Below are 42,736 nucleotides of genomic sequence, written 5' to 3' on the forward strand. Positions count from 1 at the left end.
GTCACCGGCGTGGAAGGCGTCGATGCGCAATCCGTCGTGCAACCCGCCGTCGGATTGACGGGGTTGATGCCGCCCGACGGATCGTAGGAGGCCGTGTTGGTGCTCGAACCCACAGCCGTCGGAACAGCCGGCAGGTTGAAGCTGGTGCTGCCACCGGCTGCGACCGAGGTCGTGAAGTTCACCGTACACGTCAGGACGGCGCTGCCATTGCCCGCAAACGGGAAGGCGTTGGGTGTGCAGGTTGCACTGGCCACGTTTGCGCCGGTCGGCACGCCCGTGATGCTGATGCCTGCCGGCACCAGGTCCTTGATGGTCACGCTGTTGGCGGGACCAAAGGCACTGGCCGCATTCGCTACCGTGAAGGCGTAGTTGAACGCAGTCCCCACAGCCAAGCTGCCGGGGTTGGCCTTGCTGACCGTCAGCGTGGGCGAACCAGGGTTGACTGGGGTGGCGGGCGTCGACGAGCAGTCCGTCGTGCAACCTGCCGTCGGATTGACCGGGCTGGTACCACCGGACGGATCATAGGAAGCCGTGTTCGTGCTCGAACCCACAGCCGTCGGAACAGCCGGCAGGTTGAAGCTGGTGTTGCCACCGGCTGCGACCGAAGCCGTGAAGTTCACCGTGCACGTCAGGACAGTGCTGCCATTGCCCGTAAACGGGAAGGTGTTGGGCTTGGGCGAGCAGTCCACACTGGCCACGTTCACACCTGTCGGCGCACCCGTGATGCGGATACCTGCAGGCACCAGATCCTTGATGGTCACGCTGGTTGCAGGACCGAGGGCGCTCGCCGCATTCGCTACCGTGAAGGTGTAGTTGAAGGGCGAACCTACGGCCAGGCTGCCTGGGTTGGCCTTGGTGACACTGAGGTTCACCACGCTCACAAAATGAATTTGTGCGGCGCTTGGCGAATACGCGTTTGCCCCCACGGTGAACGTGCCACCCAGGGTTCCTGCAGGAATGCTGGTGGCGATGCTGTAGGTACCACTTGCTGTGCTGGTGGCAGTGATCGAGCAGATGCCCAAAGTTGCGCCGCTTGTTCCAGTGGTGCAAGTGGCTGACGCGCCGTCCGCGCCACCGTTCAGCTTCACGCCGGGAGTACCGGCAAAGGTCACGACCTCGCCGCCCTTGGGGTTGCCACCGGCATCGCGCACATACGCTTCCACCACATCGGTTGCCGTGCCATTTGCAGCCGCGTTGTCGCTCACGACACGCAGGCCCGAATTGCTTGCCGAGGCATTGCCGGCGACAAAGGCCATCGATTGCGGGCTGTTGCCGATGGCAACTGCCCCCACCGTGGCGGCAGCCGAGTAAGTCGATGCGGTCACGCTGGTGAACGACACCGAGCAGGTCGCCGCCGCACCAGCAGTCGTGCAGCTGGCGGTGGCAGGTGCCGCTCCGGCGGGCGTCACGCTGAAGTTCACGGCAACGCCGGTGACCGGATTGCCGAACGCATCCTTGGTGACCACGGAAACGACGTCCTGGCCGCCGCCGGCTGCCTGGTTGTTCACATCGACCGACATGGTCGAATTGGCGGGATCGACGGCACCTGCCGTAAAGACATAGGCAGCCGTCGCACCGTACGTATTGCCACCGGCGCTGACGCCGCTGCCGCTCAATGCGCCGCTCGCGATGCTTGCGCCGGAAGTGTAGGAACCCGCGACGGTTGTCTTGGCGGTGACCTGGCAGGTACCGGCCGCATTGGTGGTGCAGGTACCGCTGAAGGTGATGTTTGCGGTGGGAGAGAACGTGACAACGCTTCCGGCCACCGGATTGCCGTTGACATCTCCCACAAACGCTTCAAGCACATCTGTCGCCGAGCCATTGGCCGTGACCGGACTGGTGACGGTACGCACCCCCGACCTGGCGGGGTCGGCGGCATTGGCCGTGAAGTTGATCACGGCCGGACTGCCGTTTGTCACGCTCTGGGTGGTGGTGCCGTTGTTGTCCGTGGCTGTGAAGCTCGCTGCACCCGCCACGGTGGATGTCACCGTGATGGAGCAGCGCGCTGGATTCGCATTGGCCGCAATCGTGCAGGAAGTTGCCGACGGCGTGCCGGCGCCGGTATGGACAAAGCCGATGGTGTGGGCGACCGTATCGACGGTTGCATTGCCATTGGCGTCCTGCAGTGCAACGGTCACCGTGCCGGTGCTCGTACCGTCGGCCATCACCGAGAGCGGCGTGGCACTGAGCAGATTGCCACTGGCTGTATTGCTGGGCGGCCCGGCAATGAAGTTGACCGATACCGGACTGCCATTGCTCACGGCCGTTCCGTTGTCCGTTGCCGTGAAACTTGCAGTGCCGACCGTGGCCGATTTCACCGTCACGGAGCAGGTGGCCGGATTGGCGTTGGCCGCGATCGTGCACGTGGGTGCGGCCGGCGTGGTCGTGCCCACGCCCGTTTTGGTGAAGACAATCGTGTGCGCCACCGTATCCGTGGCGGGATTGCCATTGGCATCGCGCAGGGCCACGCTGATCGAGCTCGTGGCAGTGTTGTCTGCGACAACGCTGAGCGGACTGGCACTGATCAGGTTTCCATTCGCGCCATTGCTGGGCGAGCCGGCCGTGTAGTTCACCACAGCCGTAGCCGTGGCGGCCGAGCCATTGATGGTGAAACCAAAGGTGCCACTGCCGACTGCGGTAGGTGCCGTGATGGTTGCCGTGTACACCCCTGCGCTGCACGACCCCGCGCCGACCGCAGGCGAGCCCTGTGTTCCGCTGTTCAGCGTGAAGGCCACCGTATTGGCACAGGTTGCAATCGAATTGCCTGACACATCCTTGAGCTGCGCCGTCAATGTGCTGGTTGCGGTGCCATTGGCAATGATCGAGGTCGGACTCGCAACGATGGTCGAGGCACTGGTACTTGGCGGACCCGCCGTGTAGCTCACTGAAGCCGTAGCAACTGCAGCAGAGCCGTTGATGGTGAATCCGAAGATCCCGCTGCCGACTGCCGTGGGCGATGTGACGGTGCCCGTATAGATGCCGGCAGTACACGAGGCCGCGCCCACATTGGGCGTTCCCTGCGTTCCGCCGTTCAGGGTGAATGCCACCGTGTTCGTGCAGGTGTTGATCGGATTGCTGCTGGCATCGATCAGTTGCACGCGCAGCACGCTGGTGGAGCTGCCGTTGGCCACGATCGATGCCGGTGTGGCGACTATCGTCGATGCACTCGTGCTCGGCGTTGCGGCCACATAGGAGACCGTTGCGGTGGCAACAGCCGCAGACCCGTTGATGGTGAACCCGAAGGTTCCGCTGCCGACCAGCACCGGCGATGTCACCGTCCCCGTGTACATGCCGGCACTGCAGCCCGTGACGCTGACGGCAGGAACGCCTTGCGTCCCCGCATTGAGGGTGAAGGCCACCGTATCGGTACAGGTGGTGACAAGGTTGCCTAAAGCATCCTTCAACTGCACGGCCAAGGTGCTGGTGGAGACGCCGTTGGCCGCAATCGATGGCGGACTCGCGGCGATTTCAGACCCGCTCGTGCTGGCCGGCAGCCCGGTGAAGCTGTAAGCAACCGGCGAAGGCTGATAGGTCACTGCGCCAGATACCGGACTTCCACCCAATGGAAGATTGGAGAACGTGGCACCAGCGACTGACGACGACAAGGTCACGGGTGTGGTGAATGTTCCGGCGACACTGCTGCTGGCATTGATGGGAGACGCGCACTTTCCGCTGGAGTTGGTCGTGCAGCTGACTGCGGCGGAGCTGCCATTGAACGTGACACCTGCAGGCGGCGCTGCGAAGGTAACGGTGTCACTGCCCCCTGTCCAGGCATTGCCTTGGCCGTCAACAATGTAGACCTCCAGCAAGTCGCTGCTGCCGACAGGTTGATTGTTGGTCGTCGCCAGAACGCCGGATTTCAGGGCACAGGGAAAACCGGTGACGTTTGCCGCCGTTGAAAGCTGCGAGGTCTGGGCTCCACCGGAATTGCTGTCCGTCACTGTGACTCGCACCTGGCCGCTGAGATACGAAGGAACGGTCAGCGTTCCCGAGGCTCCGGCCATGGTTTCGGAGCCCAGATAGACCTGCGCATCGTTGACGCCCGCGCCGGTCGGCGACCAAAAGGCTTCCACCGTATACGGTGCCGGCTCGCTCGCATTGGCATTTGCCGTGATATTGAATGTCCAGGTGCAGGCGGCAGTGTCACTGGCACCAACGCCAAGGGTGGGGGTCCATCCGGTTTGTCCATTGCCCGTCGTCTGCAAGCTGATGCCTGAGTTTGCAGCCACAGGCACGGAAAACAGCGTGTTCTGAGAAATCTTGAAGAAATCACGCGTAGTGATACGAATGGCACTTCTCGACTGGCTTGTCATCTTGTTGTTGCCAATCAATCCTGGTGCCGTACCAGTACCACCGATATTCACCCCGTCCCCGCCGCCAGTGAAGTTGTTATCGGTCACCGTCACTACCTGCGTCGTGCCTGAGGCTGCCGTATTCAACGTTGGTGCCGACACATGCATTGGCGATGAAGTGGTATAGGCGGCAATAGGCAGCGAGAAGGTATTACCCGTCACGGCAAGACCAATTCCATTGTCCAGGTTGATCGCTCCATCAACCGTCACCACGGCCCTGGGATTACTTCCACCAGTCGGGCTCAGTGCGATATTCGAATTTTTGATCGTCAATCCGTTGACGGTCATGTTCGACATGACCTGGAAGAACTGATCGAGCTGCATTCCCCCGATAGGGTTGGGCAGATTCGTTACCGTGAAATTATCGACAACAATGTTGGAAACCGTGCCTGTACCGTTGCTTGCAGCAACCGAAATAGCCGAGCCCCTGTTATTGCCGAAATTTCCATTCCATATCGCGGAATTGATCGTGCTATTGGTAAAGAATACGTTTTGTGCGCCTTGATGAATCTCCGCGTACAGCTCGCAGTTGAAGGGCGTCCCCTCTCCCGCAGGGGTTGGCGACACATTCACCAGGCCGACGCGATCAATGGTGACATTGTTCGCCGGGGAGCCAACGACGAATACCGCTTCGCCACAGGTCATGTTGGGCGAATTGGTGAGCGTGATGTTCTTCCCACCAAGATAAAAAGTTTCCCAGGGGGAGTCCGCCCAGTTCTGGACTTGTATGACTCCCCCGAAATCGATGGTCAACGAGCCCGTGCCGGCTGGCACGGTGCCTTTGAGCCAGTACCAGGCACCACCGGCACCAGTGGTGGTGCCCGTATCGCCGCCGCTGATCATCTGGGTTTGACCACAGGCATTGGTGGCTCCCGTCACGGCGCCGGACTGGGCTCCGCTGATGAATGTATTGGCACAGCGCACGTAAACCGTCTGATTGTCGACATACGGATGGAGGTTTCCCGCCGCATCCTTGGATGTCCCGCTCTGTATGGTTCGTACCGACGTAGTCAGTGTCGGCGCAAAGACGATGGAAACATCGGCACTCGGATCCAGCGTTTGCAGCGTGTAGTTGGCTGCCTGAATGGCCGCTCGCAGCGTACATGCACCAGCAAAGGTACCCCCCAGCGTGCTGACACAGGTGGTTGGTGTCGTTGCATTGGCATTTGGAGCGTCGCTGTTGTCGGTGACCGTGAAAACGATGGTCGCCGCGAGTGCCGTGGATGAAATACCGGCGCACGAAAGCAGCAGCAACGAGAACAAGTACCTCGCTGCACGCCATTTTCGTAAAAACACCGAACCAGGCAGGCGATCAAGAACGCGCATGATATTCCCCATTTTTTCAAGGAAATCAGACAGGAAAATATTTTCCCCAATGGCAATGGCCATCAGTTGTACCCAGCGCATTTGCATCGCCGCACCTCGGATAGTTCTATTTGAGTCAAGAACTCACAACTCACCTTGCAACCGGTGACATTGGAAGTAACAGGGTTTCGCGCAGATCCTGCGCGTCAATCAAAAAAGGTGGATTTCCATCAGCGCTTGCGCACTGCTCCATTGCCCATTGAGCCGGGCACACCTTCAGCCGGGTTTGCGATGCAAATCATTTTTTTCCTCCCTCAACGAACCATATTCACCGTGCTTGTATTTTTTCCAGTGGCGGGCCAGTTTCCATAGACCTTCACCTGTGCAACGGTAAGTCGCCTATCCGACAGATATACAACCCATGGTTACCCCATGGAGGTTCAATCGATCAGAACATGCGCTGTCAAACCACCACACATACCGATAGGCTAAATCATGTTTTTTTCTATTTCAATAGTTTTTTTCATGAGCCCGAAGGTTTACACCAGCGTTACGAGGGCGGCTCTTGAGCGAATTAGGGAATACCCTGAATCGGCCACACCACATACAGGTAGTAACTGGTGGTATCCCCAGTACGACTGGAACCGGCTGCGCAAGCCACATAGAATCGCCCCTGCAGGAGAGCAGGCGGGCACCACGGTGCCGAGCCTCACCGAAGGCGCAAACTCCCATACACGCTCAGGTTCCGTACTGCAAACACAACATGCCGTCTGGAGAGCCGCCGCACGCAATATGCGGCGCACCGAAGGAGCAAGCCCCGTTCCCATGGACGGCGGTGAATCTCTCAGGTACCAAGGACAGGGGGAGCGGCAGCTGCGTCACGACGGACGCCGGCTGCTTGCTATTGAATCCATAGCTACCAGCTTCCGCGTGACCGGCACATGCCTTTGAAAGGGCATTGTCATGCGCGTCATCGTTCTCGGAGCCGGCCTGATCGGCACCGCCTCAGCCTACTATCTGCAATCTCTCGGTCATGAAGTGACCGTCATCGACCGCCAGGCTGCGCCCGGCGCCGAAACCAGCTTTGCCAACGGCGGGCAGATCTCGGTCAGCCATGCCGAGCCCTGGGCCAACCCCGGCGCACCGCTGAAGTTGCTGGGCTGGCTGGGCCGTCAGGATGCCCCCCTGCTGTTCCGCCTGCGCGCCGACATGCGCCAGTGGCTCTGGGGCCTGTCCTTCCTGCGCAACTGCACGCCCGCGCGCACGCGCCACAACATCCAGCAGATCGTTCGTCTGGGCACATACAGCCGCGAGGCCCTGCAGCAGCTGCGATCGGACACCGGCATCCAGTACGAGCAGCGCATGCAGGGCATCCTGCACTTCTACACGAACGCCCGCGAGTTCGAGGGTGCGCTCAAGCCCACCGAGCAGATGCAGGCCCTGGGCTGCGACCGCCGCCTGATCGACGCCGACGAAGCCGTGCGCCTGGAGCCGGCCCTGGCCCATGTGCGCGGGCAGATAGCGGGCGCCACCTATACGGCCGAGGATGAATCGGGCGACGCCAACCTCTTCACCCGCGAGCTGGCACGCATTGCCACCACCACGGGCGTGCAGTTCCGCCACGGCCACCACGTCATGGCGCTGCGCACCACGGGTGCGGGCGCCAGCCGCCATATCGACCATGTGGAGGTGACCAATGCCGATGGTCGCTACGAACGCATCCAGGGCGACGCCTATGTGCTGGCCATGGGCTCGTTCAGCCCGCTGCTGGCCCAGCCGCTGGGGCTGCGCCTGCCCATCTACCCGGCCAAGGGCTACTCCGTGACCCTGCCGGTGCTGGACCCCGCCAAGGCCTACCAGGTCAGCCTGACGGACGATGAGTTCAAGCTGGTGTTCTCGCGCTACACGGGCGCGCAGGGCGACCGCCTGCGCATTGCCGGCACGGCCGAGTTCAACGGCTACGACCGCAACCTGGACCCCGTGCGCTGCGAGGCCATCGTGCGGCGCGTGCAGCAGTTGTTCCCCGGCGCCGGCGATACCGAACGCGCGCAATTTTGGAGCGGCCTGCGCCCCGCCACACCCAGCAATGTGCCGCTGATCGGACGCTCGCCCATCGCCAACCTGTTCCTGAACACCGGCCACGGCACGCTGGGCTGGACCCATGCCTGCGGCTCCGGCATGGCGCTGGCCGACCTGGTCAGCGGCAGGCAGCCGGCCGTGGATTTCGATTTTCTGGGGGCCGCAGCCATGGACCCGGATCGCAGCGCAGGCACGGTGCGCCCGCGCGCGGTCTGAGGTGCAGACGGTGTGTACGGCGTGTACGACGCCTAGGCAGTGAACACCGTCAACACCCCGGCGAAGCGGTGCAGGCGGGCGTCCATGATCTCGGCTTCGGCGACGAAGCCGATCAATGGCACATCGCCCAGTGCGTGGCGCAGGGTGCGCAGTTCGGCATCGGGGCCGCCGAACAGGCCGCCGCCGCGGCCCCGGCAACTGATGTAGATGGCGCCACGGATGCGGGGCTGTGCCTCGCCTTCGGGCGCCGCCTCCTCGGGCTCCGCCGCATCGCGCAGCGCAGCGCCCAGTTGCAGCAGTTCCTGGCGCGCGACCTGGGCCTGGCGGCGGCAGAAGATCACCGAATGCCCGGCCTCCACGGCCGATGACAGGGCCACGCCCTGGCGCAGCGGGTCCAGCCCGACCAGGGTCAGCACCTGGGCCTCTTCGGTGAGCACGCCGTGGGCCATGCCCCGGCCCGGCGGCGCAATGGCCGCCAGCGTGCTGCGCACCGTGGTCAGCGCGGGCTGCCAGTCGCTGCCTTCCAGCTCCACGCCCAGCAGTTGCAGCAGGCGCTGCAAGGCCGGATCGCCATTGAGCCCGGTGACCAGGGCGCCGCGCGCCTCGGTGATCTCCAGGCCCTCGCCCAGCGGCACGCAGCCCTGGGCCATGCCCGTGATGCAGGGCACGCCCGCACCGAAGGCCACGCCCGAGAAGCCTCCGCTAAAAATGCCGCGCGCATCCGCATGCTGCGCATGCAGGTCCTCGGTGCGGCAGGCGATCTGCACGCCCTCCACGCCATCGTCCCCGTCATCGCCCACGCCGCCGAACAGCAGGCCGGACTCGGTGCGCTCGGACAGCTCGTACAGCAACTCGGCCAGCTCGGGCTGGCCGCCTCCGGCATGGACCAGGGCCGAATGGGCCGTGAACCCGGCCTCGCCGCCCGGCGCATGCAAGGGCGCCAGGCCCGAATACAGGCGGTAGTGCGCCGCCGGCACATCGAGCAGCATCACCGCGAGCGCGGAACCGGACAGGTATTCATGGGACATGGCCAGCACGCCACCGGCCGAGCAGCCAGCCCAGTCCGCCACATGGGGCAAGGCCCTGGCCAGATGCTGCAGCAGCGGCCTTGCATGGGCGGCATGCGCGTGGGACAGGTACACCAGGCCCAGTCGGGGCCGCTGCGCGTGGCCCGGATCGGCCATCTGCGAGCGCAGTTGCAGCAGCACCGCATCGGCCGCGGCGCGCCAGTCGGAATGGCTGGCATGGCCTACAGGAAACAACGACATTCCAACCTTCTTTCTAGCCCTGCCAGCGCCCGGCTTGCGGAGGGCTCTAGACCATCCATGGGTGCCGCCGTCCCGCTCAGCGCGGTGGCCGGCTCTTGGCCGGCGCCTTGCCTGCGGCCGGTGCCTTGGCTGTTGTCTTTGCGGTGGTCTTTGCCGCCGTCTTCCTGGCCGCTGCCTTGGCTGGCGCTTTCGGTGGGGCTTTGGCTGGCGCTTTCGCAGGCGCCTTGGCGGCTCCGGCCGGGGCCTTGGCCGCCGGTGCAGCCGCCTTGCCTGCCTGCGCGGCGAAGGCGCCAGCCTGGGCCGTCATGCGGTCCATGGCGGCCTTGGCGATGTCGCCGGCCATGCCGGTGGCGCGCTGTGCGGCAGCCACGGCCTCGGGGGCCATGGGCTCGGCCATGGCCTTGGCGGCGATCTGCTGGAATTGCTGGGTCAGTGCGCCCCACCATTGCATGGCCTGACCCATGGCGGCGGCCTGGACCGGCTCGTCCTTGGGCGCAGAAGCTTCAGGGCCTGAGGCCTTGCTGCCGGCATCCGTGGATGCAGCAGCTGCAGGCGGCTCGGCAGGGGGCTGTGCGGGCGCGGCCTGCGGCTTTTCCTGCTTGCCGGCCTTGCCGGCGGAGGACATGGGCCAGTCCGAGTGGTCGGACTGCCCCGCGCTGGCGGCGCCTTTGCCCGCAGTGGCTGCAGCAGCGGTGGCGGCTGCAGCGGCGGGGAACTGGAAGGCCTGCGCCAGTTCACCCATGCTGACGTTCATGCCCTGCAGGGTGGACAGCGTCATGCGCTGCACTTCCAGGGCCTGGATGGTGGCGGCCAGCGCCTTGCCATTTTGATCCAGCCAGAACTGCACGGCCTTGAGTTCGGTGATGCGCTTGTCCACCTCCTCGATGCTCACCGTGGGCGCCACCCATTCGGGCAGGCGCCCCAGGGGCCGGGCCGTGGCCGATCCCGCGCTCTGGGCCAGGCCCTGCAGGAAGTCGAAACCGGGGATGAACTTGCCGAAACCGAAGGAGGACGCGTCACTCATGGCAGCACTCGCTAGGACTGGGTTGGAAGAGCATGCCGGCGAAGGATGCCGGCCATGCTCCCAGCTTAACCCAGGCACACGCCAAGTCCACGGCAAGTCATGCGCATGCGGCTGCGCACAAACCCGGTGCAATGGCGCCGGCTCAGTGCGAATGGCCTGCGTGGCCGCCGCCGTGGCCCGCTGCCGGGGCAGCCGCCGCGCCGGGCGCCATCGCGCGCACGGGGACCTGCAGGCTCAGGCGCGAGGTTTCGCCCTTGGCATCCTTGAACACCAGGGTGATGGGCACCTGGCTGTCCTTGAGCAGCGGGCTCTTGAGCTGCTGCAGCATGACGTGGTAGCCGCCGGGCTTCAGGTCCACGGCCACGCCCTTGGGCAGGTCCAGGCCGTCGATGGCGCGCATGCGCATCACATCGCCTTCCATCTTCATTTCATGCACCTCGGCCACGCCGGCGGCGGGCGACTCCACACCCACCAGGCGCAGCGGCTCCTCGGCCGTCAGGCGCATGAAGGCGCCCGTGGCCTGCTGGCCCGGCACGCTGGCACGCGCCCAGGCGGCGTCGGCCTTGACGTGGGCCGCATCGGCATGGGCATGGGCCAGCCCCATGGACAGGGAGGCGGCGATCAGGAAAGGGGTGGTCCATTGACGCAGTGTCATCACGGTTTCTCCAGAAAATTCAATACGTTGCAGCACGGTCTGTGTGCCTTGCAAAAACAAAAGCCAAGCGAAAGAGGCAGGGATTGAAATGGGGAGTCACCGGGGCGGGGCGCGGGCCTGCGGCAAGGCCGGCATGGCCACGCTGTGGACGGAGGCCGGGTGCGCCCGTGGCTGCGCATCTGCCATCAGCGGTGCCGGGGCCGCACTGCACCGGGCGGGCGGCGGCGCCAGCGGGGGCAGGCACAGCGGGCAGTCGATGCCGTGGCTTCCGGCAAGGGCATTGTCCTGACCGGCCGGCGATGGCACCCAGACCGATTCGCCAGCGGCCGAGCACAGGCGCTCCCAGCCCGAGGCACGCGCCAGCGGCGCAAACGCCGATGCCAGCGCCACGCACAGCCACAGCCCCAGCACCCAGCGGGCGCAGGCAGCCAAGGTGGAGGGCAGGCGAAGCGGCATGGCGCCATTCTAGGGGTCTGCCCCAGTCGTCATCTCCGGGACCGCGCCATGCCCTGCCCGCCCCTACCATCACAGGCGCGCACCCTCGCCTTCACCACAAACAACCCAAGGAGACACCCATGCTCACCCTGTGCGGATTCGCGGCCAGCAACTACTACAACAAGGTCAAGCTGGCCCTGCTGGAAAAGCAGCTGCCCTTCAACGAGGAACTGGACTGGCTGGGCGAGACCGACATGGCACTGTCGCCGCTGGGCAAGGTGCCGTACCTGCGCATCGACGACGGCCGGGGCCTGTGCGAGTCGGCCGCCATGGTCGAGTACGTGGAGACGCTGTCGCCCTCCCCTTCCCTGCTGCCGGCCGACGCCTTCGAGGCCGCCAAGGTGCGCGAGCTGTGCGTGTACCTGGACCTGCACCTGGAGCTGGTGGCGCGCATCCTCTACCCGCAGGCCTTCTTCGGCGGCCAGGTCAGCGACTCCACCCGGGAGCGCACGCTGGCCCAGCTCGACAAGAACGTGGCGGCCTTCGCCAAACTCGCGCGTTTCTCACCCTTTGTGGCGGGCGACAGCTTCACGCTGGCCGACTGCTGCGCCATCGTCCACCTGCCCCTGGTCAGCGCAGCCAGCAAGATCGTTGGCGGGCGCGACGTGCTGGCCGACCTGCCCGTGCGCGAGTACCTGGCGCGCATGGCCGAGCGGCCCACGGTGCAGCAGGTCAATGCCGACCGCAAGACCAATACGGCGCTGATGATGTCCCGCTACGCCAGCGACAAGACTCCGGCCTGAGCCGCCGCCCTGCCCGCCTCAGTCCTGCAGCCAGCGCAGCAGCCCGCTGGCGCGCTGCGTGGGGCTGCCAACGGCCGAGGCCAGCAGGCCCGGCACCTCGGAGAACAGCGAGAAGGCCTGGCGGGCGCGCGTGATGCCGGTGTAGACCAGCTCGCGCCCCAGCACGCTGCCGCCGCGCGAGGGCAGCACCAGGGCCGTGTGCTCGAACTCCGAGCCCTGGCTCTTGTGCACCGTCATGGCGAAGGCGGTCTCCACATGGGCCAGGCGGCTGACACCGACCGAGCGCAGCTCGTCACCCTGCAGGAAGTACACGCGCAGCGGCTGCCCGGGCCCACCCTGCGGGGCCCCCTGTGCCCCGCCCTGCGACCCACCCGGCAGCGCAATGCCGATGTCACCGTTGAACACGCCCAGCTGCGCATCGTTGCGCGTGACCATGACGGGCCGGCCCGCATACCATTCGCCGCTGCGGCGGATCGCGCCCTGCGCTTCCAGGGCCTGCTCCACCGCCCGGTTGAGGCCGGACACGCCCCAGTCCCCCTCGCGCACGGCGCACAGCAGCCGGAAGCGCTCGAAGGCCTGCAGCACATCGACCACCCAGGCCCGGTGCGCGGCCTCGTAGCCGCCGTCCGCAGCCGGCCTGTTTTGCAGCGCCCTGGCATACAGCGCATAGCTGGCCAGGCCGCCGCGCCCGCGCACGGCCAGTTCGGTCACGGCCTGCACGCCGCCGCCCTGGCGCTCCCAGAGTTCGGAGTGCGTACCGCCTTGCGTGCCGGCATCGAGCAAGGCCTGGGCCTGCGCGGCATGGCCGGCATTCACGGCGCGCGCCAACTGGCCGATGGGGCCACCGAAGCGCCGGCTTTCGCGCAGCATGACGGTGTGCTGCGCAAGAGCCGGCGGCCGGTCGCCTGCCGGCGCCGCGAACTGCGGCGGCACCGCCTGGCCGGCCACGCGCAGCGCATAGTCCAGCGTGTCCGGCAGGTAGCGTCCGGCCTGGGCATCGCGGCACAGGTCGCCCAGCACGGCGCCCGCCTCCACCGATGCCAGCTGGTCCTTGTCGCCCAGCAGCACCAGGCGGGCGCCGGACGGCAGTGCCTCCAGCAGCGCCGCCATCATCTCAAGGTGGACCATGGAGGCCTCATCGACGATGAGCACGTCCACGTCCAGCTGCCGGCCCGCATGGAATCCCCAGTGCCGTGTATCGGGCCGCGCGCCCAGCATGGAGTGCAGGGTGCGCGCCGCACCCATGCGCTGCACCAGGCCCGCCAGGTCGATCTCGCCGCCCATGCTGCCCTGCAATTGCAGCAAGGCCCCGTCGATCGATTGCTTCAGGCGCGCAGCCGCCTTGCCCGTGGGCGCGGCCAGGGCCACGCGCAGCTGGCCGGCGTCGGGCGCCGTGGCAAACAGCAGGGCCAGCAGCCGCGCCGCGGTATAGGTCTTGCCGGTGCCGGGGCCGCCCGTGATCACCGACAGCCGGCCGCGCAGCGCCAGCGCGCAGGCCAGCTTCTGCCAGTCCACGGGGCTGCCTTCCGCCGCAGGCGGGAACAGGCGGTCCAGCCAGTGGCGGGCCAGGGCTTCGTCCAGCGGCTGGCCGGCCACGGCCTGCGCCGCCGTGCGCTGGATGACATGGGTGGCCACGGCGCGCTCGTAGTCCCAGTAGCGGCGCAGGTACAGCAGCGGCGCGGGGCCGTCGGCACCGGCCAGCACCAAGGGCTGGCCAAGGTCCTCGCCGCCATCCTGGCCAGCGTCGCCGACCACGCGCACCACGGGGCTGGCACCCAGCGCCGCCACCCAGCCGGACAGGCGCGCGGGCAGCATCTGCCACAGGGCCTGCTGCGCGGGCAGCGCCTCGGCGGGCCAGGCCAGCACGTCGTTGGGATTGCCGGCCAGCGGTGCCATGGGCAGGCAGCTGTGGCCGCGCCCCTCCATCTGCGCCAGCAGCGCGGCGGCCACCAGCAAGGCGGGCCCGGCCTGCGCATCCTGCCCGGCGACGAAGGAGGCCAGCGCCGCATCCAGGCGCCGCAGCAGGCCGGCATCGGCCCAGCGGCGCAGCAGGGCCAGCACTTCATTGGTGTCTGGCGGCACGGCGCCCAGCGAGTCGTCGCCCGGCGGTTCGTCGCCCGGCCGTTCGTCGAACAGGTCCAGCGTGGCCGTATCGACGGTCCGCGAACGGGGGCGCGGGCTCATGGCGGCTCCTGCATATCGGCGCGGCCGGGGCCGAGCAGTTCATCGAGCGCATCGAGCAGGGGCAGCTCGGGCGCCATGGCATGCATGCCACCGGCCGGGCCATCGATGCCGCGCAGAAAGTAGTACAGCGCGCCGCCCAGCTGGCGCTGCGGCTCGTAGGCCGTGCCCAGGCGGCTGCGCAGCAGCCGGTGCAGGGCCAGCAGGTAGAGCGCGGCCTGCACGTCGTAGCGGTGGTGAAGCATGGCGCGGGCCAGGGCCTCCTGGCCGTAGGCGGCGCCGTCCGGGCCCAGGTGGTTGCTCTTGTAGTCAAGCACCCAGTAGCGGCCCTCGTGGCAGAACACCAGGTCGGCAAAGCCCATGAGCATGCCGTGCAGCGAGCGCTGGGGCAGCGCGGGCCGCTCCTGCCCCGGCAGGATGAAGCGCCGGCACAGTTGGTCGATGCGCTCGGCCGGCAGCTGGCGCGCGGGCAGCCAGAACTCCATCTCGGACAGTTGCGGGCCCAGCGTGGCCAGCGTGACATCGAGCGGCGCCAGCGGCTGGTGGACCACGGCCGTGAGCCAGGCCAGCAGGTCGCGCGCCTGCTCGCCCCGGCCCGCGCGCTCGCAGCGGCGCACCAGGCGATCAGCGAGCGCACCCTGACCGTCCACGGGCAGGGCAAAGTCTTCGCCGCCCAGCCATTCAAGCTGGTCGTGCACGAAGTTGCCGACCACGGGGCCGCGCAGAAAGCGGTGCCAGACCGCAGGCCCAGCGGCCGGTCCATCCTGCAGGGACTGCAGGCCCGCCAGGCCGGCGATGTCCGCCAGTTCCGGCGATGGGGGCGGCTCCAGCGCCTGCTCATCCTCGGCCGGGCGCTGCACGGCCACGGGCAGCACGGGCAGGCTGGGCGCGGCCATGGCGCGCACCAGGGCCGAGAAGCTGCCGATGCCCCAGCGGGTGTCGAAGCGCGCGTCGTAGGCCGGGGCATCGTGCAGCGGCGTGGCGCCGGCCGGGGGCTGCCAGCGCGTGCGCTGCAGTGGTACGGCATCCAGGTCGCGCCAGGCCATGTGCGGGTCTTCGCCGCACAGCTGCTGCAGGCCGTCGCGCCAGCCCTGGGCCGAGCGCGGCTCGGTGCCGCCCAGCAGGTAGCCGGCTGCGCCCTGCTCATTCACGCAGGCCTTGCCGTTGCCGCGCTTGAGCGGGGCCAGGCCCAGCCACAGCGCATGGCGCGGGCGGGTGAGCGCCACGTAGAACAGGCGCAGGTCCTCGCGCAGCCGCTCGCGGTCGGCCTGGGCCAGCTCCTCGTCGCTGAAGTCCAGCAGCAATCGGCGGGCCGGAGCCGCATCGTCTTGCGACTCGTCCTGCGCGGACAGGGTCAGGAACGGCGTTCTGGCCCGTTCCATGGGGCGGAAGCTGCCCGCAAACGGCAGGCAGACCAGCGGGTATTCCAGGCCCTTGCTCTTGTGCACGGTGACGAGCTTGACCAGGTCGGCATCGCTTTCCAGGCGCACCACCTGCTCCTCGCTGCCGCTGCCCGGCGTCTCGATCTGGGTGGCCAGCCAGCGGATCAGGGCCTGCTCGCCCTCCAGCTGGGCGCTGGCGGTCTGCAGCAGCTCGGCCAGATGCAGGTAGTTGGTCAGGCGCCGCTCGCCGCCCATGGCCGGGTCCTGCAGCCAGCGTACGGGCAGGTCCAGCCGGTACAGGGTCTGGCGCAGCATGGCCAGCACGCCCAGGCGCAGCCAGATGCTGTGCAGTTCGCGAAGCTGCTCGCTGCGCACGTCAAAGGCTTCCTCGTCGGCGGCCAGCCAGGCCAGCTCATCCAGCGACAGGCCGATGAGCCGCGTGGCCAGGCCCGCGCGCACGGCCTGGGCATCCAGCGGCGCGGCGACGGCGCGCAGCCAGTACAGCAGGTCATGGGCCTCGTCGCTGGCGAACACCGAATCCTGGTCCGACAGGTAGACCGAGGCCACGGCGCGCGCCTGCAGCTCGCGGCGCACGGCGGCCGCCTCTCGGCCCGTGCGCACCAGCACGGCGATGTCGGCAGGCCGCAGGCGCACAAGGCGGCCATCGGGCTGCACAAAGCCGGCCTGCGGGTCGGCCAGCCACTGCACGATCTGCTCGGCGCAATGGGCCGCAAAGCGGCGCCGCACCTCGTCGGCCGACAAAGGCAGGGGAATGCCGGTGTCCTCGTCGCTGCCCGCACTCCAGGCCACGGTGAGGGCGGGCATGGCGCCGTCGCGCGTGTGCAGCAGCTCGCGCCGGCCCTGGGCAGCCACGGGCTCGAACGGCAGCGGGTTGTGGCTGCCGCGCCGAAACATGAAGGCGCCCTCGCCCGGCCGCTGCTCGGCCTGCGCGAACCAATGGTTGACGGCGCCCACCAGTGCCTGGGTGGATCGGTAGTTGGTGCCCAGCACGTAGTGGCGGCCCTCGGTGGCGCGGCGCGCCTGCAGGTAGCTGTGGATGTCGGCGCCGCGAAAGCCGTAGATGGACTGCTTGGGGTCGCCGATCAGCAGCAGGGCGCTGTGCGGGTCGTTGGCCGCCGTGCGGTAGATCTGGTCGAACAGGCGGTACTGCAGCGGCGAGGTGTCCTGGAATTCATCGATCAGCGCCACCGGGTACTGGGCCAGGATGCGCTCGCGCAGCACGGCGCCGTTGTCGCCGGCCAGGGCCGTGTCCAGGCGCTGCAGCATGTCGGCAAAGCCGAAGCTGCCGGCCTGGCGCTTGAGGTGGGCCAGCCGCTGCGCCACGCGCGCGGCCGCATGCAGGCGCACGGCCACGCTGACGGGCGGCAATTGCTCCAGTTGCACCAGCAGCGCCTGCAGCTCGTCCAGCTCCAGCGGCATGAGCACATCGCCAGCCGATCCCTTGAAGGCCTCGGCCAGACCCTCGGGGCTGAGGCGGTGGCGCGCTGCCTCGGTCAGCGCCAGCGGGCCGTCCAGCGGGGCGCGCGACCAGTCGGCCAGGGCGGCCAGCCAGCCGGTGTAGCGCGCGGGCTGCAGCTTGCGCTTGTCCCACAGCGCGCCATGGCCGTCGAGCTGTCCATCCAGCCACAGCTGCAGGCGCTGTGCCTTGTCGTCCCAGCCGGCCGCCAGGGCCAGCAGGCGGCTGCGGCGCTGCTCCATGGCGCGCTGCAGGCAGTCGGCCAGGCTGCCCTCGCCCGCGCCGGGCACGGGGGGCTCGCGCAGCAGGGCGCGCATGTCATCGACCAGGGCGCCGACGTGGGGCCAGATCTTCAGGACCTCGTCCAGCAGCTCGTCGGACAGCGGGTAGCACTGCTGGCGCCAGTAGTCCTGCGCGGCCTCGGTCTGTCGCTGACTTTCGTCGGGCTCCAGCGTTTCGTCGAAGAGGTTGCCGCTGTCGAAGGCATGCTCGCGCAGCATGCGCTGGCACCAGGCGTCGATGGTGTGGATGGCCGCGTCGTCCATGCATTCGGCCGCCATGGCCAGGCGCCAGGCCGCGCGTTCACGGGCCGCGCCTTCGGGGTAGGCCTCGCGCAGCGCGTGCAGGAAGGCGTCGTGGGGCGCGGGCTCGGCCTCGCCGCGAAAGCACTGCACGGCCTCGATCAGGCGCTTGCGTATGCGGTCGGACAGCTCGCGCGTGGCCGCGCGCGTGAAGGTCATGACGAGGATGTCGGGCGGCATCAGCGGGCGCTCGAAGGCCGTGCTGCCCTCGCCATGCCCCAGCACCAGGCGCAGGTAGAGCGCAGCAATGGTCCAGGTCTTGCCGGTGCCGGCGCTGGCCTCGATCAGGCGGCTGCCCCACAGCGGGAAGCGCTGTGCGTCGAGCACATGGCTGGTCACGTCGCCGTCCACATCGCCGGTCACGGCGCCGATCATTTCGCTCGCGCTCATTGCGCCTCCCCCTGGTACGGCAGGACCTGCACCTGCGCGGCCACCCAGTCGAGCAGCGGCGCGTGGGCGGCATGGGCCAGGGCCTCGAAACGGCCATCGGCGCTCAGGCGTTCGAAGTCAGGGTAGCAGCGGGCCCAGGACGGGTCCTCGCCCTCGCCGCCGACCAGATGACCACCCTCATAGGCCTGCTGTGCCGCAGCGGGAAAGCCTTCGGCCATGGCCAGGCCGCTGCGCAGCGGCAGGGGCAGCGGGCCGTTCTGGCCTTCGCGCCACAGGGCCATCAATTCACGCAGCCGTGCCAGCGCTTCGGAAGGGTCCATGGGCAGCACCTGCACCAGGCCGTCGCGCGCCACCACGCGCAACTCGGCCTGCGAGCCGCTGGCGGCCAGCGCCAGGCTGCGCAGGTAGACCGGCATGAGCTTGTCGGCATGGGGCCTGCCCTTGGCATTGAGCAGGTTGCGCGGGTCCAGCAGCAGCCAGCACTGTGCGTCGTCCGCATCGGGGGACTCTTCGGTTTCGCAGGACTGGCGCAGCCCGTCGATCCAGTCGTCGAACACCAGGCCATCGTCCTCGATCAGCAGCCGCCTGCGCGGCGCGGGATGGGCATACCGATCCAGTTGCTGGCGCCAGGCCCGCAGCGAAGGCGTGACCGAGGACTGCAGCGCCCGCGCGCCGCGCTCGCCCAGCCCCGCCAGCGGCAGCCGCCCCGAGCGCGTGAGGCGCGCCACGGCGGCGCGCACGCTGTCTTCCATGGCCTGGGGCGCCTGCCCGGGCTCGTCCAGGCCGGCCGCCACCTGCTGCTGCAACTGCTGCACCAGCAGGTATTCGGTCAGGCCGTCGAGCTGGAACAGTTCCTCGTCCACCACGGGGTTGTCCTCCTGCTCGAAGCGCACCTGCAGGCGCTGGCGCAGGTAGGCGCGCGCCGGGTGGCGCAGGAAATCGGTGAGCCGGGCCAGCGTCAGCGGCGCCGAGGCGTCGGGGACAAAGGGCGGGCGCGGCTGCGCGGGCAGCGGAGGCAACGCGTCCGTGCCGTCCGACTGCGCATGCGCGGCCCGCCATTCGCGCGCATAGGTGGTCCAGGGCGAGCCTTCTTCGAAATAGCGGCGACTGAAGGGCTGCAGCGGATGCTGCTGCGTGCGCTGCGCCAGCAGCGGCTGGCCGCCTTCGCCGCGCCAACCTGTCTCCAGGTAGTCGCGCAGCTGGGAGACCAGGACCGAGGGCGGCTGCTCGCTGTTGTCGCGCACATGGTGGCCGGTCCAGCTGATGTAGAGCGCGCGGCGTGCGGACAGCAGGGCTTCGAGCATGAGCTGGCGGTCATCGTCGCGGCGCGCGCGGTCGCCGGGGCGCTGCTGGCCGGGCAGCGCCATCAGGTCGAAGTCGCTGCGCGTGGCGCGGCGCGGATAGTCGCCATCGTTCATGCCCAGCAGGCAGACCACCTCGAAGGGAATGGCCCGCATGGGCATCAGCGTGCAAAAGGTCACGCCACCGGCGCGAAAGCGCTGCGACAGCGAGGGCTGCTCCAGCGCCTGCATCCAGGCCTCCTGGGCCACGCCCAGTTCCACGGCGTCCGCATAGCCGGCCTGCTCGCAGGCGCGCTGCCAGTCCGTGAGGGCGGCGTCCAGCGCGGCCAGCATGGCCTCGTCCTCATCGTCCTGCGCCTTGAAGAAGTCCTGCAGCAGTGCGCGAAAGCGCTGCGCCCAGACCTCGGGCGTGGCGGGCCGCCCGGCCTCGCGCCACCAGGCCAGCATGCGCTCCAGCAGCGCAGCCAGCACGCCGGCCAGCTCGGCCGACAGGCCGCCCACTTCGTCATAGGGCTCGATGCCGCCAAAGGCCTGGCCGTCCTGCGCCACGCCGCCGGCATAGCCCAGCAGCATGCGCTGCAGGCCGAACCAGGCGCTGTTGTGCTCGCCGCAGGCCTGCAGGCCCAGGGCGCCGCGCTGCGGCGCATTGAGTCCCCAGCGGATGCCGGCCCCGGCCATCCAGCGCGTGAGCTGGGGCAGGTCGTCGGCCGCCAGCCCCATGCGCGCGGCAATCGCGGGGACGTCCAGCAGGTCGCACAGCTCGCTGAGCCGGCAGCGCTGCTGGGGCAGGCGCAGCAGCCATTGCAGGGCCACGGCCAGCGGGCTGCTGGCGCGCGCACCCAGGTCGGCGATGTCGAAGGGAATGTGGCGCGGGTCATGGCGGCCGTACTGGCCGAAGACCGCACGTATCGAGGGCGCTGCCGTCTCTATGGACGGCAGCATGACCACCACGTCACGCGGGGCCAGCGGCGCTTGCCCTGGCTGGGCAGGATCCGGTGGCCGGGCCAGCATCTGCAGCAGCTGGTCGTGCAGCACCTCCAGTTCGCGCACCACGCTGTGGGCGCTGTGAAAGACGATGGAACGATCGGCCCGCGCCACCTCCAGCGGCGGGTGCTCGGCCAGCGGCACCAGGTCGCGGATGCGCTGCTGTACCTGGGCCAGCAGCGGCGCGGTGCGCAGGTCCTCGGCATCGGTTTCGTCGAACAGGTCCACGCGCGGCATCTGCAGCTGCGCGGCGGCACCCGTGGTGTCGAAGGCGTCGAGCTGGCGCACATAGTCGCGGCTTTGCCGGCCCCAGGCGGCCAGCAGCGGATGGGCGTGGGCATGCATGGCCTCCAGCGGCAGCTGCGCCAGATCGCGCCCGCCGCGCAGCGGCTGGCGGCGCCGCGCCATGCGCAGCAGCTCGCGCCCGTCGATGGCGTCGGCCCAATGGAAGCGGCAGGGATTGGGCACGGCCAGCAGCACCTGGCTGTGGCGGGCGATGGCCGCCAGGAACTCCAGCAGGCTCAGCGGCAACTGGCTGATGCCGAACACCACCACGCGGCGTGCCAGCGGCGCGGCCGGCGCCTCGCCGGACTGCAGCGCGGCCAGCACCCTGCCCTGCAGGCGCGCGCGCGTGGCGCCGCGCTGGTCCTCGTCCAGCTCGGCCAGCACGGCGCGCCACAGGCGCGGCTGCCACTGCTGGCCTTCGGGCACCGGGGCGTCCGCCACACCAGGGCGCAAGGGCATGGGCAGCACGTCATGCCCGGCCTCCCAGGCATCCAGCCAGTCGGCGCGGTAGATCTGGTATTGGTCGAAAAGGTCGGCTAGGCGCTGGGCCAACTGCAGCAGCCGCTCGGGCTCGCCGGGGCGCAGAAAGCCTGCAATGGGGGCGAACGCCGGGTCATGAAGGCACTGCGGCAGCAGGCGCATGAGCCGCCAGGTCATGGGCGTCTTGTCCAGGGGCGATTCGCGCGGCACGGCCTGGCGGCCCAGCACCTGGCGGTAGCTGCGCCACACAAAGCGCGCAGGCAGTTCCACGCGCGCGGCGGCGCACACGCCCAGCTGCTCGGCCATGCGCATCTTGAACCACTCGGCCATGCCGTTGCTCTGCACCAGCACCACCTCGGGCTCCAGCACATCCAGCGGGTGCGCAGCCAGCCATGCCAGCACCGTGTCGGCCAGCACCTCCGTCTGATTCCCGTGCAGGGCGATCAAGCCCGGCTGCCAATGCGATGCCACCTCTGCGCCCCCGTGCTCCAAGCCATGCGAGCAGCGAGCTTAACGCGGGCAGGGCCTGCCTGCAGGCTGATTACCAGTGCAGGTAGAACATGGCCTTGGCCAGCAGCACGATGGCCAGCACGTGGCAGAACACGCTCAGGTGCAGGCGGTGCGAGCGGCGCCCGCCCAGCACACCGCGCCGGCGCCACCACATGGCCGCCAGGAAATGCCCGAACACGCTGAGCGCCAGCACGATCTTGAGCGCCAGCAGCAGGCCGAAGCTGCTGGCCAGCGGAGCGGCAAAGGCGGCAGCCAATGCCGCGCGGTGCTGCCAGGCCAGCCCCAGCCCCGCGCCGTACAGCACCATCAGCACCCAGGGCATGACGGCGACCGCGCGGTCGCCCAACGCCTGCTCGGTGGCGCGCGCCACGGCAGCGGGCAGGTGGCGGCGCGCTCCGGCCAGCAGCACGACTTCGAAGAACACAGTGCCTGCAAAGGCAATGGCCGCCAGCAGGTGCAGGGTCAGCAGCAGTCCGTAGCTCATGCGCGGCTCCTTTGCGGCAGAGGCAGGGGCAGCGGCAGGGATGCGGGAGCCGGCAGCAGATCGGCCAGCGTGAAGCCGTCCAGATGGGCCATGAAGCTGTCCAGCGCCCCGCCCAGCACGCCGGCCAGCCGGCAGTCCTGCGCAAGCGTGCAGGCAGGCGGGCTGGTGCCCGTGAAGCATTCGACGATGGCAAGGTCCGGCTCCATGCCGCGCACCACGTCGCCCAGGCCGATGTCGGCCGGCGCATGGGCCAGGCGCATGCCGCCGCCCTTGCCCCGCACGGTCACGATCCAGCCGCCCAGCGCCAACTGGTGCGTGACCTTCATGAGGTGGGCTTCGGAGATGGCATGGGCCTGGGCGATCTCGGCAATCGTGCACAGCCGCCCGGGGTGGCGCGCCACATGCATGAGCAGGCGCAGCGCGTAGTCGGTCATCAGGGTCAGGCGCATGGCAGGCCTCCGATCATGCCTGCCGGTCGGCACGCGGGCGCACCAGCAGCGGGGCGAAACGCCACAGGTACAGCGCAAAGGCCAATACCCAGGCTGCGGCCGAGGCATGCAGCGCCGCCAGCGACAGCGCCGTGGGCAGCAGGGCCGCCAGGCGCAGCACGGCAGCGGCAATGACCAGGGCATAGGCGGCGACCATGCTGCGGTCGGTGCGCAGCGGCAGGCCCAGGTGGCCCATCGACGTCCGTGTGCACATGCCGATGATGAGCAGGGCAAAGCCGCCCGCACCGATCACATGCACGGGCCAGGCGGGGCGCAGCACCCAACCGGCCGCATGCGCGCCGGCCACCAGCAGGCCCGCACCCAGCGCCGCGTGGCCCAGGTAGAGAATCCACAGCAGCGGCACGCGGCGCACGGCCTGGGGCTTCCAGGCCAGCACCTGCCACAGGGCGATCAGGCCCGCCACGGCCAGGCCGGCCGCCATGCCAGGCATCCAGCCCGCCAGCAGGCAGGCGATGGCCACCACGCCCGCACCCAGTTGCCACTGGCCGCTGGCCGTGTGCATGGGAATCTGCAGGCCGGCAACGGCGCGCATGGCGAAGAAGGGAATCACGCGCCGCGCGATCAGCAGCGCAATCACGGCCATGCACAGCAGGCCTGCGTTGAAGCGCTGCATGAGCGCGCCGTAGTCGCCTTGCCAGATGGACCACAGGTACAGCGCATCGGCCACGCCCAGGCCCGCCAGCAGCAGGGGCAGCCCGTAGTTGCGCCGGCTGCGCGCGGCATGGATGGCGCGGCCCAACGCCAGCGCGGCCCAGGCAAAGAAGGCGGTATCGCACAGCGCAGCCACGGCAAAGGCCTGCGGCCCGGGCAGCAGAAAGCCCGCACGGGCGATCAGCCACAGCAGGCACAGCGCGCCCAGCGCCCGGCCCTGCAGCGGATTGCGTCCCGTCCAGTTGCTGCCCGCCGTGAACAGAAAGCCTACGGCGATGGTGGCCACGAAGGCCCACAGCATCTCGTGCGCATGCCAGAACACGCCGGGCATGCGACCGGTGATCCTCTGCGGCGCATGGACCCACAGCGCCACCGACAGCGCGGCCCAGAGGCAGCCCAGCAGGTACAGCGGCCGAAATCCCAATTCGAGGAATGCCTTCCATTGCGGCGCCGGCTCCCGGGTTCTCAGGGGTTCCTCCAGCTCCATCCATTGCGCCATGATGTGCACTCCTTCCGGCCCGCTGCGCCTGCATAAGATGCATCCAGCGTACATCTTCAAGTGCACAGGCGAGGCGGCGGCGCAACCACCTTCTGATCCACATCAAGCAGGAGCCAAGCATGGCACTCGAACACGCAAAGCCACTAGAGGTCATCGCCCTGCACGCCCGCGACGGCATGCCCATCAGCACCAGCCTGATCCGAACGCCGAAGCTGCAACTGCTGCGCCTGGTGCTGCCACCGGGCCATGCCCTGCCCAGCCATCAGGTCCCCGGCGAGGCCACCATCCACTGCCTGGCGGGCGAGGCCGGCATTGCCACGCGCCTGGCAAGCCTGCGGCTGGTGGCCGGCTCGGTGGTGCTGGTGCCTGCCGGCGAGCTGCACGATGTGCACGCGCGCGGCGACCAGGGCTGCGTGCTGTTGGTGACGATTGCGGGCGCGAACGACTGAAGGCGGCCGCAGCCGGCGCAAAGGCAGGATCACGCATTGCCTGAGGCACAAAGAAAAACGGACCGCTTCTTGCGAAGCAGTCCGTAATTTTTTACTGAATTTGGTGGCCTGGGACGGAATCGAACCGCCGACACAAGGATTTTCAATCCTCTGCTCTACCGACTGAGCTACCGGGCCGAGAACTAGATTATATGCAGGATTTTTTGACCCAAAAACGAAAAAGCCAAAATTCCTTCAAAAAGTCTATCCGCGCTTGTTGCGGCCCAGGTCCACGCCCAGCTGGCGCAGCTTGCGGTACAGGTGGGTGCGCTCCAGGCCGGTCTTCTCGGCCACGCGTGTCATGGAGCCGCCTTCGCGTGCCAGGTGGAATTCGAAGTAGGCCTTCTCGAAGCCGTCGCGCGCCTCGCGCAGCGGGCGGTCCAGGTCGAACCCCTGGTGTGCATGCGGCACGTTGTTGTCCACCGGCACGCGGCTGGCCGCAGGCGTGACCACGGCCGCAGTGTCCGGCTCGACCACCGCCACGGGCGCTGCAGCCGGTGCCTGGCTGGCGGCGTTGCGCGCCAGGCCCTGCTCCACGGCCTTGAGCAGCTTTTGCATGGTGATGGGTTTTTCGAGGAAGGACAGCGCGCCGATGCGCGTGGCCTCCACGGCCGTCTCGATGGTGGCGTGGCCGCTCATCATGATCACGGGCATGGTCAGCAGACCTGCCGAGGCCCATTCCTTGAGCAGCGATACGCCATCGGTGTCGGGCATCCAGATGTCGAGAAGCACGAGGTCGTAGGTGTTGGAGGCGCGCGCCGAGCGTGCCTGACCGGCGTTCTCGGCCACGTCCACACTATGACCTTCGTCGTTGAGGATTTCCGACAACAAATCCCGGATCCCCAGTTCGTCGTCGACCACCAGTATGTTTGCCATGTGTCTTAAGCCTATGTGCTGAGGCGCGGGGGGCGTCAGGCCTATCCCGTACGCTCAGGCGCAAATGATAGCGACACTTGCGCACCTTGAATCACCCCGTCGTCTTCCCTGTTGCCCAGGTCGATGCGGGCGCCATGCTCGTCTGCGATTTTCTTGACCACGGCCAGGCCCAGGCCGGTGCCTCGCACCTTGGTCGTGACGTAGGGCTCGAAGGCCCGTTGAAGGATGTTGGCGGCGAAGCCCGTGCCGCTGTCACTGATGCTCAGGCGCACGCGGCGCGTGGACTCGTTCCAGCGCGTCTCTATGGTCACGGGGCCGGGGGGCTGGCCGCTTTCCTGCGCGCGCTGGGCCGTGGCGTCCTGGGCATTCTGCAAAAGATTGTGAATGACCTGGCGCAGCTGCTGGCCATCGCCGGAAATCGGCGGGCATTGCGGGTCCAGCACGCAGTCCACGCGCACTTCGGCGTTCTCTTCCCCATACAGCTGGAGCACATCGGTGACCAGCGCGTTGAGGTCCAGCGACTGCAGGTTGGCGGCGGGAAGGCGCGCGTAGTCGCGGAATTCATCGACCAGGCGCTTCATGGCGCCGACCTGATCGACGATGGTCTTGACGGACTTGGCCAGCAGCGCCTGGTCAGCCGGCTGCAGCTTGTCGGTCAGCCGCATGGCCATGCGCTCGGCCGACAGCTGGATGGGAGTGAGCGGGTTCTTGATCTCGTGGGCCACGCGGCGCGCCACCTCGCCCCAGGCCTGGGCACGCTGGGCCGAGACGATTTCCGAGATGTCGTCGAAGACCAGCAGGCGCTGCGCATCGGGCAGTTCCGCACCACGCATGACCAGGGTGGTGGTGTGCTGGATGACGCCGCCATCGGTGGAGGCATGCAGCTCATGCACCAGTTGCCAGCGATCGCGCCCCTGCTCGCCCAGGAAGAGCGCGAACTGCTCCTGCACGACTTCGCCGAACTGCTCCAGCCCCGGCACCTGGGACAGCAGCCGGCCTTCATGGACGGCCATGGGCGCGCGCAATATGCGCGTGGCGCCGGGATTGCTCAGCACGATGGCGCCCCGCGCGTCCAGCACGATGACGCCCGAGGTGAGGTTGTCGAGGATGGTCTGCAGGTTGCCGCGTGCGGCATCGAGCTGGCCCATGCTGCGGTTGGCTTCGGCGCGGGCGTCGGCCAGTTGCTGGGTCATGAGCGCAAAGGAGCGTGTGAGCCCGCCGATCTCGTCGCGCGTCTGCAGCGCGGGCTTGGGCCGCAGGTCGCCGCGCGCCACGTCGCGCATGCCCTGGGCCAGCAGCAGCAGCGGCCTGGCCAGCTGGTTGCCCAGCACGATAGCCAGCACCACGGCGCCGAAGACGGCCAGGAACAGGCTGAGCGTGAGCGTGCCTATGTACATGCGCTGCAGGCCGCCGCGTGCCAGCGCGCGCTCCTGGTATTCGCGGTTGGCTGCCTGCACGGCCAGGGCATTGGTCACCAGGGCCTGCGGCAGTGCAATGGTGGCCTGCAGGTAGCGCGGCTCGGTCAGCAGGCCCACGCTGGGGTTGGGCACCAGGGCCAGGGTGCGGACCTGGGCGCCGGGCGCGGTGGCGCCGGGCTGGGCCATGCCGTCGTCGTCCAGGCCTTCGATGCTGGCCACGGCGCGCTGCTCGCGCAGCGAGCGCAGCATTTGCGCGCTAGGGCGTTCGGGCTGCAGGTTGAAGCGCGACTGGCCCACGCTGGCCACCGCGCGCAAGCCAGCCAGCTCGCCACTGCGCGGCACCGGCGCCGGACCCACGACGGCGATTTCGGAGGCGCTCCACAACACGACATCGGTGGCACCCAACTGGTCGCGCACGCGCTCCAGGATCAGCGCGGCGCCGGCATCGGAGACCTGGGACAGCTGGGCGCCTGCGGTGCGCGTGTTGTTGGCCATGTCATTGGCCACGGTCTCCAGCGTGGCACTGGCCAGGCTGACGCCGGCCGACAGCGCGCCCTCGACCTGCACATCGAACCAGCTTTCGATGGAGCGCGAGACGAACTGGTAGGAGACGATGTAGATCAGCAGGCCCGGCACCAGGCCCACCAGCGTGAAGATGCCGGCCAGCTTGAGCAGCAGGCGGCTGCCGAAGCGCCCGCGCTGCAGCCGGATGGCCAGGCGGATGCCGCCCCAGGCCAGGATGGCCAGCAGCAGGCCGGCCACGACCACGTTGGCGGCGAACAGCCAGTTGTAGTTGCGCTCGTAGTCCAGGCGGTTGTTGGTGGCCAGGGTGAGCAGGAACAGCAGCAGCACGCCGACCAGGCCCATGAGGCCGGCGCCCACGCCCACGGCCCAGCGCGTGCCGCGCGACAGGCCGGCCGAGGCCGGCAGGGCCACGCGTTCGTCGTCGGCTGAGGCCCTGCTCATGGGGCGTCTTCCAGCATCTGGGTGCGCGACAGCTGCAGGTTCCAGCCCGAGCGGCCCAGCGCGCCGATCTGCAGCGGCCTGGGCAGCTGGGACAGGTCGATGCGAAAGCGCAGTTGCACCGATACGCCCGATTGCGTGGGCGCCGTGTCCATGATCTTCCAGCGCGAGATGCGCTGCATGGAGGCCAGCGCATCGTCCAGGCTTTCGAAGGTCTGGCCCAGCGCCAGCCCCAGGCCGCTGCTGGAGAACGGGGTGCTGGAGATGTGCAGGCGCCAGCGGCGCGTCAGCGGCTGGTGGCTGAGGCGGTAGTGGCGACTGGCGGTGGCCAGTTGCTGATCGGACCAGTACCAGCGCTCGCGCTGGATCTGGGCATCGGCCACGAAGTACATGGGGATGCCCTGCCGCAGCGCATCGTCGATCTGGTAGGGCAGCTCGAAATGGAGGTTGGCCGACAGCAGCAGGCCGTCGTCGGAGCGATCGAGTTGCATGGGGCCGATCTCGGCCGTCAAGGCATCGGCCCTGGCCTGCAGGCCCAGACCCGCCAGCACGCCGGCCAGCACAAGCGCCCCGGCCAGCCGCGCCAGCAGGCGCAGCCAGGCTGGCGACCAGGCCCGATGGGGGGGGTCAGCGCGTCTTTTGCAGCAAGGCGTAGAAGAAACCGTCGTGGTCACCCAAAGCATTGTCAGCCAGCATGCCGGCTTTGTCGGCTTTGCCCGGGATTAAATGCCCCGGTGCCGCCAGGGTTCGCGCCTCACTGTTGCGTGTAACAAACGCTTGAACCTGTGCCTCGCCCTCTTCCCTGAAGACCGAGCAGGTGCAGTAGAGCAGGCGCCCACCGGGCTGCAGCAGGGGCCACAGGGTGTCGAGCAGGCGCGCCTGGATCTCGGCCAGCTGGCGCACATCGCTTTCGCGGCGCAGCCAGCGCACGTCGGGCTGGCGCCGCACGATGCCCGAGGCCGTGCAGGGCGCGTCCAGCAAGATGGCGTCGAACCGCTGGCCGCCGCATTGCGCATCGAACCACTGGTCGGGCCGGGATGCATCGGCCACCACCACGCGGGCCTGCAGGCGCAGCCGCCCCAGCGTGTCCGCGATGCGCGCGGCGCGCTCGGCATCTATCTCCAGCGCCGTGACCTCCAGGGTCTGCGGGGCTGCGTACTCCAGCAGGTGGGCCGTCTTGCCGCCCGGGGCGGCGCAGGCATCGAGCACACGCAGCGCGCGGCCGGCGGGCTGCTCCAGCCCCTGCAGCAGCAGCGGCGCGGCCAGTTGCGCGGCCGCATCCTGCACCGAGGCCAGGCCTTCGTCGAAGCCCGGCAGGGATTGCACCGGCAGGGCCTGCTGCAGTTGCAGGCCGCTGTCGGCCACGGCCAGGGAAGGCACGTCCATGGCCTGCAGCGCTGCCTGGTAGGACTGGCGGTCCGTTTGTTGGCGGTTGACGCGCAGCGTCATCGGCGGCTGTTCATTGTTGGCCTGCAGGATGGCTTGCCAATGATCGGGATGGTCCTTGCGCAAACGGGCGATCCACCAGGCCGGGTGGTTCCAGACGGCCTGCGGCTGGTCGTCGGTGGCGGCGACCAGGGCATCGCGCTCGCGCAGGAAGCGGCGCAGGCAGGCATTGATGAAGCCGGACTGGGCGCGCGTCGGCCCCTGCTTGGCAGCCTCCACCGTCTGGTTGACCAGGGTGAATGGTGGGTACGGTGCCCGGGACTCATCCCAGGCCAGGGCCAGGGCCGTGTTCAGCAATGCGCTGACGCGCGGCGGCGGGTTGCGCGAGGCCAGCTGCTTTTGCAGCGCCTGGGCACGACCCAACTGGCGAAGCACCTGGAACAGCAGCGCCTGGACGCCGGGGCGCAGCGGCTGCGCCACGCGCGCCAGCACGCTGCGGCTGGACTGGCCTTCAAGCACGGACTGCAGGCATTGGGCGACGGCGTCGAGCTGCTGCCAAAGAGGAGGTGCGGCCGGTGCGGCATGCGCCTGCGAGGGCGCCGCAGCGCGGCGCGGGGAAGAATGCGTGCGTTGGTTCATGTTCCACTTTCCTGTGCCTTGCTGGCGACAGGCTCGACCAGCAGGCTGCGCACCGGGCGAAAGCCCAGCAGCCAGGCCAGCAGCCTGGCCGGATATTGCGCAATGGCGGCGTTGTAGCGCTCGGCCGCGGCGTTGAATTGCTGCAGTCCCAGGCGGTTGCGCACCTGGTGCTCGGTCCAGCGCTGCTGCCAGGGCTGCAGCGGATCGGGGTCCGGCGATGGGGCATCTGATGGCGCAGCGCCAGTGCCAGCGGCGCCGGCGCCGGTGTCAACGGCGACCTTGGTCATGGCCTGCCAGGCCACGTCCAGCGCCGAACAGGCGTGCTCCAGCGAGGCCAGCGCGGTCTCGCGCAGCGGCCGGCCACGGGCATCGACCAGGGCCGCCTGCAGCTGTGCGGCGGTCTGGTGCAGTGCGGCCTGGGCATGCACAAGGGCGGGGCTTTGGCCTTCGGCCTTGGGCTGGGCCTCGAAGGCCTGCAGCATGGCATGCCACTGGCCCAGGTGCGCATCGAGCGCTCCGAACTGCTGCACGCAGCCGCTGCGCAGCCGGGCCAGCCGGTTGTATGCGCCAACGGCCCAGAACACCAGCAGTGCCAGCAGCATCCATTCAAGAGACAAGGACCACATCGTCTGCGATGGCCCCGCCGGAGGAGGTCCGGCCGGGCCCTGGTTATTCCCAAAGAAAAACGCTCCCGCCTGCGCAGGGCAGGCCGGGAGCGTCACATCATCAAGCACTTGCGCCATGCACTGCTCTAGGAGACAGCATGTCCCAACAAGAGGGACGCCGAGCAAGGGCCGCCCCCGCAGCGAGGGCGTCGTCCCCCTCCCGCAAAGCGAGAGAGGGGGAAGCGGCACAGCCGCTCAGGGGGTGGCACCGCCTATCAGTCAGCGGAAGCGTCACCGGCGACGGCAGCCACGCCAGCGTCGTCGTCAGCCATCACACCGGCCAGTTCGGCCGCTTCGGCGTCGGCGATGGCGCGGCGCTCTGCGTCGTCCATGGCGTCCTTGGCCTTGCGTGCCTGGTGGTAGGCCAGACCCGTACCGGCGGGGATCAGGCGACCCACGATGACGTTTTCCTTCAGGCCACGCAGCTCGTCGCGCTTGCCCATGATGGCAGCCTCGGTGAGCACGCGGGTCGTTTCCTGGAACGACGCGGCGGAGATGAAGGAGTCGGTCGACAGCGAGGCCTTGGTAATACCCAGCAGCACGTTGGAGTACGTGGCGGGGATCTTGCCTTCGCGCTGCAGGGCCTCGTTGGTATTGAGGATTTCCGAACGCTCGACCTGCTCGCCAGCGATGTAGGTCGAATCGCCGGTGTTCTCGACCACGACGCGGCGCAGCATCTGGCGAACGATCACCTCGATGTGCTTGTCATTGATCTTCACACCCTGCAGACGGTAGACGTCCTGCACTTCATCAACGATGTAGCGCGACAGCTCCTCGATGCCCAGCAGGCGCAGGATGTCCTGCGGATCGGCGGGACCGTCGACGATGGATTCGCCCTTGTTGACCACCTGGCCTTCGTGCACCAGGATGTTCTTTTCCTTGGGCACGAGCTCTTCCCAGACCTTGCCATCCAGATCGGTGATCTGCATGCGCACCTTGCCCTTGGTTTCCTTGCCGAAGGAGATGGTGCCGGTCATCTCGGCCAGCGTGCCCTTGTCCTTGGGCGTACGGGCTTCGAACAGCTCGGCCACGCGGGGCAGACCGCCGGTAATGTCGCGGGTCTTCTGGCCTTCGACAGGGATACGGGCCAGCACTTCGCCGGGGCCCACGTCCTGGCCGTCACGCACCTGGATCAGAGCGCCGACCTGGAAGCCGATCGTCACCGAGTGGTCGGTGCCGGGGATCTTGACTTCCTGGTTGTTGGCATCGATCAGCTTGACCTGAGGACGCACGACCTTGGCAGAGCCACGGCGCTTGGGATCGATCACCACCAGCGTGGACAGACCGGTCACTTCGTCGACCTGCTTGGCCACGGTCAGGCCCTCTTCCACATTCTCGAAGCGCACCTGGCCGGCGTACTCGGTAATGATGGGTCGGGTCAGCGGATCCCAGTTGGCCAGGATCAGACCGGCCTTGACCTGCTGGTCGGGCCTGACGGTCAGCACGGCACCGTAAGGCACCTTGTGGCGCTCACGCTCGCGGCCGTTGTCGCTGATGACGATTTCGCCCGAACGCGAAATCACGACCAGCTCACCCTTGGTGTTGCTGACGTAACGCATCGTGCTGTTGAAGCTGATGGCGCCGTTGGACTTGGCTTCCACGCTCGATGCGATGGCAGCGCGCGAAGCGGCACCACCGATGTGGAAGGTACGCATGGTCAGCTGCGTGCCGGGCTCGCCGATGGACTGGGCGGCGATCACACCCACGGCTTCGCCGAGGTTGATCTGGCCGCCGCGGCCCAGGTCGCGGCCGTAGCACTTGGCGCACAGGCCGTAGCGGGTTTCGCAGTTCAGCGCGGTGCGGACCTTGATCTCGTCCACGCCTTGCAACTCGAGTTCATCGATCCCGTCTTCGTTGAGCAGCGTGCCTGCGGGCAGCAGGACGGCCAGCGTCTCGGGATGCACGACGTCCTCGGCCGTGGTACGGCCCAGCACGCGGTCGCGCAGCGACTCGATCACTTCACCGCCTTCGACGATGGCGCGCATCAGTGCGCCATTGGTCGTGCCGCAATCGTCCTCGTTGACCACCAGATCCTGCGTCACGTCCACCAGACGACGCGTCAGGTAGCCGGAGTTGGCCGTCTTCAACGCCGTGTCGGCCAGACCCTTTCGGGCGCCGTGGGTGGAGATGAAGTACTGCAGAACGTTCAGGCCTTCACGGAAGTTCGCCGTAATGGGCGTCTCGATGATGGAGCCGTCAGGCTTGGCCATCAGGCCACGCATGCCGGCCAGCTGGCGGATCTGTGCGGCCGAGCCGCGGGCGCCGGAGTCGGCCATCATGTAAATGGCGTTGAACGATTCCTGCTCGACTTCGTTGCCATGGCGGTCGATGACCTTTTCCTTGGCAAGCTGGGCCATCATGACCTTGGAGACTTCGTCGCCGGCCTTGCCCCAGATGTCCACCACCTTGTTGTAGCGCTCGCCAGCGGTCACGAGACCGGAGACGTACTGCTGTTCGATCTCCTTCACCTCGGCTTCGGCACGGCCGATGATCTCGGCCTTTTGCGGCGGCACCAGCATGTCGCCGATGGCGATCGAGATACCGGCGTGCGTGGACAGGCGGAAGCCGTTTTGCAGCAGCTTGTCGGCAAACACCACCGTGGCCTTGAGACCGCACTTGCGGAACGAGGCGTTGATGAGCTTGGAGATTTCCTTCTTCTTGAGCGCCTTGTTCATGTGGCTGAACGGCAGGCCCTTGGGAAGGATCTCGGACATCAGGGCGCGGCCCACGGTGGTTTCCACCAGGCTGGTCGAAGGCTCGAACTCGCCGGAGTCCTTGTTCTTGGTCCACTCGGTCAGACGCACGCTGATCTTGGCGGCCAGTTCGACCTGGTCGGAGTCCAGCGCGCGCTGCACTTCACCGATGTCGGCGAAGATCATGCCTTCGCCCTTGCCGTTGATGCGCTCGCGCGTTGCGTGGTACAGACCCAGCACCACGTCCTGCGAAGGAACGATGGAGGGCTCGCCCGATGCGGGGAACAGCACGTTGTTGGAGGCCAGCATCAGCGTGCGGGCTTCCATCTGTGCTTCCACCGACAGCGGAACGTGGACAGCCATCTGGTCACCGTCGAAGTCGGCGTTGAAGGCCGCGCAGACGAGCGGGTGCAGCTGGATGGCCTTGCCTTCGATCAGGATGGGCTCGAAGGCCTGGATGCCCAGTCGGTGCAGCGTGGGAGCACGGTTCAGCATGACCGGGTGCTCCTTGATGACCTCTTCGAGGATGTCCCACACCACGGGCGTGCCGGATTCGACTTCCTTCTTCGCCGCCTTGATGGTGGTGGCGATGCCGCGCTGCTCGAGCTGCGCGAAGATGAAGGGCTTGAACAGTTCCAGCGCCATCAGCTTGGGCAGACCGCACTGGTGCAGCTTGAGGTACGGACCCACCGTGATCACGGAACGGCCCGAATAGTCCACGCGCTTGCCCAGCAAGTTCTGGCGGAAACGACCGCTCTTGCCCTTGATCATGTCGGCCAGCGACTTCAGGGCACGCTTGTTGGCGCCCGTCATGGCCTTGCCACGGCGGCCGTTGTCCAGCAGCGAGTCCACCGCTTCCTGCAGCATGCGCTTTTCGTTGCGCGCGATGATTTCCGGAGCCTTCAGCTCCAGCAGGCGGCGCAGACGCGAGTTGCGGTTGATGACGCGGCGATACAGGTCGTTCAGGTCGGACGTCGCGAAGCGGCCGCCGTCCAGCGGCACCAGCGGACGCAGGTCCGGGGGCAGCACGGGCAGCACTTCCATGACCATCCAGCCCGGCTTGATGCCGGACTTCTTGAACGCTTCCAGCAGCTTCAGGCGCTTGGCGTTCTTCTTGACCTTGACTTCGGAGCCGGTCAGATCGCCGCGCAGACGCTCGGTCTCGACATCGATGTCGATGCCTTCGAGCAGATCCTTGATGCCTTCGGCGCCCATCTTGGCTTCGAACTCGTCACCGTATTCGGTGCGCTTGGCCTCGTAATCGTCCTCGGTCATGATGCTGAACTTCTTCAGCGGGGTCATGCCGGGGTCGGTCACCACGTAGGCTTCGAAGTACAGCACGCGCTCGATGTCGCGCAGCGTCATGTCGAGCACCAGGCCCAGACGCGACGGCAGCGACTTCAGGAACCAGATGTGGGCGCAGGGCGCAGCCAGGTCGATGTGGCCCATGCGCTCGCGGCGCACCTTGGTCTGGGTCACTTCGACGCCGCACTTCTCGCAGATCACACCGCGGTGCTTGAGGCGCTTGTACTTGCCGCACAGGCACTCGTAGTCCTTGATGGGGCCAAAGATCTTGGCGCAGAACAGACCATCGCGCTCGGGCTTGAACGTGCGGTAGTTGATGGTCTCGGGCTTCTTCACCTCGCCAAAGGACCAGGAACGGATCTTCTCGGGAGAAGCCAGACCGATCTTGATGGCATCGAAATGCTCATCAGGCGTGAATTGCTTGAACAGGTCGAGTAGAGATTTCATAAGACTCTTTCCCTTTTCAATATTTAAGAACGCTCAAGCTCGATGTCGAGGCCCAGGGAGCGGATTTCCTTGACCAGCACGTTGAACGACTCGGGCATGCCTGCCTCGATGGCGTGCTCGCCCTTGACGATGGATTCGTACACCTTGGTACGGCCCACCACGTCGTCGGACTTCACGGTCAGCATTTCCTGCAGCACATAGGCGGCGCCGTAAGCTTCCAGCGCCCACACTTCCATTTCCCCGAAACGCTGGCCACCGAACTGGGCCTTGCCGCCCAGCGGCTGCTGCGTCACCAGAGAGTACGGACCCGTGGAGCGGGCGTGCATCTTGTCGTCGACCAAGTGGTGCAGCTTCAGGTAGTGCATGTAGCCGATGGTGGTCGGACGCTCGAAGCGGTCGCCGGTGCGGCCGTCATACAGGTAGGCCTGCGTGCGCGACTCGGTCAGTCCCTTGCGCTGGGCCAGTTCCTCCGGATATGCCAGATGCAGCATGTCCTGGATTTCCTGCTCGGACGCACCATCGAACACCGGCGTGGCAAACGGCACGCCCGTGGTCAGCGCCTGCGCCATGGACACGATCTCCTTGTCGTCGAGCTGCGTCAGGTCTTCCTTGCGGCCGCGCGAGTTGTAGATCTCTTCCATGAAGGTGCGGATCTCGGCGGCGCGGGCTTCCTGCTGCAGCATGTCGCCGATGCGCTGGCCCAGGCCCTTGCCAGCCCAGCCCAGATGCACTTCCAGCACCTGGCCGATGTTCATACGCGAAGGCACGCCCAGCGGGTTCAGCACGATGTCGGCAGTGGAGCCGTCGGCCATGTAGGGCATGTCCTCGACCGGAACGATCTTGGAGACCACACCCTTGTTGCCGTGGCGGCCGGCCATCTTGTCGCCGGGTTGCAGGCGGCGCTTGACGGCCAGGTAGACCTTGACCATCTTGAGCACGCCAGCGGGCAGCTCGTCGCCCTGGGTGAGCTTCTTGCGCTTTTCTTCAAAAGCCAGGTCGAAGCTGTGGCGCGTCTGCTCCAGCGAGTTCTTGATGGACTCGAGCTGGGTGGCGACTTCGTCCTCTGCAGGACGGATGTCGAACCAGTGGAACTTCTCCACGCCATCCAGGTAGGCCTTGTCGATCTTGGCGCCCTTGGCCAGCTTCTGCGGGCCGCCGTTGGCCACGCGGCCATTGAGCAGCTTTTCGATACGGTCGAAGGCGTCGGCCTCGACGATGCGCAGCTGGTCGTTCAGATCCAGGCGGTAGCGCTTGAGTTCATCGTCGATGATCTGCTGGGCGCGCTTATCACGCTGGATGCCTTCACGGGTGAAGACCTGCACGTCGATCACGGTGCCTTGCGAGCCCTGGTCCACGCGCAGCGAGGTGTCCTTCACGTCGGAAGCCTTCTCGCCGAAGATGGCGCGCAGCAGCTTCTCTTCAGGCGTCAGCGTGGTCTCGCCCTTGGGCGTGACCTTGCCGACCAGCACATCGCCGGGCTGCACTTCCGCACCCACGTAGATGATGCCGGACTCGTCCAGGCGGTTGAGCTGCTGCTCGGACAGGTTCGGGATGTCGCGCGTGATTTCCTCGGCACCGAGCTTGGTGTCGCGGGCCATCACCACGAGTTCTTCGATGTGGATCGAGGTGTAGCGGTCTTCGGCCACCACGCGCTCGTTGATCAGGATCGAATCCTCGAAGTTGTAGCCGTTCCAGGGCATGAAGGCGATCAGCATGTTCTGACCGATGGCGATTTCGCCCAGGTCGGTCGATGCGCCGTCGGCCACCACGTCACCCTTGGCCAGCTTGTCGCCACGCTTGACGATGGGACGCTGGTGGATGTTGGTGTTCTGGTTGGAACGCTGGTACTTGATGAGGTTGTAGATGTCCACGCCGACTTCGCCGGCCACGGCTTCCGCATCGTTCACGCGGACCACGATGCGCGTTGCATCGACATAGTCCACGATACCGCCGCGGGTTGCCGTCACCACGGTGCCGGAGTCCACTGCCGCCACGCGCTCGATGCCCGTGCCCACCATGGGCTTTTCGGGACGCAGCACAGGCACGGCCTGACGCGACATGTTGGCGCCCATCAATGCGCGGTTCGCGTCATCGTGTTCCAGGAACGGAATCAGCGAGGCAGCCACCGACACGATCTGTGCGGGCGACACGTCCATGTACTGCACGCGCTCGGCCGACACCAGGGTCGAATCACCCTTTTCGCGCGCCGACACCAGGTCGCCGATCAGGCGGCCTTCGGCATCCAGGTCGGCATTGGCCTGGGCGATGATGTACTTGCCTTCCTCGATGGCCGACAGGTAGTCGATCTCCATCGTGACCTTGCCGTCGGCCACCCGGCGGTACGGCGTCTCGATGAAGCCGTACTCGTTCAGGCGGGCGTACAGGGCCAGCGAGTTGATCAGGCCGATGTTCGGGCCTTCAGGCGTTTCGATAGGGCAGACGCGGCCGTAGTGGGTCACGTGCACGTCGCGCACTTCGAAGCCTGCACGCTCGCGGGTCAGACCGCCCGGGCCCAGGGCCGAGACGCGACGCTTGTGCGTGATTTCGGCCAGAGGATTGGTCTGGTCCATGAACTGCGACAGCTGCGACGCACCGAAGAATTCCTTCAGGGCGGCCGAAATCGGCTTGCTGTTGATCAGGTCATGGGGCATCAGCGGCTCTTGCTCGGCCTGGCCCAGACGCTCCTTCACTGCCTTCTCGATACGTGCCAGGCCGGTGCGGTACTGGTTTTCGGCCAGTTCGCCCACGCAACGCACGCGGCGGTTGCCCAGGTGGTCGATATCGTCGACTTCGCCCTTGCCGTTGCGCAGATCCACCAGGATCTTGACCACGGCCAGGATGTCCTCGTTGGACAGCACCATGGGGCCGGTGGCGCCATCGCGGCCGACCTTGGCGTTGAACTTCATGCGGCCCACGCGCGACAGATCGTAGGTGTCGGCGTTGTAGAACAGGCGCTGGAACAGGGCCTGCACGGCGTCTTCGGTCGGCGGTTCGCCGGGGCGCATCATGCGGTAGATGGCCACGCGTGCAGCGAACTCGTCCACGGTTTCGTCGGTGCGCAGGGTCTGCGAGATGTAGGCGCCCTGGTCCAGCTCATTCGTGTAGATGCACTGCAGATCCTGGATGCCGGCGCTGCGCAGCTTCTTGAGCAGGGACTCGGTCAGCTCTTCATTGGCCTTGGCGATGATCTCGCCCGTGTCCGGATCGACGATGTTCTTGGCGACCACGCGGCCGATCAGGAAATCTTCGGGGACGCTGATGAACTTGGTGCCCGACTGCTCCAGCTCGCGGGTGTGGCGAGCGGTGACGCGCTTGTCCTTGGCGACCACGACCTTGCCCGACTTGTCGGTGATGTCGAAGCGCGCGACTTCGCCGCGCAGGCGCTCGGAGACGAACTCCATCTGCGCGCCCGAATCCATGAGGCGGAAGTTGTCGTTGACGAAGAAGTTGGCCAGGATCGATTCCGGCGTCAGGCCGATGGCCTTCAGCAGAATGGACACGGGCATCTTGCGGCGACGGTCGACGCGGAAGAACAGCAGGTCCTTGGGGTCGAACTCGAAGTCCAGCCACGAGCCGCGGTAAGGAATGATGCGTGCCGAGAACAGCAGCTTGCCCGAGCTGTGGGTCTTGCCCTTGTCGTGCTCGAAGAACACGCCAGGCGAGCGGTGCAGCTGCGAGACGATGACACGCTCGGTGCCGTTGATGATGAACGAGCCCTTTTCGGTCATCAGGGGCACTTCGCCCATGTAGACCTCTTGCTCCTTGACTTCCTTGACCACCTTGGACTGCGAGGTCGAAGACTCACGGTCATAGATGATCAACTGGACCTTGGCGCGCACGGCGGAGGCGAACGTCAGACCACGGGTCTGGCACTCGCGCACATCGAAAGCAGGCTTGGCGAGGTTGTACTCGACGAACTTCATCTCCACAAAACCGTTGTGGGAGACGATGGGGAAGGCGGAGTTGAAGGCCGCTTGCAGGCCTTCGATGGTGCGTTTTTTGGGGGCTACATCTGACTGCAAGAATGCGGTATATGCATCTTTTTGCATCTGCAGCAGGTAAGGCACTTCGAGCACGCTGTCGCGGCTCCCGAAGCTTTTGCGGATTCGCTTGCGTTCGGTGTAAGAATAGGCCATGAGATCTCCGGGCAAAGACATGAGTCCTGGGTCTGCGACGACTGCCCCACATGGAAAGCTCCCTGCGGGCTTGGCGGTTGGCCACTACCAACCATGGCTGACGGCGATGCGTTGCACATCGCCCGAACCAAGGCATCTTCTGCTGTCGGGTTGTCAGAAGACACTAAAAAACAGACTGTGCTGACTGCTTTTTAGTGTGCTCTATGGATCAGCGCTCCACAAGCGCCAAAGGCTGGAGGCCCTTTTTCGGAGCCTCCAGCCCTTGAGGGGACTGAATTACTTCAGTTCAGCCTTGGCACCGGCTTCCACCAGCTTCTTCACAGCGGCTTCAGCGTCAGCCTTGGCAACGCCTTCCTTGACGTTCTTGGGAGCGCCGTCGACCAGGTCCTTGGCTTCCTTCAGACCCAGGCCGGTGATTTCACGCACGGCCTTGATGACGGAAACCTTGTTCGCGCCGGCTTCGGTCAGCACAACGTTGAACTCGGTCTTTTCTTCTGCAGCAGCAGCGCCGCCAGCAGCGCCGCCAGCAGCGGGAGCAGCCATAGCGGCAGCGCTCACGCCAAACTTCTCTTCAATGGCCTTCACCAGGTCATTGAGTTCCAGGACCGTCATGCCGTCGAGCGCGGTCAGAAATGCGTCTTTATCGAATGCCATTTTGATTTCCTAACAATATTGGTTAACTGCCGCGCGCTCAGGCTGCGACTGCTTCGGCTGCCGGTTCTTCGGCAGAGCCTTCGCTCTTCTTTGCCGCCAGGGCGCCCAGCACAACGGCCGTACGCGAGATAGGCGACATCAGCAAGCCACACAGTTGTGCCAGCAGAACTTCCTTCGAGGGGATGTTCGCCAGTTGCTTCACACCGTTCACGTCCAGGGCCTTGCCTGCAAACGCACCACCGCGGATCACCAGCTTGTCGTTGGTTTTCGCGAAGTCGGCCACCACCTTGGCGGCGGCCACTGCGTCTTCAGAGAAGCCATAGATCAGAGGGCCGGTCATCTGGTCGGCGACAACGTCAAACTGGCTGCCAGCCACAGCACGGCGGGCCAGCGTGTTCTTCAACACGCTCAGGCTCACACCCTTGCTGCGAGCATCAGAACGCAGTTTGGTCATGTCGGCGACCGTGATGCCGCGGTATTCCGCGATCACAAGCGTTTGAGCTTTTGCGGCGAGGCTGGTCACTTCATTGATGACCGCTTCTTTCTCACTGCGATTAAGACTCAAGGTCTACTCCTTCAAATGCGCACTCGGGGCAAGCCCCTCATGCGCGCTCTTGTTGCAGCGACCAACTGTTTTGGAAATGCATCCATCTGCAGCGGGATCGCCATCTGCGTTGGCCCCGGGGGTTTAAGTGCCGCAAGGCACACCAACGGTCTTGGATGACCCGGCGCATCGCTGCACCGGCCCACCACTGAGGCACCCCGAAAGGTGTCTCAAGATTTCTTGGCTATCAGGCCGAGATGGTTTGCGTGTCGACGCGAACGCCCACACCCATGGTCGACGAAACAGCGACCTTGCGCAGGTACAGGCCCTTGCTCGAAGCGGGCTTGGACTTGTTCAGGGCGTCGATCAGCGCAGCCAGGTTGCCTTGCAGCTTCTCGTTGTCGAACGAGCGGCGGCCGATGGTGGCGTGGATGATGCCGGCCTTGTCGACGCGGTATTGCACCTGACCAGCCTTGGCGTTCTTCACAGCCGTGGCCACATCGGGAGTCACCGTGCCAACCTTGGGGTTGGGCATCAGGCCGCGCGGGCCCAGGATCTGGCCCAGCGTACCGACGACACGCATGGCGTCAGGGGCAGCGATGACCACGTCGAAGGGCATGTCGCCAGCCTTCACGCGGGCAGCCAGGTCGTCCATGCCGACCACGTCGGCGCCGGCAGCCTTGGCTTCTTCAGCCTTGGCGCCTTGGGCGAACACAGCCACGCGGGCAATCTTGCCGGTGCCATGGGGCAGCACGACAGCGCCGCGAACCACTTGGTCAGACTTCTTGGCGTCCACGCCCAGTTGCACGGCCACGTCGATGGATTCATCGAACTTGGCGGTGGCAGCATCCTTCACCAGCGCGACTGCGTCAGCGAAAGCGTACAGCTTGGTGGACTCCACCTTGCCCTGGAGAGCCTTTTGCTTCTTGGTCAACTTGGCCATTTACACGCCCTCCACAATCACGCCCATCGAGCGAGCCGAACCAGCCAGCGTACGCACGGCGGCGTCCACGTCAGCAGCGTTCATGTCCTTCAGCTTGGTGTTGGCGATCTCTTCCAGCTGAGCGCGGGTGATCTTGCCGACCTTGTTCTTCAGGGGGTTGGAAGAACCCTTGTCCAGCTTGATGGCCTTCTTGATCAGCACAGTCGCCGGAGGCGTCTTGATGATGAAGGTGAAGCTCTTGTCCGCGAAAGCCGTGATGACCACGGGCAGGGGCAGTCCGGGCTCGACACCTTGGGTCTGGGCGTTGAACGCCTTGCAGAATTCCATGATGTTGAGGCCGCGCTGACCCAGCGCAGGACCGATCGGGGGAGAGGGATTGGCCTTACCAGCTGGCACTTGCAGCTTGATGAAGCCGACGATTTTCTTCGCCATTGAATGCTCCTTGCGGGTATAGCGCCGCCGGCCCAACCAACAACAGTTGCAGCCGACAGCTCCCCGGGGGTTAAAAGACTCTTGTGAGAACGCCCTGCACCAAGCCTAAAAATGCAGAGCCAGAGATTGTAAGCGGTAACTCAGGTTTTTTCAACCTGGGCAAATTCAAGCTCGACCGGCGTGGAGCGACCGAAGATCATCACGGAGACGCGCAGACGGCTCTTCTCGTAGTTGACCTCTTCGACAGAGCCGTTGAAGTCCGTGAACGGACCTTCCTTGACACGCACCAGCTCGCCGGGCATGAACTCGACCTTGTGGCGCGGCTTTTCCGTGCCTTCCTGCATCTGGCTGACGATCTTGCGCACTTCCTCTTCGGAAATGGGCGCAGGACGGTTCTTGGCACCGCCAACGAAACCCGTCACCTTGCTGGTGTGCTTGACCAAGTGCCAGGTATCGTCGTCCATGACCATTTCGACGAACACGTAGCCAGGGAACAGACGGCGCTCGGTAGTGCGGCGCTGGCCATTCTTCATTTCCACCACCTCTTCAGTGGGGACAAGAATGCGACCGAACTTGGACTGCATGTCAGAGCGCGCGATGCGCTCGATGATGTTGCGCTCAACCGCCTTTTCCATGCCGGAGTAGGCATGGACGATGTACCAGCGCAGATCCGGATTGGCAGGCGCTGCCCCTCCGTCGTTCACACCCGTTTCGACAGCATCCATTACTTCCTCCAGCCCAAAATCAGGTCGTACAAGACCCACTCAAGCGTCTTGTCCGTGAACCACAGGAACAAGGCCATGATGACGACAAAGCCGAAGACGTACAAGGTCATCTGCATGGTTTCCTTGCGCGTCGGCCAGACGACCTTCTTGACTTCGCGCCAGGCATCCTGGGCAAAGCTCACGAAACGCTTTCCGGGCTCGGAAACAAGGAACGTGCCAGCAGCTGCAGCCAGGCCGACCAGCAGCACCAGCCACTGGACGATGGGCCCTTGCTTGCTCAGCAGATAGAAACCTGCGATCGCAGCAACGACTAAAGCCGCGACTGCGGCAAGCTTGGCTTTGTCAGCTCCGGAGCTGACCGTTTCAACCTGAGTAGTGGCCATAATCCATTTCTAATGCGCATCTTTTGCGCAACGCCAAGACACCGAAGCCCGCTTTGGGGCGGGCTCGTTGCGATTCCACCATCAGGTGGCAGGGGCAGTAGGAATCGAACCTACAACCTTCGGTTTTGGAGACCGACGCTCTGCCAATTGAGCTATACCCCTACGAATCAATTAGGCAATGATCTTGG

At 66.5% G+C, this 42,736-nt stretch carries 27 protein-coding genes, 2 tRNA genes and 1 riboswitch; of the genes, 3 read left to right on the forward strand and 26 right to left on the reverse strand.

Features of this window, described 5'->3' with window-relative positions:
- On the reverse strand, positions 1-5,759 hold a 5,759-nt coding region (locus DA1_RS26680; RefSeq protein ID WP_255288206.1), incomplete at its 3' end, for a beta strand repeat-containing protein.
- Positions 5,760-6,417: 658 nt separating this feature from the next.
- Positions 6,418-6,528: riboswitch (glycine riboswitch) on the forward strand.
- Positions 6,529-6,620: 92 nt separating this feature from the next.
- Between DA1_RS26680 and DA1_RS26685 the strand changes: the two genes are divergently transcribed.
- Positions 6,621-7,952, forward strand: coding sequence for a D-amino acid dehydrogenase (locus DA1_RS26685; RefSeq protein ID WP_034397938.1), 1,332 nt, complete (start codon positions 6,621-6,623; stop codon positions 7,950-7,952).
- Between the two features lie 32 nt (positions 7,953-7,984).
- Here DA1_RS26685 and DA1_RS26690 read toward each other — a convergent pair whose 3' ends face one another.
- The 4 genes from DA1_RS26690 to DA1_RS26705 form a co-directional block, all read right to left on the reverse strand.
- Positions 7,985-9,220, reverse strand: coding sequence for an FIST signal transduction protein (locus DA1_RS26690; protein WP_034397936.1), 1,236 nt, complete (start codon positions 9,218-9,220; stop codon positions 7,985-7,987).
- A 76-nt stretch (positions 9,221-9,296) separates the two neighbouring features.
- Complete coding sequence (locus tag DA1_RS26695; RefSeq protein WP_034397934.1) at positions 9,297-10,244, reverse strand: PhaM family polyhydroxyalkanoate granule multifunctional regulatory protein; 948 nt, start codon at positions 10,242-10,244, stop codon at positions 9,297-9,299.
- 142 nt (positions 10,245-10,386) lie between these two features.
- A complete protein-coding gene (locus DA1_RS26700) occupies positions 10,387-10,899 on the reverse strand; it encodes a copper chaperone PCu(A)C (protein ID WP_013800288.1) in 513 nt (170 codons plus the stop codon).
- 96 nt (positions 10,900-10,995) lie between these two features.
- Complete coding sequence (locus tag DA1_RS26705) at positions 10,996-11,355, reverse strand: hypothetical protein (protein ID WP_013800287.1); 360 nt, start codon at positions 11,353-11,355, stop codon at positions 10,996-10,998.
- Positions 11,356-11,474: 119 nt separating this feature from the next.
- Here DA1_RS26705 and DA1_RS26710 point away from each other — a divergent pair, with 119 nt between their 5' ends.
- Entirely contained in the window at positions 11,475-12,137 is a 663-nt protein-coding gene (locus tag DA1_RS26710; RefSeq protein ID WP_034397932.1) for a glutathione S-transferase family protein, read from the forward strand.
- An 18-nt stretch (positions 12,138-12,155) separates the two neighbouring features.
- Here the strand turns inward: DA1_RS26710 and recD are convergent, their stop codons facing one another.
- The 6 genes from recD to DA1_RS26740 form a co-directional block, all read right to left on the reverse strand.
- A complete protein-coding gene (gene recD / locus DA1_RS26715) occupies positions 12,156-14,321 on the reverse strand; it encodes an exodeoxyribonuclease V subunit alpha (protein WP_034397930.1) in 2,166 nt (721 codons plus the stop codon).
- Positions 14,318-18,148: an exodeoxyribonuclease V subunit beta gene (gene recB / locus DA1_RS26720; RefSeq protein ID WP_034397928.1), complete on the reverse strand. Its 3,831-nt coding sequence runs from the start codon at positions 18,146-18,148 to the stop codon at positions 14,318-14,320. The genes recD and recB overlap by 4 nt, the downstream gene beginning before the upstream one ends.
- A complete protein-coding gene (gene recC / locus DA1_RS26725) occupies positions 18,145-21,669 on the reverse strand; it encodes an exodeoxyribonuclease V subunit gamma (RefSeq protein WP_034397926.1) in 3,525 nt (1,174 codons plus the stop codon). The genes recB and recC overlap by 4 nt, the downstream gene beginning before the upstream one ends.
- 70 nt (positions 21,670-21,739) lie before the next feature.
- Positions 21,740-22,192, reverse strand: a complete 453-nt coding sequence (locus tag DA1_RS26730; protein ID WP_013800282.1) for a CopD family copper resistance protein — start codon at positions 22,190-22,192, stop codon at positions 21,740-21,742.
- Complete coding sequence (locus tag DA1_RS26735; protein ID WP_034397924.1) at positions 22,189-22,641, reverse strand: RrF2 family transcriptional regulator; 453 nt, start codon at positions 22,639-22,641, stop codon at positions 22,189-22,191. The genes DA1_RS26730 and DA1_RS26735 overlap by 4 nt, the downstream gene beginning before the upstream one ends.
- Positions 22,642-22,654: 13 nt before the next feature.
- Positions 22,655-23,851, reverse strand: coding sequence for an NnrS family protein (locus DA1_RS26740; RefSeq protein WP_034399107.1), 1,197 nt, complete (start codon positions 23,849-23,851; stop codon positions 22,655-22,657).
- A 119-nt stretch (positions 23,852-23,970) separates the two neighbouring features.
- Between DA1_RS26740 and DA1_RS26745 the strand changes: the two genes are divergently transcribed.
- Positions 23,971-24,300 (forward strand): cupin domain-containing protein, encoded by a 330-nt coding sequence (locus DA1_RS26745; RefSeq protein WP_012202449.1) that lies wholly within the window; start codon positions 23,971-23,973, stop codon positions 24,298-24,300.
- A gap of 101 nt (positions 24,301-24,401) precedes the next feature.
- On the opposite strand, the gene DA1_RS26750 is transcribed toward DA1_RS26745, so the two are convergent.
- The 15 genes from DA1_RS26750 to DA1_RS26820 form a co-directional block, all read right to left on the reverse strand.
- Positions 24,402-24,477: transfer RNA gene (locus DA1_RS26750), tRNA-Phe, on the reverse strand.
- Between the two features lie 66 nt (positions 24,478-24,543).
- Positions 24,544-25,215, reverse strand: coding sequence for a response regulator (locus DA1_RS26755; RefSeq protein ID WP_012202448.1), 672 nt, complete (start codon positions 25,213-25,215; stop codon positions 24,544-24,546).
- 41 nt (positions 25,216-25,256) lie between these two features.
- Positions 25,257-27,599, reverse strand: coding sequence for a sensor histidine kinase (locus DA1_RS26760; RefSeq protein WP_034397922.1), 2,343 nt, complete (start codon positions 27,597-27,599; stop codon positions 25,257-25,259).
- Positions 27,596-28,279: a DUF4390 domain-containing protein gene (locus tag DA1_RS26765; protein WP_373861127.1), complete on the reverse strand. Its 684-nt coding sequence runs from the start codon at positions 28,277-28,279 to the stop codon at positions 27,596-27,598. The genes DA1_RS26760 and DA1_RS26765 overlap by 4 nt, the downstream gene beginning before the upstream one ends.
- Positions 28,224-29,621: a 16S rRNA (cytosine(967)-C(5))-methyltransferase RsmB gene (gene rsmB, locus DA1_RS26770; protein ID WP_034397918.1), complete on the reverse strand. Its 1,398-nt coding sequence runs from the start codon at positions 29,619-29,621 to the stop codon at positions 28,224-28,226. Before rsmB ends, DA1_RS26765 begins: the two co-directional genes overlap by 56 nt.
- Positions 29,618-30,247: a LemA family protein gene (locus tag DA1_RS26775; protein ID WP_034397916.1), complete on the reverse strand. Its 630-nt coding sequence runs from the start codon at positions 30,245-30,247 to the stop codon at positions 29,618-29,620. The genes rsmB and DA1_RS26775 overlap by 4 nt, the downstream gene beginning before the upstream one ends.
- 254 nt (positions 30,248-30,501) lie before the next feature.
- A complete protein-coding gene (gene rpoC / locus DA1_RS26780) occupies positions 30,502-34,731 on the reverse strand; it encodes a DNA-directed RNA polymerase subunit beta' (RefSeq protein ID WP_013800273.1) in 4,230 nt (1,409 codons plus the stop codon).
- Positions 34,732-34,754: 23 nt separating this feature from the next.
- Positions 34,755-38,867, reverse strand: a complete 4,113-nt coding sequence (gene rpoB, locus DA1_RS26785) for a DNA-directed RNA polymerase subunit beta (protein ID WP_034397913.1) — start codon at positions 38,865-38,867, stop codon at positions 34,755-34,757.
- A gap of 276 nt (positions 38,868-39,143) precedes the next feature.
- Positions 39,144-39,521, reverse strand: a complete 378-nt coding sequence (gene rplL, locus DA1_RS26790; RefSeq protein ID WP_012202441.1) for a 50S ribosomal protein L7/L12 — start codon at positions 39,519-39,521, stop codon at positions 39,144-39,146.
- A 37-nt stretch (positions 39,522-39,558) separates the two neighbouring features.
- Positions 39,559-40,086, reverse strand: coding sequence for a 50S ribosomal protein L10 (rplJ, locus tag DA1_RS26795; protein WP_012202440.1), 528 nt, complete (start codon positions 40,084-40,086; stop codon positions 39,559-39,561).
- 226 nt (positions 40,087-40,312) lie between these two features.
- The gene (rplA, locus tag DA1_RS26800; protein WP_013800271.1) at positions 40,313-41,008 is read right to left on the reverse strand and encodes a 50S ribosomal protein L1; all 696 of its coding nucleotides are present in this window, start codon (positions 41,006-41,008) and stop codon (positions 40,313-40,315) included.
- Positions 41,009-41,440 carry a 50S ribosomal protein L11 gene (gene rplK, locus DA1_RS26805; protein ID WP_012202438.1) on the reverse strand — a complete coding sequence of 144 codons (432 nt, stop codon included), beginning with the start codon at positions 41,438-41,440 and terminating at the stop codon, positions 41,009-41,011.
- Positions 41,441-41,580: 140 nt separating this feature from the next.
- Positions 41,581-42,165, reverse strand: a complete 585-nt coding sequence (gene nusG, locus DA1_RS26810) for a transcription termination/antitermination protein NusG (protein WP_012202437.1) — start codon at positions 42,163-42,165, stop codon at positions 41,581-41,583.
- Positions 42,165-42,548 carry a preprotein translocase subunit SecE gene (secE, locus tag DA1_RS26815; protein ID WP_012202436.1) on the reverse strand — a complete coding sequence of 128 codons (384 nt, stop codon included), beginning with the start codon at positions 42,546-42,548 and terminating at the stop codon, positions 42,165-42,167. The genes nusG and secE overlap by 1 nt, the downstream gene beginning before the upstream one ends.
- 86 nt (positions 42,549-42,634) lie before the next feature.
- A tRNA-Trp gene (locus DA1_RS26820) sits at positions 42,635-42,710 on the reverse strand.
- Positions 42,711-42,736: the final 26 nt, after the last annotated feature.

It is taken from the genome of Delftia acidovorans NBRC 14950, assembly GCF_001598795.1.
Lineage (GTDB): Bacteria > Pseudomonadota > Gammaproteobacteria > Burkholderiales > Burkholderiaceae_C > Comamonas > Comamonas acidovorans.

Coding starts and splice junctions, on each gene's coding strand:
- DA1_RS26700 (WP_013800288.1), bottom strand. CDS start 10,899: ATGACACTGCGTCAATGGACCACCCCTTTCCTGATCGCCGCCTCCCTG.
- DA1_RS26765 (WP_373861127.1), bottom strand. CDS start 28,279: ATGCTTTGGGTGACCACGACGGTTTCTTCTACGCCTTGCTGCAAAAGA.
- DA1_RS26705 (WP_013800287.1), bottom strand. CDS start 11,355: ATGCCGCTTCGCCTGCCCTCCACCTTGGCTGCCTGCGCCCGCTGGGTG.
- recB (WP_034397928.1), bottom strand. CDS start 18,148: ATGAGCGCGAGCGAAATGATCGGCGCCGTGACCGGCGATGTGGACGGC.
- rpoC (WP_013800273.1), bottom strand. CDS start 34,731: ATGAAATCTCTACTCGACCTGTTCAAGCAATTCACGCCTGATGAGCAT.
- DA1_RS26710 (WP_034397932.1), top strand. CDS start 11,475: ATGCTCACCCTGTGCGGATTCGCGGCCAGCAACTACTACAACAAGGTC.
- DA1_RS26730 (WP_013800282.1), bottom strand. CDS start 22,192: ATGAGCTACGGACTGCTGCTGACCCTGCACCTGCTGGCGGCCATTGCC.
- recD (WP_034397930.1), bottom strand. CDS start 14,321: ATGAGCCCGCGCCCCCGTTCGCGGACCGTCGATACGGCCACGCTGGAC.
- rpoB (WP_034397913.1), bottom strand. CDS start 38,867: ATGGCCTATTCTTACACCGAACGCAAGCGAATCCGCAAAAGCTTCGGG.
- rplK (WP_012202438.1), bottom strand. CDS start 41,440: ATGGCGAAGAAAATCGTCGGCTTCATCAAGCTGCAAGTGCCAGCTGGT.
- DA1_RS26775 (WP_034397916.1), bottom strand. CDS start 30,247: ATGTGGTCCTTGTCTCTTGAATGGATGCTGCTGGCACTGCTGGTGTTC.
- DA1_RS26760 (WP_034397922.1), bottom strand. CDS start 27,599: ATGAGCAGGGCCTCAGCCGACGACGAACGCGTGGCCCTGCCGGCCTCG.
- DA1_RS26690 (WP_034397936.1), bottom strand. CDS start 9,220: ATGTCGTTGTTTCCTGTAGGCCATGCCAGCCATTCCGACTGGCGCGCC.
- rplL (WP_012202441.1), bottom strand. CDS start 39,521: ATGGCATTCGATAAAGACGCATTTCTGACCGCGCTCGACGGCATGACG.
- DA1_RS26755 (WP_012202448.1), bottom strand. CDS start 25,215: ATGGCAAACATACTGGTGGTCGACGACGAACTGGGGATCCGGGATTTG.
- DA1_RS26735 (WP_034397924.1), bottom strand. CDS start 22,641: ATGCGCCTGACCCTGATGACCGACTACGCGCTGCGCCTGCTCATGCAT.
- DA1_RS26740 (WP_034399107.1), bottom strand. CDS start 23,851: ATGGCGCAATGGATGGAGCTGGAGGAACCCCTGAGAACCCGGGAGCCG.
- secE (WP_012202436.1), bottom strand. CDS start 42,548: ATGGCCACTACTCAGGTTGAAACGGTCAGCTCCGGAGCTGACAAAGCC.
- DA1_RS26745 (WP_012202449.1), top strand. CDS start 23,971: ATGGCACTCGAACACGCAAAGCCACTAGAGGTCATCGCCCTGCACGCC.
- rplA (WP_013800271.1), bottom strand. CDS start 41,008: ATGGCCAAGTTGACCAAGAAGCAAAAGGCTCTCCAGGGCAAGGTGGAG.
- DA1_RS26695 (WP_034397934.1), bottom strand. CDS start 10,244: ATGAGTGACGCGTCCTCCTTCGGTTTCGGCAAGTTCATCCCCGGTTTC.
- DA1_RS26685 (WP_034397938.1), top strand. CDS start 6,621: ATGCGCGTCATCGTTCTCGGAGCCGGCCTGATCGGCACCGCCTCAGCC.
- rsmB (WP_034397918.1), bottom strand. CDS start 29,621: ATGAACCAACGCACGCATTCTTCCCCGCGCCGCGCTGCGGCGCCCTCG.
- nusG (WP_012202437.1), bottom strand. CDS start 42,165: ATGGATGCTGTCGAAACGGGTGTGAACGACGGAGGGGCAGCGCCTGCC.